The 55,423-nt window shown below is 72.0% G+C and carries 54 protein-coding genes and 3 pseudogenes (2 of these 57 running past the window's edge); 25 read left to right on the top strand and 32 right to left on the bottom strand.

The genetic code is table 11. The features are described 5' to 3' along the window. Positions 1-242: the 3' end of a hypothetical protein gene (locus ACIBEA_RS04645; RefSeq protein WP_399257859.1), read on the top strand. It extends 571 nt beyond the left edge of the window; only the last 242 of its 813 coding nucleotides appear in the window; its start codon lies beyond the left edge, outside the window; the stop codon is at positions 240-242. Positions 243-259: 17 nt separating this feature from the next. Here ACIBEA_RS04645 and ACIBEA_RS04640 read toward each other — a convergent pair whose 3' ends face one another. Then, positions 260-637, bottom strand: a complete 378-nt coding sequence (locus ACIBEA_RS04640) for a hypothetical protein (RefSeq protein ID WP_399257857.1) — start codon at positions 635-637, stop codon at positions 260-262. A 287-nt stretch (positions 638-924) separates the two neighbouring features. Between ACIBEA_RS04640 and ACIBEA_RS04635 the strand changes: the two genes are divergently transcribed. From ACIBEA_RS04635 to ACIBEA_RS04620, 4 genes are all read left to right on the top strand, one after another. After that, the gene (locus ACIBEA_RS04635) at positions 925-1,599 is read left to right on the top strand and encodes a 2-phosphosulfolactate phosphatase (protein ID WP_399257855.1); all 675 of its coding nucleotides are present in this window, start codon (positions 925-927) and stop codon (positions 1,597-1,599) included. A gap of 157 nt (positions 1,600-1,756) precedes the next feature. Continuing rightward, positions 1,757-1,999: a hypothetical protein gene (locus ACIBEA_RS04630; protein ID WP_399257853.1), complete on the top strand. Its 243-nt coding sequence runs from the start codon at positions 1,757-1,759 to the stop codon at positions 1,997-1,999. A gap of 245 nt (positions 2,000-2,244) precedes the next feature. Then, positions 2,245-4,578 carry a collagenase gene (locus tag ACIBEA_RS04625; RefSeq protein WP_399257851.1) on the top strand — a complete coding sequence of 778 codons (2,334 nt, stop codon included), beginning with the start codon at positions 2,245-2,247 and terminating at the stop codon, positions 4,576-4,578. Between the two features lie 340 nt (positions 4,579-4,918). After that, positions 4,919-5,500 carry a hypothetical protein gene (locus tag ACIBEA_RS04620; RefSeq protein ID WP_399257849.1) on the top strand — a complete coding sequence of 194 codons (582 nt, stop codon included), beginning with the start codon at positions 4,919-4,921 and terminating at the stop codon, positions 5,498-5,500. Positions 5,501-5,512: 12 nt separating this feature from the next. Here the strand turns inward: ACIBEA_RS04620 and ACIBEA_RS04615 are convergent, their stop codons facing one another. Then, positions 5,513-6,517 carry a hypothetical protein gene (locus ACIBEA_RS04615; RefSeq protein ID WP_399257847.1) on the bottom strand — a complete coding sequence of 335 codons (1,005 nt, stop codon included), beginning with the start codon at positions 6,515-6,517 and terminating at the stop codon, positions 5,513-5,515. Between the two features lie 383 nt (positions 6,518-6,900). Between ACIBEA_RS04615 and ACIBEA_RS04610 the strand changes: the two genes are divergently transcribed. Both ACIBEA_RS04610 and ACIBEA_RS04605 read left to right on the top strand, forming a co-directional pair. Beyond that, positions 6,901-7,485 carry a hypothetical protein gene (locus ACIBEA_RS04610; protein ID WP_399257845.1) on the top strand — a complete coding sequence of 195 codons (585 nt, stop codon included), beginning with the start codon at positions 6,901-6,903 and terminating at the stop codon, positions 7,483-7,485. Next, the gene (locus tag ACIBEA_RS04605; RefSeq protein ID WP_399257843.1) at positions 7,478-8,728 is read left to right on the top strand and encodes a DUF6545 domain-containing protein; all 1,251 of its coding nucleotides are present in this window, start codon (positions 7,478-7,480) and stop codon (positions 8,726-8,728) included. The genes ACIBEA_RS04610 and ACIBEA_RS04605 overlap by 8 nt, the downstream gene beginning before the upstream one ends. A gap of 20 nt (positions 8,729-8,748) precedes the next feature. Here the strand turns inward: ACIBEA_RS04605 and ACIBEA_RS04600 are convergent, their stop codons facing one another. From ACIBEA_RS04600 to ACIBEA_RS04570, 7 genes are all read right to left on the bottom strand, one after another. Then, a complete protein-coding gene (locus ACIBEA_RS04600; RefSeq protein WP_399257841.1) occupies positions 8,749-10,089 on the bottom strand; it encodes an FAD-dependent oxidoreductase in 1,341 nt (446 codons plus the stop codon). Between the two features lie 63 nt (positions 10,090-10,152). Continuing rightward, the gene (locus tag ACIBEA_RS04595; protein WP_399257839.1) at positions 10,153-10,998 is read right to left on the bottom strand and encodes a helix-turn-helix domain-containing protein; all 846 of its coding nucleotides are present in this window, start codon (positions 10,996-10,998) and stop codon (positions 10,153-10,155) included. Between the two features lie 36 nt (positions 10,999-11,034). After that, positions 11,035-11,397 carry a hypothetical protein gene (locus ACIBEA_RS04590; protein WP_399257837.1) on the bottom strand — a complete coding sequence of 121 codons (363 nt, stop codon included), beginning with the start codon at positions 11,395-11,397 and terminating at the stop codon, positions 11,035-11,037. A gap of 17 nt (positions 11,398-11,414) precedes the next feature. After that, a complete protein-coding gene (locus ACIBEA_RS04585) occupies positions 11,415-11,738 on the bottom strand; it encodes a plasmid stabilization protein (protein ID WP_399257835.1) in 324 nt (107 codons plus the stop codon). A 49-nt stretch (positions 11,739-11,787) separates the two neighbouring features. After that, positions 11,788-12,237: an STAS domain-containing protein gene (locus tag ACIBEA_RS04580; RefSeq protein WP_399257833.1), complete on the bottom strand. Its 450-nt coding sequence runs from the start codon at positions 12,235-12,237 to the stop codon at positions 11,788-11,790. Between the two features lie 118 nt (positions 12,238-12,355). Next, the gene (locus ACIBEA_RS04575) at positions 12,356-13,072 is read right to left on the bottom strand and encodes a hypothetical protein (protein ID WP_399257831.1); all 717 of its coding nucleotides are present in this window, start codon (positions 13,070-13,072) and stop codon (positions 12,356-12,358) included. Between the two features lie 100 nt (positions 13,073-13,172). After that, positions 13,173-14,411: an FAD-dependent monooxygenase gene (locus tag ACIBEA_RS04570; RefSeq protein ID WP_399257828.1), complete on the bottom strand. Its 1,239-nt coding sequence runs from the start codon at positions 14,409-14,411 to the stop codon at positions 13,173-13,175. Between the two features lie 178 nt (positions 14,412-14,589). Between ACIBEA_RS04570 and ACIBEA_RS04565 the strand changes: the two genes are divergently transcribed. Next, positions 14,590-15,582 carry a TetR/AcrR family transcriptional regulator C-terminal domain-containing protein gene (locus ACIBEA_RS04565; protein ID WP_399257826.1) on the top strand — a complete coding sequence of 331 codons (993 nt, stop codon included), beginning with the start codon at positions 14,590-14,592 and terminating at the stop codon, positions 15,580-15,582. Between the two features lie 39 nt (positions 15,583-15,621). Here the strand turns inward: ACIBEA_RS04565 and ACIBEA_RS04560 are convergent, their stop codons facing one another. The 4 genes from ACIBEA_RS04560 to ACIBEA_RS04545 all read right to left on the bottom strand — a co-directional run bounded on the left by ACIBEA_RS04560 (position 15,622) and on the right by ACIBEA_RS04545 (position 20,235). Continuing rightward, positions 15,622-16,185: a dihydrofolate reductase family protein gene (locus tag ACIBEA_RS04560; protein WP_399257824.1), complete on the bottom strand. Its 564-nt coding sequence runs from the start codon at positions 16,183-16,185 to the stop codon at positions 15,622-15,624. 70 nt (positions 16,186-16,255) lie between these two features. Further along, positions 16,256-17,551 carry a hypothetical protein gene (locus ACIBEA_RS04555; protein WP_399257822.1) on the bottom strand — a complete coding sequence of 432 codons (1,296 nt, stop codon included), beginning with the start codon at positions 17,549-17,551 and terminating at the stop codon, positions 16,256-16,258. Then, entirely contained in the window at positions 17,551-18,921 is a 1,371-nt protein-coding gene (locus ACIBEA_RS04550; protein ID WP_399257820.1) for an MFS transporter, read from the bottom strand. Before ACIBEA_RS04550 ends, ACIBEA_RS04555 begins: the two co-directional genes overlap by 1 nt. 45 nt (positions 18,922-18,966) lie before the next feature. Further along, on the bottom strand, positions 18,967-20,235 hold the full coding sequence (locus ACIBEA_RS04545) for a B12-binding domain-containing radical SAM protein (protein ID WP_399257818.1): 1,269 nt from the start codon (positions 20,233-20,235) through the stop codon (positions 18,967-18,969). Between the two features lie 664 nt (positions 20,236-20,899). Between ACIBEA_RS04545 and ACIBEA_RS04540 the strand changes: the two genes are divergently transcribed. The 4 genes from ACIBEA_RS04540 (at position 20,900) to ACIBEA_RS04525 (ending at position 28,132) form a co-directional block, all read left to right on the top strand. Continuing rightward, on the top strand, positions 20,900-22,624 hold the full coding sequence (locus tag ACIBEA_RS04540) for a hypothetical protein (protein ID WP_399257816.1): 1,725 nt from the start codon (positions 20,900-20,902) through the stop codon (positions 22,622-22,624). Then, the gene (locus tag ACIBEA_RS04535) at positions 22,621-23,736 is read left to right on the top strand and encodes a Gfo/Idh/MocA family oxidoreductase (RefSeq protein ID WP_399257814.1); all 1,116 of its coding nucleotides are present in this window, start codon (positions 22,621-22,623) and stop codon (positions 23,734-23,736) included. Before ACIBEA_RS04540 ends, ACIBEA_RS04535 begins: the two co-directional genes overlap by 4 nt. A 171-nt stretch (positions 23,737-23,907) precedes the next feature. Further along, on the top strand, positions 23,908-25,023 hold the full coding sequence (locus ACIBEA_RS04530; RefSeq protein ID WP_399257812.1) for a Gfo/Idh/MocA family protein: 1,116 nt from the start codon (positions 23,908-23,910) through the stop codon (positions 25,021-25,023). Positions 25,024-25,102: 79 nt separating this feature from the next. Further along, on the top strand, positions 25,103-28,132 hold the full coding sequence (locus ACIBEA_RS04525) for a LuxR C-terminal-related transcriptional regulator (protein ID WP_399257810.1): 3,030 nt from the start codon (positions 25,103-25,105) through the stop codon (positions 28,130-28,132). A gap of 52 nt (positions 28,133-28,184) precedes the next feature. Here ACIBEA_RS04525 and ACIBEA_RS04520 read toward each other — a convergent pair whose 3' ends face one another. The 3 genes and pseudogenes from ACIBEA_RS04520 to ACIBEA_RS04510 form a co-directional block, all read right to left on the bottom strand. After that, a complete protein-coding gene (locus ACIBEA_RS04520; RefSeq protein WP_399257808.1) occupies positions 28,185-28,694 on the bottom strand; it encodes a DUF2199 domain-containing protein in 510 nt (169 codons plus the stop codon). 65 nt (positions 28,695-28,759) lie between these two features. After that, a pseudogene (locus ACIBEA_RS04515) lies at positions 28,760-28,945 on the bottom strand (aquaporin); the annotation flags it as partial. Continuing rightward, positions 28,939-29,084, bottom strand: a pseudogene (locus ACIBEA_RS04510) (ArsR/SmtB family transcription factor); the annotation flags it as partial. The pseudogenes ACIBEA_RS04515 and ACIBEA_RS04510, both read right to left, overlap by 7 nt. Positions 29,085-29,105: 21 nt before the next feature. Here ACIBEA_RS04510 and ACIBEA_RS04505 point away from each other — a divergent pair. Beyond that, a pseudogene (locus ACIBEA_RS04505) lies at positions 29,106-29,210 on the top strand (glyoxalase/bleomycin resistance/dioxygenase family protein); the annotation flags it as partial. On the opposite strand, the gene ACIBEA_RS04500 reads toward ACIBEA_RS04505, so the two are convergent. Further along, positions 29,208-29,534, bottom strand: a complete 327-nt coding sequence (locus ACIBEA_RS04500; RefSeq protein WP_399257806.1) for a hypothetical protein — start codon at positions 29,532-29,534, stop codon at positions 29,208-29,210. The pseudogene ACIBEA_RS04505 and the gene ACIBEA_RS04500 overlap by 3 nt on opposite strands. Before the next feature lie 278 nt (positions 29,535-29,812). Between ACIBEA_RS04500 and ACIBEA_RS04495 the strand changes: the two genes are divergently transcribed. Then, positions 29,813-30,610, top strand: coding sequence for a hypothetical protein (locus ACIBEA_RS04495; RefSeq protein WP_399257804.1), 798 nt, complete (start codon positions 29,813-29,815; stop codon positions 30,608-30,610). 10 nt (positions 30,611-30,620) lie between these two features. Here ACIBEA_RS04495 and ligA read toward each other — a convergent pair whose 3' ends face one another. After that, complete coding sequence (gene ligA, locus ACIBEA_RS04490; protein ID WP_399257948.1) at positions 30,621-32,708, bottom strand: NAD-dependent DNA ligase LigA; 2,088 nt, start codon at positions 32,706-32,708, stop codon at positions 30,621-30,623. A gap of 240 nt (positions 32,709-32,948) precedes the next feature. On the opposite strand from ligA, the gene ACIBEA_RS04485 reads away from it, so the two are divergent. The 3 genes from ACIBEA_RS04485 (at position 32,949) to ACIBEA_RS04475 (ending at position 34,478) form a co-directional block, all read left to right on the top strand. Further along, positions 32,949-33,290: a HopJ type III effector protein gene (locus ACIBEA_RS04485; protein WP_399257802.1), complete on the top strand. Its 342-nt coding sequence runs from the start codon at positions 32,949-32,951 to the stop codon at positions 33,288-33,290. A 230-nt stretch (positions 33,291-33,520) separates the two neighbouring features. Further along, on the top strand, positions 33,521-33,955 hold the full coding sequence (locus tag ACIBEA_RS04480) for a YdeI/OmpD-associated family protein (RefSeq protein ID WP_399257800.1): 435 nt from the start codon (positions 33,521-33,523) through the stop codon (positions 33,953-33,955). 79 nt (positions 33,956-34,034) lie between these two features. Beyond that, positions 34,035-34,478 (top strand): pyridoxamine 5'-phosphate oxidase family protein, encoded by a 444-nt coding sequence (locus ACIBEA_RS04475; protein ID WP_399257798.1) that lies wholly within the window; start codon positions 34,035-34,037, stop codon positions 34,476-34,478. A gap of 55 nt (positions 34,479-34,533) precedes the next feature. Here the strand turns inward: ACIBEA_RS04475 and ACIBEA_RS04470 are convergent, their stop codons facing one another. The 3 genes from ACIBEA_RS04470 to ACIBEA_RS04460 all read right to left on the bottom strand — a co-directional run bounded on the left by ACIBEA_RS04470 (position 34,534) and on the right by ACIBEA_RS04460 (position 38,005). Further along, complete coding sequence (locus ACIBEA_RS04470; protein WP_399257796.1) at positions 34,534-35,757, bottom strand: ARPP-2 domain-containing protein; 1,224 nt, start codon at positions 35,755-35,757, stop codon at positions 34,534-34,536. Continuing rightward, positions 35,754-37,193 (bottom strand): hypothetical protein, encoded by a 1,440-nt coding sequence (locus ACIBEA_RS04465; protein WP_399257946.1) that lies wholly within the window; start codon positions 37,191-37,193, stop codon positions 35,754-35,756. Before ACIBEA_RS04465 ends, ACIBEA_RS04470 begins: the two co-directional genes overlap by 4 nt. 191 nt (positions 37,194-37,384) lie before the next feature. Then, positions 37,385-38,005 (bottom strand): TetR/AcrR family transcriptional regulator, encoded by a 621-nt coding sequence (locus ACIBEA_RS04460; protein WP_399257794.1) that lies wholly within the window; start codon positions 38,003-38,005, stop codon positions 37,385-37,387. Between the two features lie 69 nt (positions 38,006-38,074). Between ACIBEA_RS04460 and ACIBEA_RS04455 the strand changes: the two genes are divergently transcribed. Further along, positions 38,075-38,560, top strand: a complete 486-nt coding sequence (locus ACIBEA_RS04455) for an SRPBCC family protein (RefSeq protein WP_399257792.1) — start codon at positions 38,075-38,077, stop codon at positions 38,558-38,560. 62 nt (positions 38,561-38,622) lie between these two features. On the opposite strand, the gene ACIBEA_RS04450 is transcribed toward ACIBEA_RS04455, so the two are convergent. From ACIBEA_RS04450 to ACIBEA_RS04440, 3 genes are all read right to left on the bottom strand, one after another. Continuing rightward, positions 38,623-39,129 (bottom strand): DinB family protein, encoded by a 507-nt coding sequence (locus tag ACIBEA_RS04450; RefSeq protein WP_399257790.1) that lies wholly within the window; start codon positions 39,127-39,129, stop codon positions 38,623-38,625. A gap of 106 nt (positions 39,130-39,235) precedes the next feature. Beyond that, positions 39,236-39,502, bottom strand: coding sequence for a hypothetical protein (locus ACIBEA_RS04445; RefSeq protein ID WP_399257788.1), 267 nt, complete (start codon positions 39,500-39,502; stop codon positions 39,236-39,238). A 207-nt stretch (positions 39,503-39,709) separates the two neighbouring features. Continuing rightward, positions 39,710-40,222 carry a hypothetical protein gene (locus ACIBEA_RS04440; protein ID WP_399257786.1) on the bottom strand — a complete coding sequence of 171 codons (513 nt, stop codon included), beginning with the start codon at positions 40,220-40,222 and terminating at the stop codon, positions 39,710-39,712. Positions 40,223-40,458: 236 nt separating this feature from the next. Here ACIBEA_RS04440 and ACIBEA_RS04435 point away from each other — a divergent pair, with 236 nt between their 5' ends. From ACIBEA_RS04435 to xdhC, 4 genes are all read left to right on the top strand, one after another. Beyond that, positions 40,459-41,199 carry a class I SAM-dependent methyltransferase gene (locus ACIBEA_RS04435; RefSeq protein ID WP_399257784.1) on the top strand — a complete coding sequence of 247 codons (741 nt, stop codon included), beginning with the start codon at positions 40,459-40,461 and terminating at the stop codon, positions 41,197-41,199. A 527-nt stretch (positions 41,200-41,726) separates the two neighbouring features. Beyond that, positions 41,727-43,235: a xanthine dehydrogenase small subunit gene (locus tag ACIBEA_RS04430; protein ID WP_399257782.1), complete on the top strand. Its 1,509-nt coding sequence runs from the start codon at positions 41,727-41,729 to the stop codon at positions 43,233-43,235. After that, entirely contained in the window at positions 43,232-45,637 is a 2,406-nt protein-coding gene (gene xdhB, locus ACIBEA_RS04425) for a xanthine dehydrogenase molybdopterin binding subunit (RefSeq protein WP_399257780.1), read from the top strand. The genes ACIBEA_RS04430 and xdhB overlap by 4 nt, the downstream gene beginning before the upstream one ends. Next, positions 45,630-46,451 carry a xanthine dehydrogenase accessory protein XdhC gene (gene xdhC / locus ACIBEA_RS04420; protein ID WP_399257778.1) on the top strand — a complete coding sequence of 274 codons (822 nt, stop codon included), beginning with the start codon at positions 45,630-45,632 and terminating at the stop codon, positions 46,449-46,451. Before xdhB ends, xdhC begins: the two co-directional genes overlap by 8 nt. A gap of 35 nt (positions 46,452-46,486) precedes the next feature. Here xdhC and ACIBEA_RS04415 read toward each other — a convergent pair whose 3' ends face one another. Beyond that, positions 46,487-48,688 carry an MMPL family transporter gene (locus ACIBEA_RS04415; RefSeq protein WP_399257776.1) on the bottom strand — a complete coding sequence of 734 codons (2,202 nt, stop codon included), beginning with the start codon at positions 48,686-48,688 and terminating at the stop codon, positions 46,487-46,489. A 108-nt stretch (positions 48,689-48,796) separates the two neighbouring features. Here ACIBEA_RS04415 and ACIBEA_RS04410 point away from each other — a divergent pair, with 108 nt between their 5' ends. After that, positions 48,797-49,462: a TetR/AcrR family transcriptional regulator gene (locus tag ACIBEA_RS04410; RefSeq protein ID WP_399257774.1), complete on the top strand. Its 666-nt coding sequence runs from the start codon at positions 48,797-48,799 to the stop codon at positions 49,460-49,462. Continuing rightward, complete coding sequence (locus tag ACIBEA_RS04405) at positions 49,459-50,199, top strand: LmeA family phospholipid-binding protein (RefSeq protein ID WP_399257772.1); 741 nt, start codon at positions 49,459-49,461, stop codon at positions 50,197-50,199. Before ACIBEA_RS04410 ends, ACIBEA_RS04405 begins: the two co-directional genes overlap by 4 nt. Before the next feature lie 36 nt (positions 50,200-50,235). Here ACIBEA_RS04405 and ACIBEA_RS04400 read toward each other — a convergent pair whose 3' ends face one another. The 4 genes from ACIBEA_RS04400 to ACIBEA_RS04385 form a co-directional block, all read right to left on the bottom strand. Next, a complete protein-coding gene (locus ACIBEA_RS04400) occupies positions 50,236-51,159 on the bottom strand; it encodes a flagellin (protein ID WP_399257770.1) in 924 nt (307 codons plus the stop codon). A 50-nt stretch (positions 51,160-51,209) separates the two neighbouring features. Beyond that, positions 51,210-51,833, bottom strand: coding sequence for a YidB family protein (locus ACIBEA_RS04395; protein ID WP_399257768.1), 624 nt, complete (start codon positions 51,831-51,833; stop codon positions 51,210-51,212). Between the two features lie 123 nt (positions 51,834-51,956). Beyond that, positions 51,957-52,415: a carboxymuconolactone decarboxylase family protein gene (locus ACIBEA_RS04390; RefSeq protein WP_399257766.1), complete on the bottom strand. Its 459-nt coding sequence runs from the start codon at positions 52,413-52,415 to the stop codon at positions 51,957-51,959. Further along, entirely contained in the window at positions 52,412-53,077 is a 666-nt protein-coding gene (locus ACIBEA_RS04385; protein ID WP_399257764.1) for a class II aldolase/adducin family protein, read from the bottom strand. The genes ACIBEA_RS04390 and ACIBEA_RS04385 overlap by 4 nt, the downstream gene beginning before the upstream one ends. A 131-nt stretch (positions 53,078-53,208) precedes the next feature. Here ACIBEA_RS04385 and ACIBEA_RS04380 point away from each other — a divergent pair, with 131 nt between their 5' ends. Beyond that, complete coding sequence (locus tag ACIBEA_RS04380; protein WP_399257762.1) at positions 53,209-53,616, top strand: MerR family transcriptional regulator; 408 nt, start codon at positions 53,209-53,211, stop codon at positions 53,614-53,616. A 219-nt stretch (positions 53,617-53,835) separates the two neighbouring features. Here ACIBEA_RS04380 and ACIBEA_RS04375 read toward each other — a convergent pair whose 3' ends face one another. From ACIBEA_RS04375 to ACIBEA_RS04365, 3 genes are all read right to left on the bottom strand, one after another. Then, entirely contained in the window at positions 53,836-54,393 is a 558-nt protein-coding gene (locus tag ACIBEA_RS04375; protein WP_399257760.1) for a hypothetical protein, read from the bottom strand. A 200-nt stretch (positions 54,394-54,593) separates the two neighbouring features. Further along, positions 54,594-55,013, bottom strand: coding sequence for a RidA family protein (locus ACIBEA_RS04370; protein ID WP_399257758.1), 420 nt, complete (start codon positions 55,011-55,013; stop codon positions 54,594-54,596). 48 nt (positions 55,014-55,061) lie between these two features. After that, positions 55,062-55,423, bottom strand: partial view of an IclR family transcriptional regulator gene (locus ACIBEA_RS04365; protein WP_399257756.1) — the 3' portion only. 391 nt of this gene lie beyond the right edge of the window; 362 of the gene's 753 nt are visible here — the last part of the coding sequence; its start codon lies off the right edge, out of view — the gene reads right to left on this strand; the stop codon is at positions 55,062-55,064.

Raw genomic sequence — 55,423 nt, 5'->3', positions numbered from 1 at the left:
CGGCCGAGGACTTCGACAACCTGCACGTACGGGCCGGCGCCCTGGCCGACGCCAAGGTGCTGTACGAGCACCCCGAGGAGGACGGCTGGAGTCCCTCCAACCTCTGGGCCGAGGACCACGCGTGGGTCGTGTGCACGGACTACGACCTGATGGCCACCAAGGTGGCAGGACCCGCTCCGCTCATCGAGGCCCTCCTCGGCGACACGGAGATCGAGGCCGTACGACTGCCCTGGTCCTCCTGACCCCGCTCCACCCCTGCTCAGGAGGACCTGTTGCGCAGCGCGCGGCGGACCCCGTACAGGATCACGAGCAGCACGATCACGACCACCAGACCGATCAAGAGCTTCTTGAAGAGTCCGCCCTTCTTCTTGCTCTTCTTGCTCTTCTTGGTACCGGTGACGGCCTCGACCCGGGTGGACACCGACGCGCGCAGGCCGGTCGCCAGGCCCGTCGTCGTGCCGGTGCCGCTCGCCGGGGCGGTGTGCGGTTGGGCCGCCACGGTGGGGGCCTGTCGGGCGGTCGGCACGGCCGCGGTGGCCGTTGCCGCCGGACCGAGCACGAGCCCGGCGATCACGAAGAGCGGTACGAATGCGGCGGCCCGTGCGGGGCGCTTCCCTGGCCTGCTGATCCTCGTCACTGTCTCCCCTGTTCCCTGCGTTCTCGGTGTTCTCGGTGTTCTCGGTGGCGTTCTCCGAGACTTCCGGGTTCCCCCGGTTCCCCGGCCGAACCGGTGTGATCCGGCCAGACGGCACTGCGGAGCATCGTCGACGAGGGGGGCCTCCCTGGCAAGGGCACGGGGCGCACGGAGTGCGTCACGCCTCCCGTCCCGGTCACCCCGTGGGCCTGCACGACGGTCAGGCGGGGTCCATGTGATGCGCGACACTGCGCGGGCGTTCCGGGGCGGGCGTACGTGATCATGGCCGGATGGACTCCCGTTTCCTCGGCATCGACGAATTGACCGAAACCCCGTCCGTGGCCGTCGTGGTCGATGTCATGCGTGCCTTCACGGTGGCCGCGTGGGCCTTCGGCCAGGGTGCGGAACGGATCGTTCTCGCCGGTTCATTGGACGAGGCCTTGGCGCACAAGGGCCGCCACCCGGATTGGGTGGCACTCAAGGACGGTGCGCCCGCGCCGGGGTTCGACACCGTCAATTCGCCGGGCCTGCTGCGCTCCATGGACCTCGGCGGACGCACCGTCGTGCAGAAGACCACGGCCGGGACGGTCGGCGCCCTCGCGGTCAAGGACGCGTCGCTGGTGCTCTGCGCCGGCTTCGTGGTGGCCGAGGCGACGGCGCGGCTCCTGCGCACGCGCGGGTGCGACCGTGTGACGTTCGTGGTCACGGGTGAGGACGGGCGGGCCGACGAGGACCTCGCGTGCGCCCAGTACATCGCCCGGCGGGCGGGTGGGGCCGAAACGGACGCGGCCAGGTTCCTGCGCCGCGCCGCCGACTCGCGGGCCGCCACCGAGCTGACGGAGGGCATCCGTGCGGGCGCGCATCCCGACGACGTCCAACTCTGCCTGGAACTCGACCGGTTCCCCTTCGCGATGGTGGCTCGCCAGGAGGGCTCCCTCATGACCTTGCGCCCCCACGCGGCGTGATCGGGCAGCGCCGCGACCACCGGCGCGCGCTCCCTGCGCCCCCCACGCTCCCCCGCCAATGGGGTGAGCTGCCGTTTCCCGTGATCGTTCCGAGGCGTTGAACGGACCGATGCGACCGCTTCTCGGACGCGTCTTCCAGAGATCCTTGGGAGTTTTCATGCGTATGCGCTCTGCCCTCACCGCCTCGGTCCTCGCCGCCGGAATCCTGCTCGGTGGCGCCGGCGCCGCTCTCGCCAACGACGGTGGTGGGCTCGTCCAGGGCACCGGTTCGCAGGGCGCCGGGCGCACCAGCGGCTCGTCGTTCGCCGGTGTCATCGACCACGTCGGCCCGATCTACACCAACACCGAGTCCACCGAGTTCGAGTGGGACCGCGGCACGTTCCTGGGCATCCACTTCTAGTACGACGCCCCGGCGCCACGACGTACGGCTTCCACTGGGAGCGGCGGTTCCACCGCCGCTCCCAGTGGCATGTCCGGGCCCGCTAGTTGACAACGTTTCAGTTGCGGTGGCCGAAGAATCTGGCCGAAACCCTTCCGGCGGGATGCGACATGTGAAATTTTACATGTCACATGCCAACCAGCATGCCCACTGCCTGGCCCGTGCCACCCAGCACGTGGCCTCAACGGCCCCGGAGGCCCCCGCAGATGCATCCCTTCCGGATATCCAAGGCCAACGCGCGCAGGCTTCCTGCGCTCGGCGCGGCCGTCTTCATCACGCTCGGCCTGTTCACACCGCCGAGCCAGGCCGCCGTCTCCGTCGGCGCCACCCCGGCCGGCTCCACCGCGCGCGGCGCCGCGGCCTCGGCCCCCCGGTCGATCCCGGTGCCCAAGTCGCCCGACGCGACGAACAAGAACGCACGGTTCCGGATCTCCGCGCAGGACAGCGCCCTGGTGTCCGCCCCGCCGCCCGCCCCCGCCGTCAAGCCGGCCACCCCCGCCAAGCCCGGCGCGCAGTCCTCCGCCGCAGCGGCAGACGCGTGCGGCGACCTCTCCGGCGTGATCAACTCCACGGGCGGCGCACTGGTCCAGCAGCTGAGGGCCCTCCCCCGGATCGACTGCACCTACCCGCTGTTCAACCTCACCGGGGAGAACGCGCGCAAGGCCTTCGGCGAAGCCCAGATGGTGACCGTGGCCAACGCGCTGCGCGACGCCTCCGCCGCCTACTCGGGCAACAACAACGCCTCGGTGGGCCAGTTGGTCCTGTTCCTGCGCGCCGGCTACTACGTGCAGGAGAACAACGCCGACGTCGTGGGCCCCTACGGTTCGACGCTCGACGGCTCGGCGCGCGGCGCACTGGACGCCTTCTTCGCGTCCCCGCACAGCAAGGACGTCACCGACGCCAACGGCGAGATCCTCAACGAGGTCGTCACGCTGATCGACAGCACCCACACGGCCGGCCGCTACGCCGGCGTCGTCAAGTGGATGCTCGCCGGCTTCGACGCCACCTGGCCCGGCCAGATGAACCTCGCCATGCAGCACGTCGAGTGGGTCGTCCAGAACGGCTTCAAGGCGAAGAACGACGACCGCGGCTGGCGGGCCGCCCTCAAGGCCGACCCCGGCATCCTGAACACCTGGGCCGGCTTCATCACGCGCAACGGCGCGCAGCTGAACCGCTTGGACGTCGTCAGCAACGTCGGCCGCTACCTCGGCTACGCCCTCGACGTCCCCGAGCTCAAGGACCGGGTCCGGCCGCTGCTGAAGGACCTGATCAACCGCTACCCGAACGTCGGCCCCACCGCGCCGATCACCATGAACCTGGGCTGGTACACGCGCCAGTACGACAGGAACAACTGCGCGGCCTACGCCATCTGCGACCTGGGCGACCGCGTGCTGCCCGTGATCCTGCCGATCCGGCACACCTGTACCCCGGGCCTGAAGATCCGCGCCCAGGACATGTCACCCGGGCAGTTGGACAGCACCTGTACCAGCCTGGTCAACGAGGACGCCTACTTCCACCGGGTCATCGGTGACAAGGGCCCGCTCCCCGGTGACGTGAACACCGACCTGGAGGTCGTCGTCTTCGACGACTACACGCAGTACTCCCTGTACGCCTGGGCCATCTACAACATCGACGTCGACAACGGCGGCATGTACGAGGAGGGCAACCCGGCCGCCCCCGGCAACCAGGCCCGCTTCATCGCCCACGAGGCGGACTGGCTGCGTCCGGCCTTCCAGATCTGGAACCTCAACCACGAGTACACCCACTACCTCGACGGCCGCTACAACATGGCCGGCGACTTCGACGCCGGCATCACCACGCCGACCATCTGGTGGGTGGAGGGCATCGCCGAGAACGTCTCCTTCGGCTACCGGGGCGAGCGCAACGCCGCCGCGATCGCCGAGGCCCCCAAGAAGACGTACAAGCTCAGCGACCTGTTCGACACCGTCTACAACCAGGACGCCGACCCCGACGTCAACTCGAACCGGGTCTACCGCTGGGGCTACCTCGCGGTCCGCTACATGCTCCAAGCACACCCGGCCGACGTCGAGACCGTGCTGGGCAAGTACCGCGCGGGCGACTGGAACGGCGCCCGCACCTTCCTGAAGCAGACCATCGGCACCCGCTACGACGCCGGGTTCGACACCTGGCTCACCACGACGTGCGCGACCGACGACTGCGGCCCTCTTCCGGAGGCCCGCACCACTGCGCTCTGCACGATCGGCGACGCCCGCCAGTTCGACAAGAACTGCCGCCGCGACAACCTCGCGGCCGCCGCCGGCAACTACAGCTACCACTTCGTGTACCTGCCGGCCGGCGTCAAGCAGCTGACCATCACGAGCAGCGGGGGCGCCGGCAACGCCGACCTCTACTACAACGGGCCCACCTGGGCTACCACCGACGGCTATCAGGCGAAGTCCACGCATGCCGGCAACGACGAGACCCTGACGATCGAGAATCCGCCGGCCGGCTGGGTCTACTTCAGCCTCGCCGCCGCGCAGGACTTCAGCGGGGTGAGCGTCTCCACGCAGTCCGAGTAACCGGCCACTCGCACCATCGGCCTCGCGAGCCGAACAGCCGTGCGCCGCCCGTCGGCTTCGGGGTTGTCACCGGATCCCGAAGGATCCGATCCCCATGCGACCCTCCCCCGTGGGGGCCGCAACCGTCAGGCGGCGCACAGCCGTACCGGGGCTCCGTTTCGCAGGAGCGAGAGCAGTGAAGCTCCGGTGGCAATGCCAAGATCTTGCGCCACGCACCCCAACCATGTCAACAATAGTTATCACCAGCACGCACCTACACTTGCACTGCCGGAAGCGTGGCCGGGAGATCCCCGGGTAACCGGGACTGGAGCGGCTCCAGTACGGCAGGAAGGTGGCGGCCATGAGCGATTCCGTGGACGAGCGGGCGGCGCTGCTCGCGGAACGCCTGAACTTCCTCTTCGCCCACATCTACCCGCGCGGCGGCGCCCCGCAGTCGAACGAGGCCGTCGGCCTCGCCACCGGAGTATCGACGGCCGATATCGCCGACCTGCGGGCCGGGGTCCCGCTGGACCGGCCGCCGGGCACCTGCCCGTTCGTGAGCAGACTGGAACACCTGCTCAGGACCCGGGTGACGGAGTCCGGATCTCCGTACCTGCTCGGGGACGTCGCGAAGTCGTGCGGGAAGTCCCGGGTATGGCTCTACAACCTGCTGGCGGGGAAGAGCAAGCCCACCCTGGAGTCGACGATGGCCATCTGCCGGATGTTCCAGGTGGACGCGTCGTTCTTCACCGACGACCCCTTGCAGGCCCTCGCCCGGCACTTCGGCGTGGCCGCCGGGGCCCCGTACTTCAGCCTGCCGCCCGACGACGTACGGGTCCGGGACACGAAGGCGTCGGTGGAACTCCTGGTGGAGCTCCGCGAGGCGGGCGTACCCGCCGTCATCGGCCGCTACCTCGGCAGTCTGCCCCAGCCCACCCAGTAGCACCCATCGGGCTCACCCCAGGTCCTGGTCCCGGTCGGGGGACGTCGCCCACCATTCCCCCAACGCCACCAGGTTGTTCGTGCCCGTGGCCCGGTAGATCCGGCCGAGCAGGCTGGTCAGGCTCCGCTCGCTGGTACCGAGCGTGCGCGCGATCTCCGAACGGGTCCTGTTCTCCCGCAGCATGCGGATGAAGTCGCGCATCTGCGGTGTCGTCGCCAGCTCTCCCGCCTCCTGGCGCCGCTCCCCCCGCCACGGCCTGGACCGCTCCCACAGCTGCTCGTAGAACGACACGACGATCGCCACGACGACCGGCTGCGTGATGAAGAACGCCTCCGTCCGCCCGTCGAACTCCGGCGGCGCCGCGATCATCACGGCCTTCCTGTCCACGACGATCATCCTGAGGTAATCGGGGGCCCGCGTGCGGACCACGGCGCCCGCGTCCGTCATCGCGGCCACCCACTTGACCTCGGCATCGCGGGCCCGCGCCGTGTTCGGATAGATCGTGCGGTACTCCAGACCCCGGCGGACGATGGCCAGGTCCCGCTCCAGCGAGGCCGCCAGGCTCCACGCCGGCCGATCGACGGGGTGCGCGCTCCACAGGCACGCCTCGACCCCCGCGACCATCCGCGTGAGCACGTCGTTCGCCTCCCCCTTGTCGGCGAGCCTTTCGATGCCCCCGACGGGCTGGGCACCCGCCTCCGCGGCGAGACCCGCCAGCACCTCGGGCACCCGACTGAGCCTCTGCAGCCGGCCCAGCAGCTCGCCTATCTCCGCCTGTACGACCGACCGTTCCACCTGAGCGAGGTCCTGCACCACGTACCGACCGCGGGAGAAGGGCGAATCGGCGATGAGCCCACCGGCGAGCAACTCGGACAGGGCGCGCTCCTGGCGGGCGCGCGCGGGTCCGCTCCCGGGGTCCGGCAGCGGCCCTCCGTCCGACAGGTGCAGGAAGACCTCCCGCGCCTCGGCCGAGAGGTCCAGCCGATCGAGTCGCCCACCCGTGTCCCCTGCTCGCACTCACCCTCCCATCGGGGCTTCCGATCCGGGAAGTGCGCCGACCGGAAGCCTCTCCTACTTGATCTCCCCCGCGGGGAACGTACAGGCTACCCAGTGTGATTATCCAGGCACGGGCGCACCGCCCCGTCAGCCCTTCCCCGGCTGACCAGACCCGTGTCGGGGACGGACCCGGTCGCGCACGGCCCCCGCGCTCACCGAGAGTCAGTGCCTCCGCGGCCCTCTCGCCCGCCGCCGCCCCCGCGCCCGCCGACTTACGGTTCGCCTCGCGCCTGGACTAGTCCGTCACCGTCGGCGGTCCGGCACACAGGGGAACGTCCGCGCGTGGTGCGGCCGATCCGTCGCACGCTTCCGCCGACACGCAGGTCATGTGGGGAGAACGATCCATGCAGGCAGTCCGCCGGACCATAGGTCTCGTCGCGGGCACGGTCAGGGAGATCCGCACCCTGCGCAAGCTGCGCAAGCGCTTCTCGGCCCAGCTCGGGCTGTCCGCCCACCCCACCCTGGAAGAAGTCCGCGACGCGGTCGCCGTCAGCTGCGGCACGCCGATCCGGATCCTCTACCTCCCCCTACGGCACCCCTTCACCGGCGGACTGCTCCACGCCCCCACCGAACTGACCCTCGTGGTCGACAAGAACTCGCCGACCATCCTGCAGCACGTCGTCATCGCCCACGAGCTCGCGCACGCCTTCCTGGGCCACGACCCGCAGACGGTGGGCCACGAACTGCAGTCCGTACTCCTCGCCGGGCTCGCACCGGCGCTCGATCCGCGCATCAGCCGCATGATGCTGGCACGGTCCTACTTCGACGGGCCACACCCGAACCGGTCGCACGGCGAAGCCCTCCCCGAACGGGAGGCGGAGACCCTCGGCCGACTCATCGTCAGCATGATCGCCCACACGAGTACGGGCCCGGGACCGGGAGCCCCGGCCGCATCGGCACTGCGCCACAGGGGGACGACCGGTGTCTGAGGGCGCGGCCGACGTGGTCTACCTGATCATCGTCGTGGTGGCGTCGTGCACCACGCTCGGCAAGTACGCCGCCTGGCGCCGCGAACGGTCCACGGCCCTGCGCCTGATCACCACCTGCTCGGCGGTCGGCGTCGTGGCCTTCCTGGTGGCGACACCGCTCGTGTGGCGCGCCCTCGCCCGTCTCACCGGCTCCGCGAACGTGGCCGAGCCGGTGGTCTTCGTCTGCATCCTCGCCTTCTTCGCCCACACGCACGTGATGTCCCTGATGTGGTGGCCCGCCGCCCCCGCCTCCGCCTCCCCCGTTGCCCGGCCCTCGAAGGCGGCGCCCGGGCGGGGGCGGCTCGTGCGACCGTTGGCCGTGTACTGCGCCGCGGCCGTCGCCATGGTGGCCGGATTCGCCGCGGGCGACCTCGACGACGCAGCCCATCCGCTGGACTTCAACATCGCCTACGGCCAGGACCCGGGGGCCCTGGTGATGTTGGCCGCGTTCCAACTCGGGCTCGCGTACGCCTCGGTGTCGACGGCCGTCCGCTTCCGTCGCAACGCGCACTCCTCCCACAGCGATCCACGGCTGCGCCGGGCCCTGCGGCACATCTCCCTCGCGACCTGGTTCATCGCCGGGTACGTCGCCTGCGTCATGCCGGCGACGGTCGCGGGCGCCCTGGGCTCGCACGCCCTGGACCCGCTCCACAGCCTCGGACCCGTCTCCGGCACGGTGGGGGCCCTCGTCATCAACTGGGGCTTCTCCGGTGCGGCGATCTCGCTCTGGCGCGCGGACCGGCGCGACTACCTGGCCCTCACCCCCCTGTGGGAGCTGACGCACCGGGCCGATCCCCGCATCGCCCTGGACGAACGCAACCGGGTCACCGACCTGGGCCTCCTCTACGTACGCGACTGGCACCTGGTGACGCGGGCGGCGGACATCCTGAGCGGGATCCGGAGCCTCTACCCGTACTTCGACGACGAACCGGTGGTGCGCGTCCACCTCCTGGCACGCGCGAGGGGTTGGCCCCTGGAGGACGAGCGCGCCGCCGCGGCCGCCGCCCTGGTCCTGCGAGCGGTCGCCCTCGCCGAGAGCGGCGCCGAACGGGGCGGCGAGAGCGGCCTGGTCCTGCCCGGCGGGAGTCTCGAACCCGGCGCGCAGCGCACCCATTTGGTGCGCGTCGCGGGCTACCTCGACCATCCGGACGTCCTGGCCGCGGCCGGCCTCGCCGAGGCGAGGCGGCCGGTCCCGGCACCGTAGCCGCCCCGGCCCGCCCGGACCTATCGGGCGCGCCCCGGCGCCGCCTGGGCACGCAGGGCCAGTGCCACCCTCCACCAGAACCGCGGGGTCTTCAGGTCCGCCGGCCGCCTGCGCATGTTCACCACGTCGAGGAACCGCTCGTGCACCCAGGCGTCCGTGACGGAGGCCCGGGCCATCAGCTCCGACATCCGGCGCGCCAGCGCGTATCCCCTGGGGTAGGGCCCCCGGACGTGCGGCTGGGCGAGGTCCGCGAGCGTGGAGACCTCCCAGGCCGCGTCGACCACCACCTCGACGTGGTCGAAGTACCCGCGGGCAGGGGCGTGGAGGTCCGCTCCTGCGCGCAGGTGCGCCGCGAGGCAGGAGGCGTGGAGCAGGGCGCTGGTCATGCCCTGCCCGTAGACCGGGTTGAAGGACGCCACCGCGTCCCCGACGACGAAGAGCCCGCCGGGCAGGCGCTCCACCGCCCACCACTTCCGGCGGAAGGAGTGGCCCATGCTGTACGTCCGCACCTCGCCGACCATCTCGCAGGCGTCGGCGACGACCCCGAAGGGCTCGGCCATGTCACGCATGCGCCGGATGAACTCCGCGCCGTCGCGCGTCGGACGCCTGTCCGCGTAGGCCACGATCACGGCCATCCACAGGTCGCCCTCCACCGCGGCCATGGCACCGGTGTCGGCCTGCTCGTCCGTCACGGACGGCAGCTGATGGGCCACGACCACCCCGGGAAGTTCGTTCCCCCTGCGGAAGAGCGCGGTGGCGTAACCGAGATCGATCTGCATCCGGTCGACGGGCGGGGCCTCCCAGCCCACCTCGGTCAACCACGCGGAGAGCCGGCTCGACCGGCCCATCGCGTCCACCACGGCATCTGCCGTGAGCGTCCGCTCCGCCTTCGACTCCGGCTCCGGCTCCGGTCCAGCGGCGCGCAGCCGAACGCCGGTGATCCGCCCACCACGGGTGGCGAGCCCGACGGCCCTGGCGGTCACCACGTCGACGTGGTCGTCCGCGAGGGTACGACGGCGGACGTGGTCCTCCAGTAACGCGCGGCTCACGCCGATCAGTTCGTTGCCCGGCACGTCGACCTTGCGCACGGTGTCCGCGAACATCCGGATCTCGTCGCCCGACCCCAGAACGGCGCCGTCGGCCAGCAGTTCCGCGGAGAGACCGGGCCACCAGCGGTCCGCTTGGAGCCGACCCATGTCGAGCAGCGCGTGGAGCTGACCGCTCTGCGGCACACCCGCCCTGGCACCGCCCGCGCCCGGTGCGTCGGGTTCGACGATCGTGACCCGATGCCCCTCGCCGCGCACCGCCCGTGCGGCCGCAAGGCCCGCGATGCTTCCCCCCAGGACGACCACGTGCTTCACGCGCTTCTCCTCCATCGGCTCGCGACACCCCCGACCGGCCGTGCCGGGCGGGGTGGGAGCAGCCTAAGCGGCGGCGGGGGTGCGCATCGCGGCGAGGAAGGTCAGGGCCTGCGCGGTGCGGGAGCCCGGTTCGGCGGTGTAGACGAGGAGGCTCTGGTCGGCGGCGCCGCGCACGTCCAGGACCTGGTAGTCCAGGCTGAGTTCACCCGCGAGGGGGTGGCGGAACTCCTTGCGGCCGCAGTGCTGGGCGCGGACGCGGTGAGTGGACCACCAGTGGCGGAAGTCCTCGTCCGCCAGCGAGAGTTCCTCGACGAGGTCGGCCAGGGCGCGGTCCTCGGGGTAGCGGCCGGCGTCCATGCGGAGGTAGGCGACGCACTCCTTCGCCACCGTCTCCCAATCGGCGTAGAGCCCGCGGACGTGCGGGTCGAGGAAGCTCAGCCGCACGTGGTTGCGGTGCGTCGGCGCGACCTTCCCGAAGTCCGTGATCAGTGCGGCCGCGAGGGGGTTCCACGCCAGGACGTCCATGCGCCGTCCCAGGACGAGGGCGGGTACCGCGGTCATGCTGTTCAGCAGGGTCCGGGTGGCGGTGGATACCTGCTGGGCCGCGGCTCGCTGTGGGTGCAACCGCTGGGCGGGGGCGTCGGCTTCGGTCGCGCACCGCAGCAGGTACGCCTGCTCGTCGGCGTGCAGACGGAGGGCGCGTGCGAGGGCCAGGAGGATCTCCGGCGAGGCCGATCTCGCCCTGCCCTGCTCCAACCGCACCACGTAGTCGACGCTGACGCCCGCCATCATGGCGAGCTCCTCGCGCCGCAGCCCCGGCACGCGGCGGTGGCCGGACGTCCGGATCCCGGCCTCTTCGACGCTCATCCGGGCGCGGCAGGCGCGCAGGTAGTCACCCAGTTCCGTCACGGGGGCGATCCGTCCTCTCTTCGTCTCTTCGTCTCTTCATCGCTTCGTCGACTCTCCTCGGGCCAGGGCCCGGGCGTCGTCGCGGTCGGTCGACAGGGCCAGGTGTCGCCACGCCGCGGACTCGGCCCGGAGCCCTGCGATCTTGCGGTCCAGCTCCGCGACGCAGTCGCTGCCCGACTGGGCCCGCAGCGGCGGGACGTCGGCGTCGGCCAGGACGAGGACCGCTGCGGCGCCCTTCACGGGGTCGCCGGGCTGGGTGTGGTCGAGCCCGGGAACCATATCGCGTACCGCTCCCGAGGTGGCGGCGTAGTAACTCCTCGGAACCGGGAACGGTGTGTTGCCGGCGGTGCTGTTCATGCTCGGCGCCCGCGAGGAGTTCATCCAGGGAAGGATGTGCATAGGAAGATGGTGCCCGGTCAGTGGCCCAGGGCTCGTTTGAGTTGGGCCTTGTCCATGGACGAGCGGCCCTCGATGTTGCGCTGTTTGGCCTCGTTGTAGAGCTGTTCCTTCGTGGGACCCTTCGAGCCGCTGTGGGAGTGCCGGCCGCCGCGCTCGGCGGACGACATGTCCTGGATCGAGGAGCGGCTCGCGGTCTTCGATTCGCCGGCCCGGGCCCGTTCCTTGTTGACGGTGCGGGCCGCGATCTCTTCCGCGCGCTCGGTGGACTCGCCGCGCTTGCGGGCGGACTCCTTGATGTGCTCGTACTGGCGTTCCCGCTTCGGGGAGGACCCTCGGGGCATGACCGGCTCCCTGCCTCAGCGCCCGGCTCGGTGCCGGGCCGTACGGCGCCTACCCCGCCCGGAACGGCTCAGTCGTGCGCAGCGGGGATGCCCGGGAGACGGGGGACGGGGCCGGATCCGGCCCCGGGGTGGCGAGGGTGCGGCGCAGGTCGTGGGTGACTGCGCGGCGGAGCCCGGCCGGGCGGCCGCGGTCCGCTCCGGGCAGGCCGACCTCGTCGATCCGGTCCAAGAGGCACAGCGGCTGGCGACGCCAGTTGCAGACGAACAGGGCGATGCCACGGGCCCGGGCCCGGCGACCGAGGTCGAGGAGGCGGTGCAGTCCCGGCAGGTCCATGAAGGGCACGTGCCTCATGTCGCAGACCACTACGCAGACGTCACCCCCGAGGACGTAGCGCAACGGGTCGAAGCCGGGGGCCGCGCCGACGTCCAGCGCACCGACCGGAGTGAGGTGCACGGTGGGTCCGTAGTGCCGCACTTCTATGTGGAAGTCGCTTCCCATGGCGTTACATCCCGGTGCGTCGGTGCGTCCCCCTCCCTCCGTGGCGGCTGCCCGCCCACCGCCGGGTGAAACCCGCTGGTCCACGCCCCGTGGGGCACACCCGGTGGGGCGGCTCGACTCAGTGCAGGATGCTGACCGCGCGGGCGATCACCAGGAGCGAGGTCAGCAGGGCCGCCACGCTCTGGACGGCCATCATGAGCTTCGCCCGGGGGGACAGCGGCATGGTGTCCGTCGGGCTGAAGGCGGTGGAGTTCGTGACGGACACGTACAGGTAGTCGACGAGCGTGGGCACCCAGTCCGACGCCTTGCTCGCTCCGTCCGCGACCTCGCCGACGGCGTCGTCGTTCTCGTCCTGGGAGAACCGGAAGTCCGCCAAGGGCAGTTCGGATCGAGGCAGTTGGGTTCTGCTCACCGGGCCGCCACGGTCGAGTTCCCAGTAGCCGAGTCCGAAGACGATGATGTTCGTCAGCCAGACCTGGAGGGCCGCGATCAGCAGCGAGCGGCCGTCCTCGACCTTGGCGTGCACCAGCTGGTCGACGAGCAGGCCGAGGGCCACCAGGTTGCTCGCCGCGATGAGGAACACCAGGGACAGGGACAGCGCGCGGAACGTCCTGGTCTGGCGGGTCAGCCGTCTCGGGTTGATGGCGATCAGCGGCAGCAGGAGAAGCACTTCCAGGGCCGGGAGCACGTACCGGGGAGTGACCAGCAGTTGCTGCGGCAGGGCCAGGTACAAGCCGATCGCCGCCAGGGTCGCCGCGACCGCCGGGAGCCGGGCCTCGCCGCGGCGTTCGTGGCGGGGATGGTGCGTGGGGGCGCTCGCTCGATTGCGCGTCATGATGGTGCCGCCTCTCGGTCTCCCGAACGGGGCACGTGTGGACGTCGTGGGCCCGTGATCCCCGTCTACCCGACCTGCGGTGTTCCATGACTACGGCCGATCAGCGCGGGTGTGCGGCGAGACCGTAGTCCGGCAGTGCGATGTCCCCCGCCTTGGCGAACTGCGCGGCGAGCAGGTTCCGCATCGGCCACCGGGTCATCGACCGCATCGAGAGGTCGCGCATGCGGATGCCGAGGCGGCTCGACGGCACGTACCCGGCGGCCCCGCCGGGCGGCAGCTGCTGTGCCTGGTCGACGTACGGGCGCATCACCTCGTCGTAGCGGCGGAAGGCGACGCCGTGGTCCCCCGCGGCCGCGGCCAGTTCACCGGCCAGTACGTACGCGCCGACCAGAGCGAGGCTGGTTCCGAGGCCGGTCAGCGGGGTCGCGCAGTATCCGGCGTCGCCGAGCAGGGCCACGCGGCCGCGCGACCAGCTGTCGAGGCGCACCTGGCCCATGGAATCGAAGAAGAAGTCCGGGGCGGTGCGCATCGACCGCAGCAGGGCGGGGGTCTTCCAGCCGACCCGGTCGAAGCGCCGGGCCACGAGATCCTGCTGGGCGGCGACGTCACGGCGGTCGTAGGAGAGCGCCGGCGAGCGGAAGCTGAAGCCTGCCTTGATCTCGCCGGGCAGGCGACCGGGCCGGGCGGAGACGACCAGGCCGCCGGGCGCGTTGTGCATGAGGAACCAGCCGTCGAGGTCGACGTGGTTCAGGTCCGGGCCGTCGAAGGCGGTGAACCAGGCCGTGTAGACGTCGATGGGGCGGACGAAGTCCCGCTCCGGGCCGAAGGCCAGCGCGCGCACCACGGAGTGCGGCCCGTCGGCGCCGATGACGAGCCCGAACCGGCGCGGCGCGGCCCGTTCGAAGGTGACGGTGACCCCGTCACCGCCCCCGCCCGCTCCCTGCTCGATGCCGGTGACGGTGTCGTCGAAGAGGTACTCCGTGTCCGCCGCGGTGGCCTCGTACAGGAGGCGGGCCAAGTCGCCGCGAAGGATCTCGATCTCGGAGACGATCCCCTCACCGCCGAAACTGTCGGCCGGCATCCGCGCGGTGGTGCGGCCGGTGGCGTCGACGAGCGCGAGACCGCGTTGGTCCACGCTCTCGGCCCTGGCCCGATCCATCAGGCCCATCCGCTCGATCACGGTGCGGCCGGCGCCGCGCAGATCCACGGTCTGCCCACCGGGGCGGGGTGCCGGGGTGCGCTCCACGATCGTGACCTCGAATCCTGCCTTGCGTAGCCAGTACGCCAGCGCGGGCCCCGCGATGCCAGCGCCACAGATGAGTACCTCGTTGTTCGCCATGCTGCGAATGTACGCCGTACGCGTAGTAGTGCACAAGCGAGAAATCCCCTTCAGGTAAAGTGAGTTGTGCTGCACCGCACTAGTGCGGAGGAGTGAGAAACCGCTCGCGCCCGCCGCTCGGCCGGCGTCAGCGGCTAGGATGGCGCGCATCATGGTGCACTAGTGCGGAGGAGTGTCGGTGAGCGAACGGGCGGTACCGCGCTACAGCCAGATCGTCGGCGAGCTGCGGCGGCGGATCGAGGCCGGCGAACTGGCGCCCGGAGAGCGCGTGCCGTCGACCCGCGAGATCACCCGGCAGTGGGGCGTCGCGATGGCGACCGCCAGCAAGGTGCTCGCCGAACTGCGCCGGGACGGCGCGGTCCGCGTCGTCCCCGGCGTCGGGACGGTCGTGGCGGCCCCGGCCGGCCCGCCGCGGGCCGGCCGCCCCACGGCTCCCGCCCGTCCCGCACCTCCCACGCCCCCCGTTCGCCCTGGCGGGACACCCGACGCCGCCCCCTCGCTCCACACGGGGCTCACGCTGGGCCGGATCGTCGGCGCCGCCGTCGCGATCGCGGGCGCGGAGGGACTGGCGGCGGTCTCGATGCGCCGGGTCGCCTCCGACCTCGGGGTGGCGACCATGTCGCTGTACCGCCACGTGGCGGACAAGGACGACCTGCTCACGCGGATGATGGACGCCGTCATGGCGGAACGCCCGCTGCCCGCCGAGCGGCCGGAGGGCTGGCGGGAGGCGATCGAGCTGGCGGCCCGGCAGCTCTGGGACCTCTTCCGCCGCCACCCCTGGCTCGCACCGGCCCTCTCGGTGACGCGCCCCCAGGTGATCGTCTCGGGCTTGTCGTACAGCGAGTGGATGCTCGCGACCCTGCACGCGCACGGACTCGACCTGCAGACCGCCTTCACCGCGCACCTCACGCTGCTGAACTACGCCCGTGGCATCGCGGCCAACCTGGAGTCGGAGCGGGAGGCCGAGGCCGACAGCGGGCTCGACAGCGAGCAGTGGATGGACACCCAGGAGCCCGCGCTCCTGGCGGCCATGAGCAGCGGCCGCTTCCCCGCACTCTCCCGCCTCGCCGCGGTCGGGTACGACTTCGACCTCGACGCCCTCTTCGAGTTCGGCCTCCAGCGCCTCCTGGACGGCCTCGCCACCTTCCTCGACGGGGGCTCCACCGACTGAGCGCGGGGGCTGCCCAAGTCGCCGGACCCCCCGGCCGGCCTAACGGATCACGATGTGGCGGAGGTGGACGACTCCCGTGGGGAAGGTCCGGGTCTCCGCGAGTTCGAGGTCGACCCGGCGCTCGCCGCGGGGGAAGAAGGGGATGCCGCCGCCCAGCAGCACCGGGTGGATCCGCGCCCGGTACTCGTCGATCAGGCCCGCCTCGGCCACCGCGGCGGCGAGGGTGGCACCGCCGATCGCGATCTCGCCCTCCCCCGGCTCGGCCCGCAACCGCTCGATCTCCTCCGCCGGGCCGCCGGAGGCCAGCCGCGCACGGCCCCGCACCGCCGTCAGGGTCGTGGAGAACACCACCTTGGGGAGCGGGTTCCACAGCCCGGCCCACTCCCGCATGGTGTCGTCCAGCGACGGATCCTGCTCGGCGGTTTCCCAGTACAGCATCGTCTCGTACAGCCGTCGACCCATCAGGTGGCAACCGACCCCCCGGAACTCGTCCGTGATGAACCGGAAGAGCTCCTCGTCGGGATCCGTCCAGTCGAAGCCGCCGTCCGGCCCGACGATGTATCCGTCGAGCGAGACGCCCATGGAATAGGTCACCTTGCGCATCAGAGGTCCTCCTCGACCACGGGCCCGACCGTACGGCCGCCGGGCCCCCGTGCCCGGGGTCCGACACGGCTCACCAGAATTGTCGGAGGTTGAAGCTCCGCAGGGACACGTGACTCGCGGGCTCGGTCGTGCTCCTGGCGTACAGCAGCGGCATCGCCGTACGCGCCGATCCGTACGCGGCGTTCCACGCGAGCCACTGGTACGCGTCCCAGCCGCGCTCCATGCCGATGCCCACGCCGTCCCTGCTCAGCGTCGTCGTGGCCAGCCGGTAGTGGAAGGCGACGTCGTAGCGGGCCTTGACCTCCAGCGGCCGGCGCTGGTGCCGGTCGAACCAGCGCAGCGCCGATGTGCCGCGCTCGCTCGGGTCCTCGGAGTCCGCGTGGACCGCCAGCAGTTCGTCGAGGTCGTACGGCTCGTTCCGCATGAACCGCAGCATCGTCCCCTTCGCGGCCTCGACGGCCGCGTCCAGCGTCCCGCCCTTGATCCACCTCGGTTGTGCGGGCGCGCCCGACCAGTCCGGGCCGAAAGCCTCCGTCATGTCCCGCTCGACCGTCTCGCTGAAGGGATCCAGCGGGGTGAAGCGGAACTCCGTGTCCGAGAGGGTGTTGTGGCGCGCCAACAGCGCCATCACGTCGTCCGCGTGCTGGTCGAGCGTGCGGAGCAGGTGCTCCGTCCTGCCGTCGCGCGCGTAGCGCAGGAAGACGAGGGAGTGCACCGTGCCGGCGGCCCGGCCGGTCGCCGTCTGCTGGGACACGTTGACCGTGCGCGCCTTCGCCTGCGAGTTGTCGAGGAGCGAGGCGACGAAGGCCACCATCCGGCTCGATCCCGCGGGGTCGACGTGCTCGGGCAGCCGGGGGTCGCCCACACCGGCGCGGTGCGCGCACAGCCCGATCTCCACGGCCAGGGCCGGCCTGTCCCGCAGCAGCGCCGAGAGGAAGCACGCGCCGTCCAGGTAACGGTTCGCCTCCGGGTTGAACGTCTCGCCCTGCCGGCTGAACCGGAAGCCGGCGACCATGGTGGGGACCAGCGCCAGCATGCGCGGGACGGTCAGGGCGGTGCGGTCGGTACGCGGCAGCCGGTCCAGCAGCTCCCTCGCCTTGATGATCTCCTGGCGCACGGCGACCTGGCCGCTGCACGCGTAGATCGTCGCCGCGATCGCGGCCTCCCACCGGCCGGGCCGTTTGAGCGCCAGCGGATGGATGTCCGCCATCGCGTCCGGGGAAGGCAGCGGTGCGTCGTCGACCGACTCGGCGTCCTTGCGGAGGGCGCACAGTTCCGCCAGCTCGCGCGCGGGGATCTTCGCGCCGTTGTAGCGGCTCAGTGCCTGCGACCTCGAGTAGTCCCAGAACACCATCTCTTCTGCCATCACGCGTCTCTTCCTGTTTCTCTTCCTGTTTCTCTTCCTGCACCGCTGCCGGGATCGCTGCCCGAATCGCCGCCTGCTTCCGAACCCGTGCGGGCGCCCGCCGCCCCGCTCACGCCCTCCGGGAGGACCGGGCCGGCGGCGCGCCGTACGCCGGCCAGCGCGGCGGCGGCGGCCAGCGCGGCCACGGCCAGCAGCGCCCACGGCCACCGGGGGCCCAGGGCCAGTGCCGCGGTCAGGGTCAGCGGGGCGATCGCGGCGCCGATCCCCCAGGACAGCTGGTGCAGGCCGAGGTGCCGGCCGGGCGTGGCGTCCGGGGCCATCCGGACGGCCACGACGTCGCTGGTCGGGGCGTGCATCAGCTCGGCCGCGGTGAACACCGGCACCGCGAGCGCGAGGAGGGGCAGCGCGGCCGAGCGCGGCAGCCCGCTCGCCGCACCGAACAGCACGGCCGCTACGGACCACACCAGAGCCGCCCGCTGAAGGGTCCGCAGGTGCTCGCGCCGCTCCAGGTACCGCACCGCCAGCGACTGGCCCGCCATGACCAGCAGGGTGTTCAGCGCGAATACCGCGCCCACGACCCAGGCGGGTTGCCGGAGTTGCTGGACGACGTAGAGCGGCACGAGCACCGGCAGCGCCGTGCAGACGAGCACGAGCACCGTGTTGGCCGCCACCATGGCGAGGTAGGCGCCTCCGGGCCGGGGGCCGACCGTACGGTTCCCGGGCGCCGCCGGCACCGGACCGGCGGACGGGCGCCGGTCGGTGGCCGGCAGCAGCGCGATGAGGACGGTGGCGAGGAGGTAGCTGGCCGCGTTCGCCGCGAGGACGAGGCGCAGGCCGCTCAGGCCGTGCCCGGCCAGAAAACCGGCCGCGAGCCCGCCGACGGCCATCCCGGCGTTGCGCAGGGTGCGTTCGAGGCCGTACCAACGCATCAGCTCGCCGGGGTGGCACCGGCGGGCGAGGAAGGCCCTGTTGGCGGGCCAGAAGAGGTTGTCCCCCAGCGCCGCGAGGGTGGCCGCGACCAGCAGTGTCGTCGGGGAGCCGGTCGCCAGGTAGACGCAGAAGGCCGTCGCGCGCAGCACGTGGGCCGCCTGGACCAGGGGCAGCGGGCCCCACCGGTCGATCAGCGGCCCCGACAGGGGACCGGCGGCCAGCGCTGCGGCGCCGGCCACCGTCAGCAGCGTTCCGGCGGTGGCCGCCGTCATCCGGTCCTGCCACGTCAGGTAGAGCAGCAGGAAGGGCAGGGCCAGGCCGCTGCCGGTGCTGTCGATCGCCACGGCGGCGAGCAGGCGCCGCTGACCGTCCAGCCGGGGCAGGCCGAGCGCCGCGCCGAGCCGCCCCGGCCGCGGCGGCGCGGACGGTGTCGCGCTCACCGCGAGCCGACCCCCGCGCTCGTCACGAGGTGACCTCCGCGAGCCTCACAGCTCCGCCATGGCGTTGCCGAGGTAGTTGGGCAGTCGGGACAGCTGCCCCCAGAGCTCGTCGAGGTCCACGGGGTAGCTCTCCCGGTAGCGCCGGGTCACGGCCTCCACCTCGGCCCAGGTGGTCGGCATCCTGCCGTCGTTGTAGCGGGGCGCCAACTGGTCGTACAGCTTGGTGCCGGGACGCAGGAAGAGCTGGTTGAGGCCGAAGTAGCCGGGCAGGTCCGTCGCCCATTGCAGCAGGTCGCCGTTCTCGCAGGCGGGATCGTCGGGCAGGCCGATGAGGACGAACGCGAACGGCGTGACCCCCGCGTCCTGAAGCTTCTGCACCGCCGCGTTGGTCACCCCGGGCTTGATCCGCTTGCCGACCGGTGTGTCGGCGATGCCCGGGGACTCGGCGCCGAGCCACATGCCCTTGCAGCCGGCCCGCGCCCACTCCTCCACGTCCGTGCGCAGCACGACCTCGGCCCGGCTCTGGCCCGTCCAGCCGATGTCCTGCCCGGTCAGGCCGCGGCACAGGTCCCGGTAGTAGGTGGGGTGGAGCCCGAAGACGTAGTCGAGGAAGAAGATGAAGTCCACGTCGCGTTCGCGCATCGCGGCGATCTCCGCGAGGGTGCGCTCCACGGGCTGCGGGCGCATGCGGGTGCCGAACGGCAGGTGGCAGAAGGTGCAGCCGTAGGTGCAGCCGCGCACCCCGAGCACGATGCCGCACGAGCCGCGGCGCACCTGGCCGTCCGTGAACACCTCGGCGGTGTAGGAACTCATGTCGAACAGGTCGTACGCCGGCAGCGGCCACTGCTCGGGTGCGAGCTGCGGATAACTGTCCACCAGCGGCATCACGGGCAGGGATGGTCGACCCGCGATCAGGTCGCGCACCGCCTGGATGCCGGCGGAGTCGGTCTCGCCGCGGGCGACGAAGTCGACGCCCAGTTCGCGGCGGGTGGCGTCCGGGAGTTGGGTGGCGTGCGGTCCGCAGGCGAGCAGGGTCGCCCGCGGCCACTGCCGACGCGCCTGCTCCGCCATCTCCTTGACCGGGTCCAGCACGAGCGGGTAGCACTGCGCGCGGTCGGCGATGGCGGTGATCACGACCACGACGTCGGGGGCGCCGTCGGTGTCCGGCGGGGAATCGGTGAGGCGGTTGTCCCAGACGGACACGCGCACGCCCTCGGCGCGCAGCACCGCGCAGGCGTTGGCCACGTCGAGTGGCAACTGAAGGAATTCACGGTCGAATTCGTCGTCGGGAATGGCGAAGAGGACATGGGTCACGAGGGGCTCCCGGGCAGGTTCATGGGCGCGTGGGGGGCAGGGGCGGCACGGGGACCCCCAAAGGGCGTGGAGGTACGGGACGTACGGTCGGGGAACCGTGCCGGACCGGGATGCGGGAGGCCGAGCGCACCCGGGCCGCCCCGGCACGGCGACCTTACGAAGACCGCCGGCCGCTGCCACAGCCCCTACGACCCCTACGACCCCCTATCGCGTACCTGGACGGCGGGTGGCGCGGTGCGTCCGGGGACGCACCGGGCCGGGGTGCGCCCGGCCCCTCGCCCGGCCACCGCCCCGGCCCCCCGTGCCGGCTCCTGCGCCGGCCACCGCCCCGGACCCGCCCCGGACCGCCGCGGCCACGGCTCCGGATCCGCACGGCACCCCGCGCCCCCGCCCCCGGTCATCGGTAGGGGGTCGTAGGGGTCGTAGGGGCTGGGGCGTCGACCGGAGACCTCCATAGGCTCCCGATGTGCCGGACGGGCCCCGTGCGAAGCGACCCGGGAAGGCCCACGCGGCCCCCGGCCCCACCCCACGGGCCGTCACCGCGCCGCGGATCCCGCCCCCCGCTCCCGACTCCCCGCTCCGGGAGGCGGCGCCGGCCGCTCCCCGCCGGTGTGCCGGACGCCCGGACCGCCGGCCAGCTCCACGACGAGAAGAGGTTGGAACGATGACGTTGACCGAAGGAGAGTCCAGGGGTGTCGCGCTGGAGGACGTCGCCGTCCCGTGCCCGGGCACGGGACGGTACGAGGTCCTCGACGGTCGCATGACGCCCCACGACGTCGACGCGACCGTCCGCTCGGTACTGCGCGGTGAGGGCGTTCCACTCGGGGAACCGGAGCCCGGGGCGCCGACTCCCGGGCAACCGGCCGTCGGGGGACTGCTGTTCGACCTGGACGGCACCTCCGTACGGCTGCGCAGTCGACCCCTCGCCGATGCCGCCCCGGACACCCTCGACGCCGTCGCTCCCCCGGCGGCCCGCACCCAGGTGCTGCTGTCGGCCGACGGACCGCTCTCCGAGCGGGCCGGGGCCGTCTTCGACCGCATCGTCGGGGCACTGACCCTGCGCGGCCGCTGCTACACGCCCGCGGAGGTCGAGACCATCGTGGCCGGCATGCCGCTGGTGGCCCGGTACTCCATCGGGGAACCGGCCTTCCGCGACTGGGCGTTGATCTTCCGCGACCACTACGTGGAGAACAGCGTCGGCTTCCTGTTGGGCATGGAGCGGGCCGGGATCGACCCTCAGTGGATCTTCGCGCTCTCCAAGGGCGACCGGACCCTGCACCGCGACCGCGTGCACTCCTGGTTCCTGCACCGCGGCTACCGGAGCGACACCCTGGACAACTCGGTCATCAACGGCTCGGCCGACACCTCGGCGCGCGCGTACGCCCTCGCGGTCAACGAGCAGGTGGACGACTTCGTGCGCCGCGCGCACGCCGCGGGCCGCAAGGTGCTGGTGATCGACGACGGCGGTCTGCTCGCGCAGGGTTACGGGGCCGAGGGCGTCCTGGAGGACGGCATCGACGGCGCCGTGGAACTGACCGTGAGCGGGTTGAAGCGGATCGCGGGCGCGCCCGGCGAACTGACCATCCCGGTGCTCAACATGGCGCGTTCGCGGCTGAAGAGCATGCTCGGCTACAACGAGATCGCCGACTCGTGCGTACGCCGACTGCGTGCGATCCTGCCGGGCGAGAAGTTCATCGGCCGGCACGTGCTGCTGCTGGGCTACGGCACGCTCGGGGGCCGCGTGGCGCACGCGCTGCGCGCGCTGGGCTGCCGGGTGGCCGTGGTGGACACGGACGTCCTGGCGCTGATCACGGCCGCGGAGCACGGGTACGAGACGTACCGCAGCATGGGTGAGGCGCTCGGCGCCCACGCGCCCTTCCTGATCATCGGCAACAGCGGTGAACTCGCCCTCACCCACGACGATCTGCCGCTGCTGCCCGACGGGGTCTACCTCGCGGGGTTCGCCACGAAGGACTTCAGCCTGCTCAGCGAGGGTTTCGAGGGGCTGCGCTCCACGCCGGTCCCCCAGGTCGGCGTCCGCCACACCCTGCCCGGCGGCGCCACGGCCACCCTGCTGGGGGACGGCCGCTCGCTCAACCTCTTCGAGTACGAGGGCATCGCGAACCGCGGTTACGACGCCTACCGCGCCGGCACCCTGATCGCGGCGAAGCTGCTGTGCCGCGAGGCGGGCGGGCTCGCCCCCGGCATCCACCTGGAGCCCGTGGACCGGGAGATCCACGAGGCCGGGCTGTTCAGCGCCTACTACGAGGAGTACCTGGCCTCCGGCACCCGCCACCGCGGCGCCGCGACGGCTCCGACGGCCACGACGGCCCCCGCCGTACTCGCCGTACCGGTCGCACCGGCCTCACCGGTCCCGGTGGCCCGGTGAAGGCCCGCACGTCCGGGACCCGCGTCTGCGTGGTCGGGTACGGGGCCGCCGGCCGGTTGCACCAACGGCTGCTGAGCGAGCTCGGGTTCGACGTCAGCGTGGCCGATCCCGCACCGGGTGCCGTGCCGCCCGCGGTTCCCGTCTTCGACTCGGTCGAGGGGGCCGCCCGCCGTCCCGTCGACGTCTGGTCCGTGTGCTCGCCGACCGCCACCCACGTGGCGACGGTCGCGCGGGTGCTCGCCGTGGACCCGGCGGCCCGACTGCTGGTCGAGAAGCCGCTGTGCCGCGCGTGGGAGATCCCCGAGCTGACCTCCCTGTTGGACGCCCACCCCGAGGCCCGGCTGGTGGTCATGGACCAGTACCAGCACTCCCGGGCGATGGCCCTGCTGCGGAGCATGCGCCAAGAGCTGACGCCCGGGCACGCGCTGCGCGCGGTCCGCGTCGGCTTCGGCAAGGACCGGCGGGCCGATATCGCCGCGGGCCGGTTCGTCGACCACGACTACGGCGTCTTCGGCTACGAGTGGTTGCACATGCTGGCCCTGGTCCGCGGCGCGCTGCCGCCGGAGACGTACGACCGCTACATGGGCACCGACCCGCAGGCGTGCGCCCTCCAGGTGGCGATCGACCCCGAGTTGACCAGTACCGCCGCGCACGAGCGGGCCGTGGCCGACGGCGTGGACATCGAGTTGTACTCCACCATCGTCGGCCCCGACCCTTCCGGGCAGGTCGAGGTGCCCGCTTGGTTCGATCTGCCCGTCGCGGCCGATGAGAGCAGGCAGCGCCACGTCGACGTGCTGGCCGGGCCGGTGCGCTTCGGCCTGGACCTGGACCCGGTGACCCTGCCCCGGGGCACCCGGCTGCCGCGCAACACCCACCGGCTCACCGCGCAGGGGCCGGGGCTACGGCGCGAGTGGCTGATCCACGACTCCCCGCTGGACAACGCCCTGCGGTGGGCGGTGGCGACGCTGCTGTCCCCCACCGGCCCGCCCGGTCTCGACCTGCGGGGCGCGGCGCGCATCGGCCTGTTGGCCGAGGCGGCCCACCCCGAGCGGCCCGTCGGGACCTCCCGGGGCGCGCACCCCGGTCTCCGACCGCCCTCCGTCCGCACCTGAGCGGCGGCCGGGCCCCTGCACCTGGCCCTGCCCATACGGGCAGGGGCCCGGCCGAGCTCGACGACCGGGAGCGCCGTCCCCCGGCGCTACGCGCACCACCCGGACCACCCGGACTCGCACTACCCGCACTACCCGGGCCGACCCCACGGCCCCGACTGGAGGAGAGATCCCGTGCTCACGTTCGGAGTGATCGGCTGCGGGTCGATCGGCGGCTTCCTGGCCCGGCTGCTGACGCGCGAGGACGCGGAACTGGCCGGCCGGGCACGGCTGGCGGCGGTCGTCGGCCGGGACCCGGTGCGGGCCGCGGCGCTCGCGGCCGAGGTGGGCTGCGCGGCGACCGACGTGGCCGGACTGCTCGCCCGGCGGGACGTGGACGCCGTACTCGTGTGCACTCCGAGCGGCACCCATGCGGAGCTGGCCGAGGCGGCCCTGCGCGCGGGCAAGCACGTACTGGTGGAGAAGCCGGTCGATGTGACGCCGCAGGCCGCCGACCGGCTGATCGCGGTGGCCCGGGAGACGGGGCGGACGCTCGGTGTGGTGTCCCAACACCGCTTCGACCCCGCCGCCCGGCTGGCCCGTACGGCGATCGAATCGGGTCGGCTGGGCCGGGTGACCTCGGTCATGACCGAACTGTCCTGGTGGCGCGGACCCTCGTACTACGCCTCCGGCACCTGGCGCGGCACGCGGGCCCTGGACGGTGGCGGAGCGCTGATGAACCAGGCGATCCACGCGGTGGACCTGGTGCAGTGGTTGGCCGGGCCGGTGGTGGAGGTGGCGGCGCACACCGCACGGCTGGCCCATCCCGGCATCGAGGTGGAGGACGTGGCGACGGCGAGCCTGCGCTTCGCGAACGGCGCGCTGGGCACCCTGCTCGCCTCCACGGCGGCCTACCCGGGGCGCACCGCCCGGACCGCGGTGAACGGCGACCGGGGCTCCGTGGTCATCGACGACGACAAGCTCGCCTACCTGCACCTCGCCGCGGAGGGCGAGGACGCGCCCGCCTACGGGGCGTTCGGCGCCGCCGACCAGTCCGCCGCCTACGCGGCGGAGTTGACGGGCGAGGGCGCCCGGGACGCCTCGGGCCTGCTGTACCAGCCGCACCGGGACCAGCTCCTGGACTTCTGCGAGGCCGTGCGCGAGGGGCGGCCGCCGCTCGTGGACGGGGCGGGTGGGCGCCAGGCGGTGGCCGTGGTGACGGCGATCTACACATCCGCCAGGACCGGTCTTCCGCAGCGAGTGGACCGTGCTGTTCCGGCCAATGATGGGCGCACGCAGAAGAGTCCGTGAACGCGGGAGCGCTTGAGCGCGCGCGTCCGATTCCGTTCGTTTGTCAGGACAATGGCGGAATATCGATCCCTGCTCCCCGATGCCCCACCGCTCCCGACGTAGACTCGATCACCGCTGGGCCGGAGGCCGCCTGCCCTGCCGATCGGGTCCGTTCCGTTCCGTGCTGTTCCTCGCATGGGAACGGGACGGTGGGATGCGAATGGAAAGCTGCGGGATTTTGTCCTATGCCGATGAGATCGTCGAACGGGCCGAACAGCGCGGTGGCGTCATCCTCCTGGAGGGGGGCCCGGGAACAGGGAAAACGTTCCTGCTGGACAAGGTGAAAGCACGCGCCGTCGCATCCGGTTCGGTATGCCTGCATGCCACCGGCTTTCGCGATGAGCGCGCGGTCCCCTTTTCCTTCCTCGAACAATTCGTGCACGGATCCGGGATTCCCGGTGCCGTCCGTGCGGCCGTGCACCGACTCGTCGAGGGTGCGGCGCTCGCCGACGCACCCGGCGCGTCGTCGAGCGCCTCACCCGGCACATCGACCGGCACGTCCCCCGACTCGTCGACCGCCGACCGGCCCGGAGCCCAACCCGCGCACGTCGTGCAGGAGCTGATCTGCGCGCTGGTCGCGGCCGCCGGGCCCGCCGGCGGCTTCGTCCTCGTCGACGACGCCCACCACGTGGACCCGGCCTCGCAGTCCTGTCTGCTCCACCTGGCCCGCCGGGCCCGGGCCCACCGCATCACCTTGGTGATGGCCTATCCGCGCACCTCCCGCGACGGTATCCGCGACCACCTCGAATTCATCGGTCTCTGCGACGCCCGGCTGATCGAGGCCGCCACCTTGCGCGAGGACGAGGTCGAACGGCTACTGGAGCACGAGGCCGGCGCCGATGCGTCCCGCGAGCTGGCCGGGGCGGTCCACCGGATCAGCGGCGGCAACCCCGCACTGGCCACCGCGCTGGTCCGCGACCTGCACCCGGACGGAGCCGCAGGCCCGCCGTCGCCGATCCACGTCGGGGCCGCCTTCCGCACCGCCTACGCCGCCGCGCTGGTCCGCCACCCCCGGCTGGCAGAGACCGTCCAGGCCCTCGCCGTGCTGGGTGACGACGCCGATCCCTTACGGGCCGCGCGCCTGCTGGAGCGTCACCCCGAGGAGATCGAGCAGCACGTCGCGGAACTCGAACGCGCGGGCCTGCTGGGAAGCGACGGCTTCCGCCACCCCGCCGTCCCCGGCGCCGCCTTGAGCATGCTCGCCGCCGAACTGCCCGGCCTGCACGCGCGGGCTGCCGCGCTACTCTTCGGCGAGGGCGCCCCGGCGCCCTCCGTCGCGCACCACCTCGTCGCCGCGGACGAGCGGCCCGACCCGTCCCAGGTACGGGTGTTGCGGCTCGCCTGGCAGCAACTCCTCATGGCCGGCCGGGCGGACCGGGCACTCGCCTGTCTGCGCCTGGCCGACCGGGCCGAGCTCGACCACGCGCAGCGCAGCAGGGTCATCGCCTCGCTGATCGGCACGCAGTGCTATGTCAATCCGCTGGCCGCGGAGCCAGACGTGAACCGGCTGTTGGCCGCGGCGCGCGCCGGGCAGGCGAACTGCGGCGCGCTGCGGCTCCTGGTCCTCTGGTTCCTCTGGTTCGGCAGTCGCGACCGCGCGCGGGAGGTGATGGCCCGCCTGGTCGAGACCTGCGAACCGGCCCATGTGCACGAGGAGGTGCGGGAGTTCCGCGCGCTGATCGGGTGCCTGTGGCCGGAGCTGCTCGGCGATCCGGTGGTGCACGCCTACTTCTACGACGCCGGCGTGGCCGGAACCTCGGGTCGGCGCGCGCCGGTGGCGGCGCCCGCGTCCTGCGCCGCGCCCGCCCTCGGCGGCCGCAGCCTGCTGCGCCCACCCGGGGCCACACCGTCCGGGGCCACCCCGCCCGGAGGCAACGGCCACGAGGCTCCCGAGCAACGGTTCGTACCCGCGGCCATCAACCCCCGTTGGCTGCGGGAGTTGGATCTCGCAGCCCTGCTGGAGCTCACCCGCAAGGGCGAGATGACGCTGGCCGACCAGCTCTGCGAGGACCAGTGGAGTCGGCTCACCCCGGACGAACTCCCGGCCCGCAAGGCACTCCTGGGCGGTCTGCGCGCTCACCTGCGGTGGCACCTGGGAGACCTGCGCGCGGCTGCGCAGAGCGCCGCGCAGGCGCTGGAGCTGCTGCCCGACCGCAGTTGGGGCGTCGCCGTCGGGATGCCGCTGTCGGTCCTGATCGGCGCGCACACCCTCATGGGGGATCCGAACCAGGCGATGCGCTACCTGGAGCGTCCGGTCCCCGACGAGATGTGGGACTCGTCCTTCGGCCCGATGTACCGGCTGGCCCGCGGCTGTTACCTGCTGGAATCGGGCCGCCCGCACGCGGCGCTGGACGACTTCACGGCCTGCGCTCCGGCGGAGGGGGCCCGGCAGGGCAACCCCTTCGGCCCGCTGGGCTGGCGTGCCTACGCCGCCCAGGCGTACCTGGCCCTCGACGACCCCGAGCAGGCCCGCCGGCTGGCCGTTGCGGAGATCGTGCAGGGGGACCGGCCGACAGACGCCCGCGGTCGTGCGTTGGAGGTGCTGGCCGCGGTCGACGATCCCGGCCGGCGCCGGGCCCGGCTGGAGGAGGCGGAGCGGACCCTGCGCGCGACCGGCAACCGGCTCTCGCTCGCCCGGGTGCTCGCCCAACTCAGCCACGTGGACCTGGCGGACGGCGTCACGCACACGGCGCGGGCCCGCTGGAACGAGGCACAGTGCCTGGCCGCCGAATCCGGTGCCCCCCACCGGATCCAGGACCTCGCACCCCCGCTGGACACTCCCCCGGCCCCGGCCCCCGCCCCGGCCGGACCGCCCGCCATCGCCCCGGGGGGCGTACCCACGGCGGGGGCCGCTCCCGCACCGACGGACACCGCGGCCGTCGGCCTGACGGAGGCCGAACGCCAGGTGGCCTCCCTGGCCGCAGCAGGCAGGTCGAACCGACAGATCGGCAGCCAGCTGTACATCACGGTGAGCACGGTGGAACAACACCTGACCCGCGTGTACCGCAAACTCGCCGTCCGCCGCCGCTCGGAACTGACCGGAGTCCTGGGGGTCCGGGTGCCGTCGTAGCACCAGGAAGCGCACGCACCGAAGCACGCTGCGACGGGGCGCCGGCTACCGGTCAGGCCGGATGCAGCACCGCCGCGGCGATCTCACGCACGCGGTCCAGCGTGATCCCGGTGCGCTGTTCGACGGCGAGCGGGTGGTCGGTGGGCTCCAGCTGGATGTAGGGCCGATTGCCGAGGGGTCGGATGTGGACGTTGGTCTTCAGGTCGGTGGTGCCCTCGGAGTACATCGCGAGCTCGGTGCTGAGCCAGCCGAAGTACGGCTTCTCGGCCTCGCGGCCCTGCGTGTTCCACATCTCCTGGGCCCGGGCGAAGCTGTCCCTGCTCAGCGAGACCCAGACGCCCCAGGAGAAGACGTCCTGACTGTCGATCACGGGTATCTCGATCATGCCCCTGATGAAGAAGTGCTGCCCCTTGATCACGCACTGGTCGGAGGACAACATGCTGTCCGGATCCCCCTCGAAGCCGACGTCCCAGTCATCGGGGGCGATCGTCGAATAGCTCATGGGGAGCTCGGCGTGGTGGGCGCCGCAGCAGGAGCACGTGAAACCAGGTTCGTTGGGCATGACCTGAGCTTAGCGATCACCCGCACCAGTGCGGTCACGCCGAGGGCGGGGCGTCGAGTTCGGCGAGGGACGTGGGCAGCGGCCTCGCGCAGGCTGAGTCCGTCGCGGTCGTGGCGGCCGGTGAACCAGGCGGCGAGCGTGACGACCGGGTTGAAGTGCGCCCCGGAGACGGGCCCGAGGAAGGCGATCAGCACGCCGAGGCCGAGGACGGTCACCAGGGAGTTGGCCAGCAACTGCACCCCGACGGGCCGGTCAGATCACAGACGCAGGCCTCGCCCCCTCGTACGAGGCGATCAGCGACAGCAGGCGGAGTCGAATCGGGTCCGACAGCGCCTTGAACATCCGCGACAGGTCGGCCGCGGCCTCCTCGCCCAGCGGCTCGCGGACCATGGACGTACAGCACACCGCGTCGAGAACGACACCTCCTGCTGTTATGCGCTCCAGGACAAGGTCTGGGTGACCGGCCCCGGCAAGGAACCCTGGGAGGTGTACGTGGTCAAGGCCGACGCGAGCTCATCCCTCAGCCGGCCGGATCCTCGGCGTAGCACCCGTCGTAGAGGTACGGGTCGAGTGCGTGCCTTGCCTGTCGCTGAGGTGGAAGCAGTGGCTGTTGGCCCACACCGTGATCGAGTCGGGCCGGTGGACGACCTCGAACGGCTCGTCCCCGAGCCGCGTCCCGGGCCAAGAACCGTCGGCCGCGGAGGCACGGGTGACGACCGTCCACGTCTCGTTCGGCAAGATCCGGTAGATGTCGCCCCAAGGCTCCACCGACAGGCTCAACGGCGCCTCGCCCTCGTTGCTGACCACCAGCCTCGCCGCTCTCCCCGCGAACTCCGCCACCGCTCCCCCGCTCCTCTTCACAGGCGTCCGGGCTGCCACGGCCCGTAACCGCCGTCCCCAACGCATGTTTTCAGGCCCAACCATGTCGGAGCAGTATCGTCCGTTCCGGTCAGGTGCCTATTCTCGCCCGAACAGCAGGGATCTCTGGGGGGAGAACCGAGGCGATGTCAGGCGCGTGGCACCAGCCGGGGAACGCTTCGCGGCCCCGGCCCACCGGTTGGGGGTCCGGCGCTGTCCCTCCCCCGCTGCCCGGCCCCGGGGAGTTGCTGGGCTCGGCCTTGAGACTGCTGGGGCGAACGTGGTGGCCCCTCCTGGGCGCCCTGCTGGTGGCGGAGTTCGCGGTCTTCGCAGCCGTGACCGCTGCCGGCCTGGCGCTGTACGTGCTCCGCGGCGCCCCGGACTTCTGGAACGGCGGCGGCCGGTTCATGGACCCGCTGGTCATCCTCTTCCTGCCCACGCTTCTGGGCTGCTTCCTGTGCCAGGGCGCGGTCGCCTCCCTGGCATCCACTTTGGCGCTGCAGGGCGCCACCGGGGCGCCGGTCACCGTACGCGGGATCCTACGGGCGAGCGTCCCCCAACTGCCCGGATCGGTCGGCGGCTCCGTCCTGGCGGTCTTCCTCTATCCCTTCGTCCTGTCCCCCCTCGCGCCACTGCTGCTGTGGCCCTGGGTGTTGTACTCGATCGCTCCGTCCGTCAGGACCCGCGAGGGTCTGGGCATGGCACAAGCCATGAGTCGGGCGGCACAGCTGGTGAGGGGGGTGTGGTGGCCGGTGGTCGCACGGCTGGCGCTCGCCGCGCTGGTCGCGTTCGGCCTGGATGCGGCAGGTGGCTTCCTGCTCGTCAACTGGTTCATGAGCGAAGACGGCGAGCGGTTCGCGAGTAGCCTGGACGGCGTCGTGGGCGGCATCGAATTCATGGCCGTCCTCGTCGGAGTGCTCACCGTCCTCATCATCTTCCTCATGGTCCAGGCCGTCTTCACCTACCTCGTGAGCGATCGCCTGTGCGCCGCCTTGATCTCCCGCCGCCCCTCCCCACGCCCGACGCCCGGGTACGGGCCCGGCCGCCCTCCCTACTGAGGGAGGCCTGCTAGGGGGTGGGGAGGAGGGCGGCGACGAGAGTGGCGAATTCCTCGGGGTCGAGGATGCGGATGCCCAGTTCTTCGGCCTTGGTGCGCTTGGAGCCGGCCTTCTCGCCCGCCACCACGAGGGTGGTGCGCTTGGACACCGACGACGACGCCTTTCCGCCGGCCCGTTCGATCAGCTCGTTCATCTCGTTCCGGGACAGGACCGCGAGGGGGCCGGTCATGGAGCCGGTCACCACGACGGCCTGCCCGGCCAGTGGGCCGCCCGCCGGGTCCTGCCCGTCCTCGCCGTCGCTCGCGGTGGTCGCCTCGCCCGCGTCGGTCGCGGCCGACATCGCGGGCCGCTGCGGCTCGGTGACCTGCGTCCCGACCCGTTGGGCCTGGAGTCTGTCGAGGAGCGGGGCGAGTTCGACGAGTTCGGCCGCGATGACGCGGGCCTTCTCGGCGCCGATGCCGGGGACGCCGGCCAGCGTGTCCGCGTCGGCGGCGCGGATCGCGGCCATCGAGCCGAAGTACGCGGCGATCCGGCGGGACATCGTCCGTCCGGTGCCGCGGACACCGAGGGCGCAGAACACGCGGCTCAGCGCGGCCCCGCGGGCGGTCTCGATCGCGGCCAGGAGGTTGGCGGCGCTGGTCTCGCCCATCCGCTCCAGACCGAGGAGCTGCTCGCGGGTCAGCGTGAACAGGTCGGCGACGTCCTTGACCGGACCGGCCTCCACCAGCTGGATCGCACGCGTGCCACCGAGGCCTTCGATGTCGAGCTGGTCCCGGCCGGCCGCGTAGATCACCGAGGCCACGACCTGGCAGCTGCGGCCGCGCACGCACCGCCACCGCTGCTCGGAGGTGTCGATCGCGTCGCCACAGCGGGGGCACGCCTCGGGGAAGAGGATCGGGCTCTCGGCGCCGGTGCGCTGGTCGACCAGCGGTGCTTCGACCCGGGGGATCACGTCGCCGGCCCGGTACACGAACACCTGGTCGCCGATCATGAGCCCGCGGCGGGTGATGTCGGACGGATTGTGGAGCGTTGCGTAGGTGACCGTCACCCCGTCGATGACCACGGGATCCAGGACGGCGCGCGGGGCGATGATCCCGGTCCGACCGACGTTCCACTCCACCGCCAGCAGGCGTGTCACCTTGTGTTCGGCCGCCAGTTTCCGGGCCACCGCCCATCTCGGGGCGCGCGAGCCGTTGCCGGCCTGCCGCTGGTCCTCGGCCGTGTCGGCCTTGACGACGACGCCGTCGATCCCGAAGGGCAGGTCGCCGCGCAGCCCTGCGATCACGTCGATGCGTTCCTGCACCTGCTCCACGGTCTCGCACCGCAGCGGGGCGGCTGCCGTGCTGGCGGCCGTGTTCGCGCCGAGCGCGGCCAGCCTCTCCAGCAGGGCGACGTGACCGAGGCCGTCCAGGCCGATCGCGCTGTAGGCGAAGAAGGTCAACTCGATCCGGTAGGGCCGGTCCTTGGCCCGCAGCGTGCCGGCCGCCCCGCTGCGCGGGTGCGCGAAGGGCGCGGCCTCGTGGGCGAGCCGGATCCGGTTGGCCTCCTCGAACTGTGCGGTCGTCAGCAGCACCTCGCCCCGCAGCTCCACGTCGATCGGCTCGGTGAGCACCGGCGGCAGACCGAGGACGGCGTCGGCGGCGTGGGTGATGTCCTCGCCGGCCAGGCCGTCGCCGCGGGTGAGGACCTGGACGAGCCGCCCTCCCCGGTACCGGACGGCCACCGCGAGGCCGTCGAGCTTCGGCTCCACGCACCATCCGGCCACCGGGTGTCCGAGGCGTCGTTCCAGCCCCGCGGCCCACTCGGCGAGCTCGTCGGCGTCGAAGACGTTGTCCAGGGAGAGCATCGGCACCGAGTGCGGCACGTCGCCCTGCACGGCCCCGCCCGCGACCTTCCCGGTCGGCGACTCCGCGAGCACCTCGTCCGGGTGGGCGTCCTCGTAGGCCGCGATGGCGCGCAGCAGCCCGTCGTACTCGTCGTCACCGAGCGGGGTGGTCCCGTCGCCGTAGTACGCGGCCGACGCCGCCACGGCGGTGGTCACGGCCTGCGCGTAGGCGGCAGGAGAGAGCGGGGCGCTGTTTTCGGTCATGGAGATCATCATGCTGCCACCCACTGACAACGCCCCGTCCGACCCGGTCCTCGGCCGGTCGCACGGCCGCACTGCCGCACGGCGGGCCGGCCGCCCAGCCCCTCCGACCGCCCGGCCACACGTCGTGAGCTGCGCAGATGCCACCCGTTCGGACGTGCGGCGCAGTGCCCGGCGGCTGTCCTTAAGGTGGGTACCGTCGTCCGGTCACGGACGGCGATCGGATCGTCCGTACAACCCAGGGGAACCACCATGACTGATTTGAACTCGCTGCGGGCAAGCCTTGCGTCGGGTGAGCACGAGTTCGCCGACACCTTGTCCTTCGTCGCCGCGCACTACGCGTACCAGCCGCAGGCGTTCCGCAACGGGGAGCTGACGAATGCCGCGGGTGAGAACGAAGGGTCCTGCAAGACCCTGGGACTGGCCCTGCTCGAAGGGCTGAGCGACGAAGAGGCGCTGCTCGCGTTCGGTGAGCACTACCGCGGCGTGCTGGCGACGCCGAACGACACCGATCACAGCAACATCCGCAACCTCATGGCCCATGGCCTGGCAGGGGTGAGCTTCGCCGGGAAGCCGTTGGCCCGCAAGAGCTGAAGCGCCGCCCGCCGGGGCACCGGAGCGCCCGTGTACCGGAGTACTCGGGCGCTCCGGCGTCGGGTCGCCTTCCCCGAGCTCCCGGCCGACCGGCCTCCAACAGGCTCGGACCATGATCTTGAGCATGTGCGGGAGAGCCTCTAGGCTCACACCGCCACGCCGAGGTCCAGCAGGCCCTGCGGCCTCTCCTCGACACCCTTCCGACGGAGTCGAGTGAACGGGAGAAGATCATGAAGTTTCGGTCCCACGTCGAGCCGCCCGAGCCCATGCGGGGGCTGGAAGTGCCGTCCGAGGTGGTGGCAGCGCTCGGCGGGGGCGCGCGGCCGCCGGTGACCATCACCGTCAACGGTCATTCCTGGACGAGCCGGGTCGCCATCTTGCGCGGCCGCCACCTGCTCGGCCTCAGCATCGCCAACCGGCAGGCCGCGGGTGTGACGACCGGCGACGAGGTCGAGGTCGAGGTCGAGCTGGACACCGAGCCGCGCGTCGTCGTCGAGCCCGCGGACTTCGCCCGGGCCCTGGACGACGACCCGCTCGCCCGCGCCGCCTACGACGACCTCGCGTACAGCCACAAGCGCGAGCACGTGCGCGCGATCGAGAGCGCGAAGAAGCCCGAGACGCGCCTGAAGCGCATCGAGAAGGCCATCGCCACCCTGCGGGGCTGACCGTGTACATCCTCGCGCCGGCCGATCGGCCCGGCCGTGTGGCCGCCGACCCCCGTATCCGAAAGAGGAGACCGACGCCATGACCACCCCACCCCGACCGCTCGCACAGCGCGTACAGGACACCCGGCGCCGACTCGACGAGGACATCGACGCCTGGGTGGCAACTGCCGACGGGGCGGGTACCCCGTATCTGGTGCCGCTGTCGTTCCTCTGGGACGGCGAGACGCTCCTGATCTCGACGGCGGCCGGCAACCCCACGGCCCGCAACCTCCGCGCCGGCGGCCAGGTCCGGCTCACGATCGGGCAGACCCGCGACGTGGTCCTGATCGAAGGATCCGCGGTCGTCGCCGACGGAATAGCCGACGACGTGGCCGACGCGTTCGCGAACAAGACCGGCTTCGACCCCCGCGCCCAGCGCAACTACCCGTACTTCCGCATCCGTCCGGACCTGATCCAGGCCTGGCGCGAGGTCGACGAGATCGCCGGACGGGATCTGATGGTCGACGGCAAGTGGCTGACGTAGTTCGGATTCGGGTTCGGGTTCGAATTCGGGTTCGGGTGCGCCTTCGGCTTCGGGTTCAGGGCCGGATTCGGGTTCCGGCTCGGGCTCGGGTTCCGGTTCGAGCCTGCTTGCGGTAGCCGTCCAAGACGTCCCGGCGGAGCAGGAAGCCGAAGCCGGCGGATTCCAGGCGCAGGCCCAACTGGGCCTCGTCGATGTCGAGTTCGGCCGCGGTGTCCGCCATGTGCCAGTCGTTCGCGGCGAGCTTGCTCAGCAGGTGACCGCGGCGGACCTGGCTCTCCGACAGGCGGAACGTCTTGAGGTAGGAGATCCTGCCCCTGTCGTCGGTGATGGCCTCACCGATGTGGTTCTCCTGCTTGGGACGGAACTCCGGCAGGAAGCGGGAGAGGGTGAAGCGGCCCATCCGGTAGACCGTCTGCCAGTTGTAGGCGTGGTCGAGCAGGCCGGCGGCCATGGTCGTGTCGTGGAAGTGTGCCCAGCCGCGCTCCTGCTCGGCGACGGCCGTGCGCAGGTGGGCCAGGGAGCGGATCCCGGCGTCCGGGATGCGGGCCCGGAAGTCCTGGACCGGTGGCATCAACGTGGCGTAGTGGTGGATCAGTTCGCCGTACAGGTCCTGCAAGAGCGTCGCGTGCAGCGCACGGTAGTCGTCGGGATGAGGGACCACGAACGCGGCCGCGAGCGCGTCGGCGACGTACACCAGCACACCGCACTGGCCTGGGTGGATCTCGAAGATGCGCAGCGCATCGCCGAGTCCGCGCACTTCGGCGCCCACGTAGGCCTCCTCGACGCGCGGGGACAGTCCTTGGCCGATCGCGCGCTGCGACCACTCCTCCCAGGCGATCGAGGGACCGCCGAAGTGCAGCGCCAGATAGCCTTCGAGCGCCAGGTGCATGGGGAGGAAGCGCAACCGGTCCTTGGCCTGGCGTCGGGCCATTCGGCGGTGGAAGCGCAGGCCCATCGTGGCGGCCGGGGGCACGTCGTCGCCGGCGGCGAACTGGGTTCCGTAGGCGGCCGCGGGCGTGCCGTCCCCCGTCCAGGTGGCGACGAATCCGTGCGGGACGTAGGAGACGTAGGCACCGCGGCGGCCGACCTCGACGAGACCGGGCCCGTCGCCGTAGAGGCGGGCGTGCAGGCGGAGGTCGTGGACGGGCTCGTCGCGGACGAGGGGCACGAGACGCACCGCGCCCCAGACCTGTGCGGGGCGGGCGGTCAGACCGGTCAGGTCCAGCGCGGTCGGGTCCGGAGAGGTTCGGTCATGCGTGGTCCGGTCGTGCGTGGTCATCGCGGCCGCTCCTCGTCGGGGACGCCCATCAGCAGGGCCGCGCGGGTGTCCATGTACGTGATCAACTCGGCCAGGCCGGTCCGGCCTTCGGCGAATTGGGCGAGTTCCACCAGTGCGGGAAGGTCCTCGGCGTCACGGATGCCCGTGGTGGGCACCGTCGGCGAGAGCCGGCGCACGTCGAAGGCCGCAGCGTCGTAGACCGGGTTGAGGTGCACGATGCTGGTGCGGCGTTCGGGGTCGAGCCGGGTGCGCCAGATGCGCAGCACCTCGGCGGCCAGGCCGGGAGGCGCGTTGTCCCATCCGTCGGAGACGATGACCAGCCGGGACGGGGCGGTGTCCAGCGCGTCGAGGATCCGCCGGCCCACCGGGGTCGGCCCGTACGGGTACGTCAGCAGGGCGTCGGCGCGCCCGGACGTCCACAGCCCGCGGTAGTCGTCGGCGAGGGCCGCGAGGAGGTAGTGGCAGGCCAGGGTCACGGCCAGCGGCCGACGGCGCTTGTGGACCGAGCCGGAGGTGGAGAAGCTGTCGTCCAGGACGGCGGTGACCTTGCCCCAACTCCCCCGATGCACCCCGGCCACCCGGCCGGCGGCCGTTTCCAGGGCGCGGGTCAGCTCGGCACGCCGCTGCACGCGGTCCTGGACCGGCAGCGACAGTACGTAGGTGGCCAACCGGGTCAGCGGCATCCCGGACAGGTCCGTCCGTACCGCCGCGGCCCCGGCCTGGTGCGCGGACTCTTGCAGTCGCAGGGTCTCCAGGCGGGTCATCCGCGGGGCTATCCGCTCCAGGAAGACGTTCCGGGGGATGCGGTGCTTGGCGGCGAAGCCCTCGGCGGCCGTATAGGGCAGCTCGTACAGCGCGGCCTGCTCGTAGTGCGCGCGGCGCCACGTCTCCAGGAGGGGGGTCGTGTACTGCTTGCGGGTCAGCGGCGCGAAGACGAACGTCCCCAACTCCGCGGTGGCGGGGGCCAGGTGCGCGTGGCGAAGGGCGCGCTTGAGGGCGCTGCGGTACTTCACGGCGTCGAACGCCGGGTCGGGGCGGGCGGACAGCCAGTCGCGCATGATCGCGCGGGTACGCCGGTTGTTCACGCCGGCCCGGCGCAGGGCGTCGAACAGCCCGTACACGCGCTGCGGCGGCAGCGTCGCCAGTCGGCACGCGATCAGCCGGCCCTCGCTGCGGCGTTGGTCCGCGGTCGCCTCGGCGGCGGTCTCCAACAACCGCCGGACGATGAGGGCCACGTTGTGGTCGTTGATGTCGAGTGCGAGGACACCGGCGTACAGGTCGCGGTAGTTGCCCAGGATGTACGCGTGGAGGAAGTCCAGGGACAGCAGTTGCTCGCCCGCGTCGCTGTGGAACTCGCGCTGACCGGTGGAGGTGATGGCCGCATTGACGAAGAGCAGCACGTCTTCGGCAGCGACGAGGTCCCCGTACGAATCCATCCGCTTCATTTCCCGTAGGTGGCCGCGCAGGTCTGGGCGCCGGCCGGGGAATGGGGGCACGAGCTGCGAATCATTGCTTCAGAGGCAGGTTCCGGAAGTCGCACCGGAGTCCCGCGGCCGGCCCCTGGACCGTAACAGAGCGGTCCAGGGGCCTCCACCGACTTCTTCCGGCTTCCACCGGCTTCCACCGGCTATGCGATCGACGACCGCGGCGCGCTCTCGCCGGGTGTGCCTGTGAGCAGGGCCGCAGCGCACTGCTCGGCCAGGTCCTCCGCGTGCGGGGGCAGCGGCTGACCGGCGCGCAGGTGGCGGCGCACCACGGACAGCGGCAGGTCGATCAGGGCCAGGGTGACGCGTTCGTGGTCCTGGGGCGCTGCCGCGCCGAGGACTTCGGCGAGCAGGTGGAGGGATTCGTACACGCGATGGTTGCCCAGGTCCGCGCGTTCCTTGTGCTCCTCGGACCAGTCGGCCCGGCCGAACTCCGCTGCGCCGTAGAGGAGCAGCGATGCTTCGCCCGGGTGGGCGCGGCTCCAGGAGACGACGTGCCGGGCCGCCGCGCGGGCGGCTCCGTGGGGATCGGGGGCGCTGCCGAGCGCGACGAAGTACCCCTCCTGGAAGCGCTCCACGGTGCGCAGCCACACCTCCGCGAGCAGGGCCGCGCGGCCGGGGAAGCGGTGGTAGATGGATCCGCTCGGCGCGCCGATCGCCTGGGCGACGGCGGACATGGTCACGCCCGTCGGTCCGGCGGAGGCAGCCAGTCGGACGGCGGCGTCGAGGATCTGGTCGGTGTCGAAGCGGGGTGGTCTCGCCATGAATCAGAGAGTACCCTCCACATTATTAGAGACTGCTCTCTAATAATGGAACGGAGAGGTGGAGGACGCATGGGCGTCTACAACGTGCACGAGCGCCTGCTGGCCGCCGAGGGGAGCGACGTCGGCGCGCTCGTCGACAGCCTGTCCGGCGGCGCGGCGGACCGGCTCTGGCCACACCCGAACTGGCCCGCCATGGAGTTCGACCGTCCACTGGCGGTCGGCGCGACCGGCGGCCACGGCCCGGTCCGCTACACGGTCACCGCGTACGTGCCCGGGACCTGGGTCCGCTTCGCCTTCAGCGGGCCGCGCGGATTCGACGGCTTCCACGAGTTCGCGGTGCTGCCCGTCGACGGCGGGCGCACGGTGCTGCGGCACACCCTGGCGATGCGGGTCAGCGGGCCCGCTCGGCTGACCTGGCCAGCGGCCTACCGATGGATGCACGACGCCTGCCTGGAGGACGGCCTGGACCGCGCCGAACTCGCCTGCACGGGCACGGTGGCCCGCCCGGCCCGCTGGACCCGGTACGTACGCCTGCTCCGCGCGCTCGCGCGCTAGCGCTGTGACCGTCCGGCGGAGCAGTGACCGTGGTCCGGCTCCGCCCGCGGTCTCCGCCGGGTCTAGTCGCCGGTCGCACCGTCGAGCATCTCGCGCAGGATGTCCAGGTGGCCGTTGTGGCGGGCCGTCTCCTCGGTGAGGTGGAGGAGGATCCAGCGCAGGTCGACGTGGAGGCCATCCCTGACGGCTCGCACGGCCTGCTTGTCCAGGTCGTTCCCGGCGACCAGTTCGCGGTAGCGGGAGCTTTGTTCGGCGTATTCGTCGAGCAGCTGCGTGAGGGGGAAGTCGACGGCGATGCGCATCTCGCGGTCGGGGTCCTCATCGGTCCAGGGGCCCCCGTCCTCCTCGCCGAGGAAGACCACCTGGAACCAGTAGTACTCGACCCAGCGGAGGTGGTTGACCAATCCGCTCATGGTCATCAGCGGTGAGCCGGGCAGGAGCGCCTTGCGGGCGTTCTCCGCGGAGAGGCCGTCGCACTTGGCGCGCGCGGTGTCACGTGCGTAGTCGAGGAACGTGGTGAGCTGGGTGCGCTCGTCCCACGCGGGCGGTGTGTCATCGATTCTGGTCATCGCGCGAAGCGTCCCTGACCACCACGCCCGATGTCGAGGTGTTTTTCGACGGCGGACCGCCCGGCACGACCCACCGGACGCGTCCTCATCAGGTGACCGGCGTGGGTCACGGCGTGTCGCCCTCCCAGCGGAACGGGCCGCCGGGGTCCGCTTCGGACGGGCTGTAGAGGGTACGACCGCCGGGTCCGTACAGCCCGCGATCGGTGATCAGGAGCACTCCCTCCGCCCACTCCCGCAGGGACAGGCCGCTCACATCGAGAAGCTGGCCGTCCAAGGGGCCGCCCGCAAGCCTCACGTACACGCGGCCCGGGGTCGGCCGGACCACGTGGCCCTCGTCGCCGCAGTACACCCGGCCGTCATCTGACGCGCTCATCCCGCCACCTGCACGGGCTCCCACGTCGACGCATCGATCTGCTCGTTGACGACCATCCTGCCCCACCCTCCGCGATCTTCGAGGCCGAGCCTACGAGGTGCGGAGCAAGATCAACAGCCCAGTCGCGCGCACGGCCGCGCCGCTCGCGCCCGGCGCGGGGCCTCGCGCCCGGCGCGGGGCCTCGGGCAGGAACCGGCTCCCTTCCGGTCAGGCGCCGGGCGCGTCCTGTCGGTCCCGGTCGGCCGGGACGGCCGTGAGGTGGTAGGTGGTGTCCACCCAGAAGTCGCCCGTCTTCGTCTTCGCCGTGACGGACAGGACGTAGTCGCCCGGGAGGAGGGGGTCGATCGTGCTCCACAGGCCCCAGGCGACCTGCGGCCCGATGGACCAGAAACGCTTCGAGGTCGCCTCGCGGACGGGCAGCGGGATGCCGTTCAGCTCGGCCCCGGCACATGAGGTAGCGATGCGCAACGGCCGCGCGGAGAAGCCGAGCGCCAGGCGTCGCGTGTTCAACACCGGGAAGAACAGCGGCCGATCGCTCGGTACCGTGCACCGCCGCACCACGCGGCCGCCGTACGTGCCCGCGAGGAACCAGACGTCCGACGGCTGGCTCCATTGCGCGTGCTCGCCGGTGGTGTCCTGCACGGGGCTCCGCCCGTTCGGGGCCGAGTCGGCCCATTTCCACCAACGCGCCGCCAGTTCCCGCGCATCCGCTCCGGCCACAGTCGTCTCCCCGCCCGCATGCCCGCTGACCAGCCGATGCGCATGTTATCGCGCATGTGAGCGAACTCCTTGTGGTCGTTCGTATCGTTCGTATCGTTTGGATCCAACTCCTCCTCGACTGGACCAGGTTCGTAGTTTCAGCCAGTACGGACTCCTGTCGCCCAGCGGGAAGACTCCGAAGGGAGGGCCGCGGCTCGCCATGAGAGCCGACGCCACAAATCGAGGGGAACGCCACGATGAGTGGTCAGTTGTACGACGGCATCGGTGAAGCGTTCGAAGGCTTCAAGACCCTGCCCGTCATTCGTTACGCCGAGGTACCGGGCTTCCTCACCCTGATCGGTGACGTCACCGGCAAGTCCGTACTGGACGTCGCCTGCGGGACCGGCTTCTACAGCCGCGAGCTCAAGCGGCGCGGGGCGTCCCGCGTCTTCGGGTTCGACATCTCCGGCGCGATGATCGACGCGGCCGACGCCCTGGAGCAGTCCGAGCCCCTCGGGATCGACTACGAGGTCGGGGACACGGCCACCCTGCGCGACTTCGACCAGCCCTTCGACATCGCCGTGGCGGTGCAGGCGTTCAACTACGCGAGCGACGTCGCCGAGATCGAGCGGATGATGCACCGCGTCCGGGGCAGCCTCGTCGCCGGCGGCGCGTTCTACCTGTTCGCCCAGAACCCGGACTTCGATTTCGACGGGCCTTCGCTGGCCAAGTACGGTTTCCTGTGCGAGTCGACCGGCCGGGACAACGAGATCGGCCGCGGGATCCGGCTCACGGCCCTGCTGGACCCGCCGGTCTCCTTCGAGGCCACCACGCCGTCGCAGGAGACGTACGAGACGACGCTGAAGGCGGCGGGATTCACCGGGATCGAGTGGGTGACGCTGGACGTCTCCGACGCCGGTGTCGCGGAGTTCGGCGAGGAGTTCTGGGCGGACTACGCCGGGAACAAGCCGCTGATCATGATCCGCTGCACCGCCTGATCCTCCCGGTCGGCCTGGTCCACCTGGTCCTCCCGGTCCACCTGATCGGCCTGATCCACCGGATTCGCCTGTGCCGCCCGATCCAGCCGATCCACCCGACGTCGCCCGGCACCCACGGTGCCGGGCGACGTCCCGTTCCGCCGGGTGCGACGGATCCGGGCATGTCGGCTTGACCGATGGTCCCGCGGCGACGTAGCTTCAGCGCACCAATTCGTGAGCACATGGCAGGAGGCGACGTCCGATGTCCACCATCTCCGGCGCGCACCGCCTCGCTCACGAGACCGCCTGGGCTCCGGGCCGTCTCGCACACGGCTGCTGAGCAGCCCCCCCTCCCGGCGCGCCCCCTTGCGGCCCCGCCACCTCTTCCTCTTCCTTTCACCGCCTTCGCTCCCCCACCGGCCGCGGCACGCCTTCGCGTGCGGATGCGCGCGCCGGGCTGTTGAGCTGCGCCACCCGAGAAAGAAAGCTCCCGACATGGCGATCAGGACCATCAGAACGACGACCGCGCCCCACCCGGGGAACGTCCCGTGGTAGCCGCGCGGATCACGGTCAACGGGCGGGAGATGCCGATCGCACCGGCCGCGTCCCACACCACGGCGCTGGACTTCCTGCGCGAGCGCGGCCTCACCGGCACCAAGGAGGGGTGCGCGGAGGGCGAGTGCGGCGCCTGTTCGGTGCTGGTGGCCCGCCCCGGGGTGCACAAGCCCACCGACTGGGTGGCCGTCAACGCCTGCCTGGTCCCGGTGGCCGCGCTCGACGGCCAGGAGGTCATCACCTCCGAGGGCCTCGCCGTCACCGGCGCGGCCGGCGCGCCGCCCGTACTGCACCCCGTGCAGGAGGAGATGGCCCTGCGCGGCGGCTCCCAATGCGGTTACTGCACACCGGGGTTCGTCTGCAGCATGGCGGCCGAGTACTACCGACCCGACCGCTGCCCCGCCGCCGACACCGCCACCCCCCACACCGGCCCCGGCCCCGACGCCGACGCCGACGGGGGCACACACGCCGATCCCGAGCACGGTCCGAACGGATTCGACCTGCACGCGCTGAGCGGGAACCTGTGCCGCTGCACCGGCTACCGGCCGATCCGCGACGCCGCCTTCGCCGTCGGTGCGCCCGCGCCGGACGATGCGCTGGGACGGCGTCGCGAACTGGCCCCGCCGGCACCGGTCGCCACCCGGTACATCCACGACGAAAGCTCCTTCCTACGACCGGGCACGCTGGCCGACGCCCTGCGGACGCTGGGCGAACGCCCCGACGCGGTGGTCGTCGCGGGAAGCACCGACTGGGGCGTGGAGGTCAACATCCGTGCGCGCCGGGCGCCTTGCGTGGTCGCCGTCGACCGACTGCCCGAACTGCGCGAACTGCGGGTCGAATCCGACCACATCGAGATCGGCGCGGCACTGACGCTCACCGAGATCGAGCGCCGGCTCGACGGCCGCGTCCCGCTGCTGGCCCAGTTGTTCCCGCAGTTCGCCTCCCGGCTCATCCGCAACGGTGCGACGCTCGGCGGCAACCTGGGTACGGGCTCGCCCATCGGTGACAGCCCGCCGGCGCTGCTCGCGCTGGAGGCGTCGGTGGTGCTCGCCAGCGCCGCCGGGGAGCGCGTCGTACCGCTGGCGGACTACTTCACCGGCTACCGGCAGAGCGTCCGCCGCCCCGACGAGCTGATCCGCTCCGTGCGCGTCCCGCTGCCGCTGTCGCCGGTCACGGCCTTCCACAAGATCGCCAAGCGCCGCTTCGACGACATCTCCAGCGTCGCGGTCGCCTTCGCCCTCGACATCGAGGACGGGATCGTGCGCACGGCGCGGATCGGCCTGGGCGGCGTGGCCGCCACCCCGATCCGCGCCCTCGCCACCGAGGCCGCCCTGGAGGGCCGGCCGTGGGCGGGGCAGAGCGTCGAGGCCGCGGCCCGGGTGCTCCGGGGCGAGGGCACGCCGATGGACGATCACCGCGCCAGCGCCGACTACCGCTCCGCGATGCTCGGCCAGAGCCTGTTGAAGCTGTACGCGCGAACCACCGAGGCGGTGCCGTCATGAGCCAGTTGTCCGAACGTCCCGAGATGCCCGTCGTCGGCCTTTCCGTGCCGCACGAGAGCGCCGCCCTGCACGTCACGGGCGCCGCGCTCTACACCGACGACCTGGTCGCCCGTACCAAGGACGTGCTCCACGCCCACCCGGTCCAGGTCATGAAGGCCCGCGGCAGGATCACCGGGCTGCGCACCGGGCCGGCGCTCGCCGTGCCGGGCGTGGTCCGCGTGCTGACCGTCGCCGACGTACCGGGCGTCAACGACGCCGGGATGAAGCACGACGAACCGCTGTTCCCCGACGAGGTCATGTTCCACGGGCACGCGGTGGCCTGGGTGCTCGGCGAGACCCTGGAAGCGGCCCGGCTCGGGGCGGCGGCCGTCGAGGTGGACCTCCACGAGCAGCCGTCCTTGATCACGCTCCAGGACGCGATCGCGGCCGGCAGCTTCCACGGCGCCCGGCCCGAGATGGTGACCGGGGACGTCGAGGCCGGTTTCGAGGACTCCGCGCACGTGTTCAGCGGCGAGTTGCAGTTCTCCGACCAGGAGCACTTCTACCTGGAGACGCACGCGGCGCTGGCGCTGATCGACGAGAACGGGCAGGTGTTCGTCCAGAGCAGCACCCAACACCCCTCGGAGACGCAGGAGATCGTCGCGCACGTCCTCGGTCTGCACAGCCACGAGGTGACCGTGCAGTGCCTGCGCATGGGTGGCGGCTTCGGCGGCAAGGAGATGCAGCCGCACGGCTTCGCGGCGATCGCCGCGCTCGGTGCCCGGCTGACCGGTCGGCCCGTGCGGGTGCGGCTCAACCGCACCCAGGACCTGACCATGTCGGGCAAGCGGCACGGCTTCCACGCCTCGTGGAAGATCGGCTTCGACGCCGAGGGCCGCATCCAGGCTCTGGACGCCACCTTGACGGCGGACGGCGGCTGGAGCCTGGACCTCTCCGAGCCGGTCGTGGCGCGCGCGATGTGCCACATCGACAACACCTACTGGATCCCCAACGCCCGCGTCCGCGGCCGCATCGCCAAGACCAACAAGGTCTCCAACACCGCCTTCCGCGGCTTCGGCGGCCCGCAGGGCATGTTGGTGATCGAGGACATCATGGGTCGGTGCGCGCCGCTGCTCGGCCTGGACCCGATGGAGTTGCGGGAGCGCAACTTCTACCGGCAGGGCCATTCGACGCCGTACGGGCAGCCGGTCAGCCACCCCGAACGCATCTCCACCGTCTGGCGGGAGGTCCAGGAGGACGCCGACCTCGCCGGGCGCCGGCGCGGGATCGCGGCCTTCAACGCCGCGCACCCTCACACCAAGAGGGCGATCGCGCTGACGGGGATCAAGTTCGGGATCTCCTTCAACCTCACCGCCTTCAACCAGGCGGGCGCCCTGGTGTTGATCTACAAGGACGGTTCGGTCCTGATCAACCACGGCGGTACCGAGATGGGGCAGGGCCTGCACACCAAGATGCTGCAGGTGGCCGCGACCACGCTCGGCATCCCGCTGCACAAGGTGCGCCTCGCGCCCACGCGGACCGACAAGGTGCCCAACACCTCGGCCACCGCCGCCAGTGCCGGGGCGGACCTCAACGGTGCGGCGGTCAAGAACGCTTGCGAGCAGTTGCGCGGGCGGCTGCTCCAGGTGGCCGCCACCCAGCTCGGTGCGAACGCCTCGGACGTGCGCATCGTCGGGGGCGTCGCTCGCGCCCTGGGCAGCGACGGGGAGGTGGCCTGGGACGACCTGGTGCGCACGGCGTACTTCCAGCGGGTCCAGTTGTCGGCGGCCGGTTTCTATCGGACCGAAGGACTGCACTGGGACGCGAACAGTTTCCAAGGCTCCCCCTTCAAGTACTTCTCGTACGGCGCGGCCGCTGCCGAGGTGGAGGTGGACGGCTTCACCGGCGCGTACCGGATCCGGCGGGTGGACATCGTGCACGACGTCGGCGACAGCCTGTCCCCGCTGATCGACATCGGTCAGGTCGAAGGCGGTTTCGTACAGGGCGCAGGCTGGTTGACGCTCGAAGACCTGCGCTGGGACAACGGTGACGGGCCGCACCGAGGACGGCTGTTGACCCAGGCCGCGAGCACCTACAAGCTGCCGAGCTTCTCGGAGATGCCGGCGGAGTTCAACGTCAGGCTGTTGGAGAACGCCACCGAGGAGGGTGCGGTCTACGGGTCCAAGGCGGTGGGTGAGCCTCCGCTGATGCTGGCCTTCTCGGTCCGCGAGGCGCTGCGGCAGGCGGCCGCCGCCTTCGGGCCCGCCGGGGCCAGCGTGGAGCTGGCCTCCCCCGCCACGCCGGAAGCCGTGTTCTGGGCCGTCGAATCGGCCCGGGCGGGCGGCGTACGGTCGGGCGGCGGCGGCGGCGAGAAGAGCGACAGCGCGTTCCGCCTCGGCGAGGGCGCTCCGCGCGATGCCTGACATGTCCTGGGTCGCCGCGGTCGCGCGGTTGCGGGCCCGCCGGGAGTCCGGCGTGCTGGTGACCGTCGCGACCGTGCGCGGCCACGCCCCGCGCGGGGCCGGCGCCAAGCTCGTCGTCGGCGAGAGCGAGACCTGGGGGTCGATCGGCGGCGGCAACATCGAGGCCGTCTCGATCGACCGGGCCCGCGAGCTGATCGGGCTGCCCGACGCCGAGTCGGAGCTGATCGAGTTCGCCCTCAACGACAAGGTGACCGGCCGGCACGGCGTGCAGTGCTGTGGCGGAGCGGTGAGCGTCCTGCTCGAACCGCTGCCGGTGGTCCAGGCCGTGGCGATCTTCGGCGTCGGGCACGTCGGACTGGAGTTGGCGCGGATCCTGGCCCGCCACAGCCTCGATCTGCACCTGGTCGACTCCCGCCCCGACGTGCTCGCCGAGGAACGGCTCGGCGTGCTCGCGGACGCGGTGGCGCAGGTGAGCGTCCACCACGCGCCGCTGCTCCCGGAGGAGGTGCTCGCCGAGCTGCCGCCCGGCACGCACGTCCTGATCATGACGCACGACCACGCCGAGGACGCCGCCCTCTGTGACGCGGCCCTGCGCACGCCCGGTCTCGGCTCGATCGGCCTGATCGGCTCGGCCGCGAAGTGGGCGCGGTTCCGCCGCCGACTGTCCGCGGAGGGCGGCCACGACGCCGCCACCATCGATCTGATCAAGAGCCCGATCGGAACGGCCGGCATCACCGGCAAGGAACCCGCCACGATCGCGGTGAGCGTCGCGGCGGACCTGCTCCGGGCCTTCGAACGGACCGCCCCCGGGTGATACGCGTCCCCCCGGGGGGGAGTGCCGGCGGTGGCTCAGGAGTGGAGCCGCGGCAGGATCCGGTCGAGCCAACGGGGCAGCCACCAGTTCCCCCTGCCCATCAGGAACATGGCGGACGGCACCAGCACGAGCCGCACCACGGTCGCGTCCAGCACCACGCTGACGGCCAGGCCGAGGGCGAGCATCTTCACCACGACCGTGGGCGAGGCGGCGAAGGAGAGGAAGACCGCGGTCATGATGAGGGCCGCGCTGGATATGACCCGGCCGGTGACCGACAGGCCGGTGCCGACCGCGACGGTGTTGTCCCCGGTCCGACGGTAGGTCTCGGCGACGGAGGAGAGCAGGAAGATCTCGTAGTCCATGGACAGGCCGAAGACGATCGCGAACATCATCATCGGCACGTAGGACTCGATGGGGACGGGCTCGGACAGCCCCAACAGGGCGCTCCCCCAGCCCCATTGGAACACCGCGACGAGGATCCCGTAGGAGGCGGCCGTGGTGAGGAGGTTCATCAGCACCGCCTTCACCGGGATCAATACGCTGCGGAAGACGGCCGTGAGCAGGAGCAGCGCGGCGGCCAGCACGATCGCGATGATGTAGGGCAGGCGCGCGGTGACGGTGTCCCGGAAGTCGAGCTGCCCGGCGGCGGACCCGGTCAGGTAGCCGCGCGCGCCGGAGCCGTCGAGCGCCTCGGGCAGAGTGGTGTCGGTCAGCTCGGTGAAGAGGTGCCCGGTGGCCGCGCTCTGCGGTCCGGAGGTGGGGGTGAGCGTGGTGATCAGCAGCTTCCCGTCCGGACTGGCGGTGACGGGGGTGATCCCGGCGACTCCCGGGGTGGAGCGCAGGGCGTCGGCGAGTCCCGCGCCGATCCGGTCGACCGGGGCGCCGGCCCGGCTGACGTCCACCACGACCACGAAGGTGCCGGCCGCTCCGGGACCGAATCCCGGACCCGCGGCCCCGGCCGTCCAGTCGTAGGCGTTGCGGGTGACCGTCCCCGGGGCGTCGGCGCCGTCGTCGACGTGGCCGAGCCGCATCGAGAACATCGGCACGGCGCACAGTGCCAGCAGCGCCGTGCCCGCCGCGAGGAAGGCCCAGGGGCGCCGGGCGACGAGTGCGGCGTAGCGGTGCCACCCGTCGCGCTCCCCGCCCGTCTCCGCGACCGGGCGGCGCACGGCGAAACGGTCGATCCGGCGGCCGACCAGGCCGAGCGCCGCGGGCACGAGGGTCAGCGAGGCCGCCGCCGTCACCACCACGGCGATGGCCGCGGCCAACCCGAGCTTGCCGATCAGGCTCAGGCCGCAGGCGTACAAGCTCAACATGGCCACCGCGACGGTGACGGCGGCGACCAGGACGGACCGGCCGCTACCGGCGGTGGTGCGGGAGGCGGCGACGACCGGATCGTGGCCGTCGAGCAGGTCCTGGCGGAAGCGCGTGGTCAGGAAGAGCGCGTAGTCGATGCCCACGCCCAGCCCGATCATCGTGGCGAGGGTGGGAGCGGAGGTGGCGAAGGTGACGACGCCCGCGGTGATCCCGACCGCGCCCAGCCCGACGCCCACGGCCAGCAGCGCGGTCACCAGGGGCAGCAGGGCGGCGGCGATGCTGCCGAAGGCGAGCAACAGGATCAGGAGGGCCGCGGCGATGCCGATCAGTTCGGCGGTCCGGTCGTCGGCGGGTTCGCGCACCACCTGGCCCAGGTCGCCGCCGTAGGCGACCTGGACCCCGGCGGCGCGGGCGGGGGCGGCGGCCTCGTCGAGGTGCTCGGCGTAGCCGTGCCCCAGGGTCTTGACCTGCCGGTCGAAGGAGACGGTGGCGGCGACGGTACGGCCGTCCGCGCTGGTGGTCGGCGGGGAGACGGCGGTCACGTGCGGCAGCGCCCTGAGGTCGGCGAGCGTACGGTCCACCGCCCCGGGATGTTCCGCCACCGTGCCGGAGTCCACGTGGAGGACGACGCGCCCGTTCGGGGCGCCGGCAGCGGGGGCGGACGCCGCCAGGAGCTCCGCGCCGGTGTGGGAGCGGCTGCCGGGCAGGGACACCTCGTCGCTGTACGTCGGCCCGACTGCCTGGCGGCCCGCGAACACGGCGGCCAGGAGGACCAGCCAGGCCGCGATCACCCACAGCGGGCGCCGTGCGCAGAATCCGCCGAGGCGGCCGAGACGGCCGGGGCGTTCGACGGCGGATTCGGATTCGGGTTCGGGGGCGGCCTCGGCCGGAGCCGGACCTCGAAGGCGTGCGGAAGACACGGCACCTCCAGAAAATGGCAGGACTGACACTTATGGCACGGACGACCATAGAGGGAAAGTGGCAGGACTGACAATTGACAGGGATGACGTGATTGCTAGGCTGCTGCCATGCGCAACGAACCCGCCGCCGGGACAAGAACAGGGCCGGAGCCGGAACCCGAGGCCGAAGCGGGGTTGCGGAGACGCAAGAAGGAGCTGACCCGCACCCGGCTCCGGGAGGGGGCCGCCGAGCTGTTCGCCGCGCGCGGTTTCGCGGGGACCACGGTCGCGGACATCGCCGCGTGCGCGAACGTATCGGAGCGGACGTTCTTCCGATACTTCGACAGCAAGGAAGCCCTCCTGCTGCCGGACATGAACCTGCTGTTCGAGTACGTCGAGGCGGCCCTCGCCACCCGTCCGCACGAGGAGGACCCGCTGGGCGCGATCTGCAACGCGCTGCTCACCGCGGCGCAGCCGTTCGCCGCCTCCACCCTCACGGCCCTGACCCACCCCATCGAAGGGGCGGAGCCGCTGATCGCCGCCCGGCTCGTCGAAGCCTTCGCCGCCTTCGAGGACCGGCTCACCCTCCTCGTCGAGCAGCGGCTCCCCCGGGACGCGCCCGACGCGGACCTGCGGGCCGCGGTGATCGCGGGGGCGGCCATGTCCTCGGTGCGCGCCGTCCTGCGCACCCAGCGCCGCCGCCGACAGGCCGGCACCGTCACCGATGCCGCCCCCGCGCACCTCCTGGTCCGCTCCTTCGACATCCTGCACGAGATCGGAACCACCGCGTCGTGAAGTCCAGCCGCCCCATGCTCCGCCGTCCCGTCCCCGTGCTCATAGCCGTCGGCCTGACGCTGACGGCCGCCGGCGCGGTCACGGACCTCACCGTCGAGCACATCGCCCGCCAGCGCATCGAGCAGGCGGCCGCCTGCCGGCTCTCGCCCGCGGGCACGGTCACGGCCGACCTGCTGGACCCGCTCGCCGGGCTGCGTTCGCTCACCGGCGACCTGGGCACCGTACGCGTCGAAGCGCGCCGCGTGCGGCACGCCGACACCGAGATGGACGTCCGGGCCGATCTGCGCGACGTCACCACCGACGGGGCGACCAGCGGCGGGACGGCGACGGCGAGCGTCCCGTACGCCGCCCTGCAGAAGCGGCTGGCCGATGCGGCTCCGGGCATGACGGTCGGCGGTGACGGCAACGGCCTGACGTTGACCGGGCGCGCCGGGACCGGGGCCCTGAGCCTGCCCGTGACCGTCCACGCCGGTGTCACGGCCACGGCCGACAGCCTGACCGTCACCCCGACCACCGTGACGGTGTTGGGCCGCACCATGCCGATCGATGCGCTGGCGGGTCTCCCCGGTGCGTCCGCCTTCACCGGGGAGCTCGCCCCGCGCACGGTCCCGGTCGGCGAGCTCCCCGACGGCGCCCGGCTGACCGGCGCCCGGGCCGACGCTTCCGGCCTGGCCGTCTCCCTGTCCCTCTCCCGGACCACGGGCACGACGACCGGCGGGAAGTGCGCCGCGGCCTAGGTGTGTTGTCCGGACAGGTTGGTGGCGCGGCGGTGCTCAGCCGAGTTGCTGGAGGAGCGGGAGGATGTTCTTCGGTTGGGCGTTGACCTGGGCGAGGACGGAGATTCCGGCCTGCTGGAGGATGCTGGCCTGGGTGTAGTTGGCGGTTTCCAGGGCGTAATCGGTGGCTTCGATGCGTTCGCGGGCGGCGCTGAGGTTCACCACGCCCGTGTCCTGGGTGCGGATGTTGGACTCGAAGCGGTTCTGGACGGCGCCGAGGATCGAGCGCAGGTTGGTGACCTCGACCAGGGCGGAATCGATCATCGACAGCGGGTCGATGAGCAACGGCGTCGTGAGAGCCGGGACGTCCGCCTTCGCGACCGAGACGACCTGACCGGCCGCGTCCTTGTACGTGACCTTGCTCGGGTCGGCCTCGTCGGTGAAGGCGATGGTCCTGGACACGTCGTAGGACTCCAGGCCGAGCGTGTTCACGTTGAGCATCTTCATGGCGACGGCGATGACGTCGCCGTCGTTGGCGCCGGTCTGGAAGTTCATGCTGGTGTTCTTCGCCAGCACTTTGATGCCGTTGAACTGGGTCTGCTGCGAGATGGCGTCGATGGCCTCCAGGCGCTGGGCGACCTCCTGCTGGATGGCACGGCGGTCGGTGACGGCGTAGATGCCGTTGGCGGCCTGGACCGTGAGCATCCGGATGCGCTGGAGGTTGTTGGTGACTTCCTTGAGCGCGCCCTCGGTGGTCTGCGCGAGGGAAATGGCGTCGTTGCTGTTGCGGGACGCTTGGACGGAACCGTTGATCTGCGTGGTCATCCGGTCCGAGATGGCCAGCCCGGCGGCGTCGTCCTTCGAGGAGTTGATGCGCTTGCCGGAGGCGAGCCGTTCGGCTGCGACCCCCATGGTCGAGCCGGTGATGTTCAGGTAGTTCTGCGTGGTGAGCGACATGATGTTGGTGTTGAGCGTCAGCACGTGATCGTCCCCAGTCGGTGGTCGGTACGGGTGTCGGGCAGCGCGAGGCGCTACGCGGACGGCGAGGCGCTCACGTGCACGTCGTCCTGGGCCAGGACGAACCGCAGGACGTCGACGTCCACCCAGCCGAGGGGCGAGACCGCGTCGATGAAGGCGGGGAGCGTGCGCGTCAGCTCCGCGATGACCTCGGCCCTGTCCTGCCCGCGCGCGGCGGCGGCTTCGGCGAGCTTCTCCTCGCCCAGGGCCGCGACCACCTGCTCCTCGGTGAGCGGCTCGTTGGGGCCGGAGCCGAGCCAGGACCGACTCTGCGGCAGGGCCGCGGCCAGGGCGCGCGTCTCGGCCACGATCTGCTCGGCCGCCGCCTCCTCCCCGGGGGTCAGGTCCGCGATCCGCGCCGCCGCCCGGAACGTCTCGATGGTCCCGGCGGGGATGGCGTCCACCAGCGCGGGGATCTCCTCGGCGAGGGAGGCGGCGACTTCCGCCTCGCCCACCTGCGCCAACTCGGCGAGCGTCGACAACATGCCGGCGGGAGCGGCGGCGGCCACCTCTTGCGCGGTCAGCGGATCATTGGCGCCCGGTCCGGTCCAGGAGTCGAACTTGCCCGCCGTCCCGGGCTCCCCGGCCAGGGCCGTCAGCAGCTGTCCCAGCACCGGGGCCAACGTGTTCTCGCTCATCGAGCTCCCTCAAGTGAGTGATCTTGAGCCTGCGAGGCTACCCAAAGGGAGCAAGGCACAACAGAGCGTGAACAAGTCATCCCGGAGCGATCCATACGGCTGGATCGGCCCTGTCACGGCCTCCTAGGATTTCGTCGGACCCGCCCCGGGTGCGGGCGGGGCGAGCTCGGCGACGATCTCCGCGCCCAGCGCGTAGGCCGGTACGCCCGAGGTGATCAGTGCCGTCTCGGCCACCCCGATCAGGTCGGCGATGGTGGCGCCCGCGTGCAGGGCGCCACGGGCGTGCAGGCGGGCGGGATGGTGCCGGCCCAGGGACAAGAGCTGCCCGAAGTGGACGAGTTGTTGCACCCGCGCCCCCAACGGGTTCCCGGTCAGGACGATGTCACGCAGCGCCGCGAGCGCCTCCTCGGTGGGGAGCCTGCCGAACTCCCGCGCCAGCCGCAGCCGTTCCTCCACGCCGCTCGGCACGGACCCGAGCGTGGAGACGTAGCGCTCCCGGACGGCGGCGATCCGCGGGGCGAGTGCGTCCGTGCGCGGGGCGGGTGCGTCCGTGTGCGGGGCGGGTGCGTCGCCGTCCGTCATGACGACGCCCGTGCGATCGAGGCGCGCACCGCCGCCAGGGCGCCCTCGGGGAAATCGACGGCTCCGCCGATCGCGGCGGCGGCGAGCTCCGCCTCGGCGCTCTCCTCGATCGCCACCACGAGGTGGGCGGTGGCCGCCGGGTCCGGGCCGAAGACGAGCAACCCGTGGTTGGCCAGCAGGGCCGCGGCCGTCGTCGGACGGCGCTCCAGGACCTCGGCGATGCCGCGCACCGACACGTCCGACCCCCGGGGGCCCCAGGGAACCACCGGGACCTCCTCGGCCTGCCCGAACCTCAGCATCGGCTCCGTACGGCAGGGCAGCGGCCGGTGGGCCACGGCGAAGGCCGTCGCGGCGGGCGAGTGCGTGTGGATCACCGATCCCACCCATGGGCGGGCCGCGTAGACGGCGCTGTGCATGGTGATGATCTCGGCGCTGACCGAGCGCAGCTCGCCCTCCAGCACCCGTCCGTCGAGGCCGACCGTCGCCAACTGCTCGGGCCTCAGCCCCCGGACGAAGCCCGGCGTCAGCAGGAACCGCCCCTCGTCGACGCGGGCACTCAGGTTCGCGTGCCCGGAGTGGGACATCACCCCCGCTTCGAAGAGCGTCCTGGCGGCTTCGACGAGCTGCTCGGCCCGTTCCTCCACTCCCTGTACGTCCGTCATCGCGACCTCTCTCGGCTCCGGTGTCGGCGGACGCTCGTGCGCCGCCGTCCACGTGCCGCCCACTCTTCAACTTGAACTAAGGTTCAAGTCAAGCGGCGTGGAACGGGGTGGGGCAGGTGGAGGACCCGCGCATGACGATCGGCCGGCTCGCCGAGGTCACCGGGGTGCCGGCTTCGGCCATCCGGTACTGGGAACGCCACGACCTGCTCCCTCAGCCCGAGCGCCGCAGCGGGCAGCGGCGCTACCCGCCGGAGGCGGCGCAGCGGATCGTGCTGCTGCGCAAGTGCCAGCGGGCGGGGCTGACTCTGGTCGAGATCCGCGCGTTCCAGGAGGAGCAGGAGGCGCGCAAGGCAATGCTCCGCGACAAGATCGCCGAGATCGAGCAGCGCATGGTCGACCTCGACCACGCCCACCAACTCCTCAGCCATGCCCTGCTGTGCGGCGAGGAGGACATCGTCCGGTGCCCGAAGTTCCGCGAGCAGATGGCGGGGTGGCGCACGCCGGAGCCCGGGGCCGACGGCTCGGTCGGGGGACCGTAGCGGTGGGACAACGCCTCGTCGTACAGCTTCAGCGTCGCGAAGGTGGCCGAGGTTCTCCTGCTGCGGGGACGGCGGGGCGGTCACCGGGGATGCCTCACACATGCCCCGCCCCGCGCCGGGGAAGCTCGACGGCCCAGTCCCCACGGCGCCCGCGGCTCTCGCCCCACCGGACGCACGCCACCCCGGGTCCGGAACGAGCGGCGCAGCGGGCCCCGCGCCTCACCTCTCGCGGCCGCCCGGCAGCCACACCGTCATCAACGCGGCGAGCCGCCCGCCCCACCCGGAGCGCTTCCGGGGCGAGGTGGCCGGGGTCGGTGCGGTCGCCTCGTACCGGGTCGCGGGGTGCGGGGACCAGGTGATGTCCCGCACGCAGTCGCCCGGAACGCCGAGGACCTCCGCGAGCGCGGCGAGGGCGCCGTCGCCGTCACGTGCTCGGCGGTCGAGCCATACGGTGACCGCATCGCCCCCGTCGGTGAACTGGCTCAGGGCGAAGAGGTGTCCACCGAGGCGGAAGACCGCGACGTCCACAGAGCCCAGGTCCTCCCAGCTCTGTTCCACCGTCAGCACGAGCCGCTCCACGTACGCCGTGAACGGCGGCGGAAGCACGCCGATCGGCCGGTACGCCAGGACCATCGAATCCCACATGCCGTACTGCATCGCGGGATTCGGGTTGCCCCCCTGGTATTCCGGCGCAGGCCGCCAATCCGGTTCCGGCCCGGGGACCACGACGGGCTCCCACACCGGCCCGTCGTTCCCCGCGGACACGCCCTCACCCATGGTCGCCCTCCTCTGGAGCCCCTGAAGCTGATCTACCGACCTGCGGTTCGCCGACGCGTTCGCCGGGCTGCTGCGCGGCGAGTTCCCCGTCCAGCCGGGCACGATCACGGTGTACTGAACCGACCGTGCCCGTGCCCGTGCCCGTGCCCGTGCCCGTGCCCGCGGCCGACGCGTGGGGCGGGCCGGGAGGGGACTGCTGCTCAGCCGATCACGGCCTGGGCGTCGATCTCGACCAGCATCGGCTCCTGCGGGAGTTCCACGAAGATGGTCGTGCGGCAGGGCTTGACCCCGCCCGGCTCGATGTTCTCGTCGATGAACGCCGCGTAGACCTCGTTCATGAGCGGGAAATCGGCCCGCTTGGTGAGGTAGACGCGGAACATCACGACGTCCTCGATGGTCGCGCCGCCCGCCTCGACGATGGCCTTGACGTTCTCCAGGGTGCGCCGGGTCTGTGCCTTCACGTCCCCGTGGTAGAGGTACTCGCCGGTCGCGGGGTCCTGCGGGCCCTGGCCGGACACCTGGAGGATGGGGCCCTTGCGCACGCCCTGGGAGAACATCCAGGCGGGGGCGGGGGCGCCGTCGGTACGGACTTCGGTCTTCTCGGCGGTGCTGTTGCTCATGGGGTCTCCTTATGACAGTGGGTTGTTGGCGGTGGGGCAATGGGGGGGTCAGGAGTCGGCCGGCGGGGAGCCCGCGTCGGCCGAGATGGCGCGGGTGACCGCCAGGAGCTCGGGGAGCAGCCCCAGGACCTGTTCGTACGGCAGCACCACGTCCGGTACCGAGATGGAGGCCGCCGCGACGGCGCGTCCGGAGGCGTCGCGGATCGGGGCGGCGATGCAGTTGATGAACGACTCGTGCTCGGCGTGGTCCTCGGCCCACCCCTGGGCGGCGACCTTGTCGAGTTCCGCGAGGAGCGCCTCGGGGGTGGTGATCGTGTTCGGGGTGTGGACGGTGAACTCGACGCCCTCGACAACGCGGCGCCGTTCGGCCTCCGGAAGGTCGGCGAGGAGCACCTTGGCGACGGCCGTGT

It is taken from the genome of Streptomyces sp. NPDC051555, assembly GCF_044454405.1.
Classification (GTDB): Bacteria; Actinomycetota; Actinomycetes; order Streptomycetales; family Streptomycetaceae; genus Streptomyces.
This window is presented reverse-complemented; position numbering and strand designations above follow the sequence as displayed.

Excerpts from the sequence above, each read along its gene's own strand:
- ACIBEA_RS04410 (WP_399257774.1), top strand. The coding sequence starts at position 48,797 with ATGCGCAACGAACCCGCCGCCGGGACAAGAACAGGGCCGGAGCCGGAA.
- ACIBEA_RS04475 (WP_399257798.1), top strand. The coding sequence starts at position 34,035 with ATGACCACCCCACCCCGACCGCTCGCACAGCGCGTACAGGACACCCGG.
- ACIBEA_RS04375 (WP_399257760.1), bottom strand. The coding sequence starts at position 54,393 with ATGGGTGAGGGCGTGTCCGCGGGGAACGACGGGCCGGTGTGGGAGCCC.
- ACIBEA_RS04455 (WP_399257792.1), top strand. The coding sequence starts at position 38,075 with ATGGGCGTCTACAACGTGCACGAGCGCCTGCTGGCCGCCGAGGGGAGC.
- ACIBEA_RS04395 (WP_399257768.1), bottom strand. The coding sequence starts at position 51,833 with ATGAGCGAGAACACGTTGGCCCCGGTGCTGGGACAGCTGCTGACGGCC.
- ACIBEA_RS04435 (WP_399257784.1), top strand. The coding sequence starts at position 40,459 with ATGAGTGGTCAGTTGTACGACGGCATCGGTGAAGCGTTCGAAGGCTTC.
- ACIBEA_RS04465 (WP_399257946.1), bottom strand. The coding sequence starts at position 37,193 with ATGGATTCGTACGGGGACCTCGTCGCTGCCGAAGACGTGCTGCTCTTC.
- ACIBEA_RS04555 (WP_399257822.1), bottom strand. The coding sequence starts at position 17,551 with ATGGCAGAAGAGATGGTGTTCTGGGACTACTCGAGGTCGCAGGCACTG.
- ACIBEA_RS04370 (WP_399257758.1), bottom strand. The coding sequence starts at position 55,013 with ATGAGCAACAGCACCGCCGAGAAGACCGAAGTCCGTACCGACGGCGCC.
- ACIBEA_RS04385 (WP_399257764.1), bottom strand. The coding sequence starts at position 53,077 with ATGACGGACGTACAGGGAGTGGAGGAACGGGCCGAGCAGCTCGTCGAA.
- ACIBEA_RS04450 (WP_399257790.1), bottom strand. The coding sequence starts at position 39,129 with ATGACCAGAATCGATGACACACCGCCCGCGTGGGACGAGCGCACCCAG.
- ACIBEA_RS04445 (WP_399257788.1), bottom strand. The coding sequence starts at position 39,502 with ATGAGCGCGTCAGATGACGGCCGGGTGTACTGCGGCGACGAGGGCCAC.
- ligA (WP_399257948.1), bottom strand. The coding sequence starts at position 32,708 with ATGATCTCCATGACCGAAAACAGCGCCCCGCTCTCTCCTGCCGCCTAC.
- ACIBEA_RS04470 (WP_399257796.1), bottom strand. The coding sequence starts at position 35,757 with ATGACCACGCACGACCGGACCACGCATGACCGAACCTCTCCGGACCCG.
- ACIBEA_RS04390 (WP_399257766.1), bottom strand. The coding sequence starts at position 52,415 with ATGACGGACGGCGACGCACCCGCCCCGCACACGGACGCACCCGCCCCG.
- ACIBEA_RS04520 (WP_399257808.1), bottom strand. The coding sequence starts at position 28,694 with ATGCCCAACGAACCTGGTTTCACGTGCTCCTGCTGCGGCGCCCACCAC.
- ACIBEA_RS04525 (WP_399257810.1), top strand. The coding sequence starts at position 25,103 with ATGCCCCACCGCTCCCGACGTAGACTCGATCACCGCTGGGCCGGAGGC.
- ACIBEA_RS04560 (WP_399257824.1), bottom strand. The coding sequence starts at position 16,185 with ATGCGCAAGGTGACCTATTCCATGGGCGTCTCGCTCGACGGATACATC.
- ACIBEA_RS04580 (WP_399257833.1), bottom strand. The coding sequence starts at position 12,237 with ATGGGAAGCGACTTCCACATAGAAGTGCGGCACTACGGACCCACCGTG.
- ACIBEA_RS04540 (WP_399257816.1), top strand. The coding sequence starts at position 20,900 with ATGACGTTGACCGAAGGAGAGTCCAGGGGTGTCGCGCTGGAGGACGTC.
- ACIBEA_RS04485 (WP_399257802.1), top strand. The coding sequence starts at position 32,949 with ATGACTGATTTGAACTCGCTGCGGGCAAGCCTTGCGTCGGGTGAGCAC.
- ACIBEA_RS04635 (WP_399257855.1), top strand. The coding sequence starts at position 925 with ATGGACTCCCGTTTCCTCGGCATCGACGAATTGACCGAAACCCCGTCC.
- ACIBEA_RS04570 (WP_399257828.1), bottom strand. The coding sequence starts at position 14,411 with ATGGCGAACAACGAGGTACTCATCTGTGGCGCTGGCATCGCGGGGCCC.
- ACIBEA_RS04380 (WP_399257762.1), top strand. The coding sequence starts at position 53,209 with ATGACGATCGGCCGGCTCGCCGAGGTCACCGGGGTGCCGGCTTCGGCC.
- ACIBEA_RS04575 (WP_399257831.1), bottom strand. The coding sequence starts at position 13,072 with ATGACGCGCAATCGAGCGAGCGCCCCCACGCACCATCCCCGCCACGAA.
- ACIBEA_RS04585 (WP_399257835.1), bottom strand. The coding sequence starts at position 11,738 with ATGCCCCGAGGGTCCTCCCCGAAGCGGGAACGCCAGTACGAGCACATC.
- ACIBEA_RS04630 (WP_399257853.1), top strand. The coding sequence starts at position 1,757 with ATGCGTATGCGCTCTGCCCTCACCGCCTCGGTCCTCGCCGCCGGAATC.
- ACIBEA_RS04460 (WP_399257794.1), bottom strand. The coding sequence starts at position 38,005 with ATGGCGAGACCACCCCGCTTCGACACCGACCAGATCCTCGACGCCGCC.
- ACIBEA_RS04610 (WP_399257845.1), top strand. The coding sequence starts at position 6,901 with ATGCAGGCAGTCCGCCGGACCATAGGTCTCGTCGCGGGCACGGTCAGG.
- xdhB (WP_399257780.1), top strand. The coding sequence starts at position 43,232 with ATGAGCCAGTTGTCCGAACGTCCCGAGATGCCCGTCGTCGGCCTTTCC.
- ACIBEA_RS04625 (WP_399257851.1), top strand. The coding sequence starts at position 2,245 with ATGCATCCCTTCCGGATATCCAAGGCCAACGCGCGCAGGCTTCCTGCG.
- ACIBEA_RS04590 (WP_399257837.1), bottom strand. The coding sequence starts at position 11,397 with ATGCACATCCTTCCCTGGATGAACTCCTCGCGGGCGCCGAGCATGAAC.
- ACIBEA_RS04620 (WP_399257849.1), top strand. The coding sequence starts at position 4,919 with ATGAGCGATTCCGTGGACGAGCGGGCGGCGCTGCTCGCGGAACGCCTG.
- ACIBEA_RS04480 (WP_399257800.1), top strand. The coding sequence starts at position 33,521 with ATGAAGTTTCGGTCCCACGTCGAGCCGCCCGAGCCCATGCGGGGGCTG.
- xdhC (WP_399257778.1), top strand. The coding sequence starts at position 45,630 with ATGCCTGACATGTCCTGGGTCGCCGCGGTCGCGCGGTTGCGGGCCCGC.